Genomic DNA, 54,217 nt, shown 5'->3' on the forward strand with positions numbered 1-54,217 from the left:
CGCTCACACGAATCGAAGGAACAAGATCATGTCGCGCGTTTGCGAACTGACCGGCAAGGGCCCGATGAGCGGCAACAACGTCTCCCACGCCAACAACAAGACCCGCCGTCGGTTTCTGCCGAACCTGAACGAGGTCTCGCTGATCTCGGACAAACTCGGCCGCAGCTACCAGCTGCGCATCTCGGCTGCTGCCCTGCGCTCGGTCGATCACCGCGGTGGCCTGGACGCCTTCCTCGCCAAATCCCGCGACGAAGAGCTTTCGGACCGCGCGCTGAAAATCAAGCGCGAGCTGGCCAAAGCCTGATCTGCAAGGTTTCTTCCGGTAGTCGACCGATTCGCGACCGCCGGAGGTGACGACCCATGCCCCGCCCGAACAGGCGGGGCTTTGTCATATGAACGGGCCGGTGGTTTGGGTGTTCCGGTGGCGCCGTCAGCCGCCGACGGCCAGTTTGCTGGCCTCGACCTCGGCGATCAGCGCCTCGACGCGCGGTCCCAGTGCCTCGACGATCATCGCGACTCCCGCTTTCGAGGCGTGGATGTGATCCTCCTGAAGGACATGTGCGCGCTGGCTTTCCGGCAGCAGCAGAAGCGGGCCGTAAAGATTGTCATGCACCAGAACGCCGTGGCGCGCGCCAAGCCGGGGCCAGATTTCGGCCCAGGACCGGCGCAGCCTTTCGTTCCGTTCGGGGCGACCGATCCCGACCAGCAGCGCCGGCAGGCCGGCGGCGTCGATCTGGGTCAGGATCGAATCAAGATTGGCCTCGGGGATGCGCGGGGGCAGGTCCATCAGAAGGTCGTTCCCGCCCAGCTCGACGATGACCGCATCCGGGTGGTTGGCCCTGATTTCGGCCGTGACGCGCTTTGCCCCGCCCTCGGTCGTGTCGCCGGAAATCCCCGCATTCAGCACCAGCACGTCATGTCCGCGCTTTCTCAGCCAGCCCTGCAACTGGGGAACCAGCCCCTCTTTAGGGGCAAGGCCATATCCGGCGGTCAGGCTGTCGCCAATGGCAAGCAGCCGGACCTGGTCGGCGGCCGCCGCAAGCGGCAGGACGGCCAGGGCGATACTGAAACAAAGCGCGCGAGGTATCATCTGAATCCTTTCAGGCGCAGGGAATTGGTAACAACAAACAGCGACGACAGTGCCATGGCGCCTGCGGCCAGCATAGGTGAAAGTTGCGGCCCACCGAAGGGGACAAGGATGCCCATCGCGACCGGGATCAGGGCCGCGTTATAGGCGAAGGCCCAGAACAGGTTCTGCCTGATATTGCCCATCACCGCCCGCGACAGCCGCAGGGCGCGCGGCACGCCCTTTGGATCGCCTCCGGTCAGCACCACCTCGGCCGATTCGATGGCGATATCGGTGCCGGTGCCGATGGCGATGCCGGTATCCGCGGCGGCCAAAGCGGGGGCGTCGTTGATACCGTCGCCGACAAAGACCGTGCCCTTGCCCAGATCATGGACCGCCTTCAGCTTGCCGTCGGGCAGGACGCCCGCGATGACGTGGTCGATGCCCAGCTTGCCGCCCACCGCCTCGGCGGTCCGGCGCACGTCACCGGTGATCATCGCGGTCCGCAACCCAAGATCATGAAGTTCGCGCACGGCCTCGACCGCATCGGGCCGGATCGGGTCCGACAGCGCGAAAGAGGCCCTATGCCTGCCGTCGATGGACAGATGGACGGGAGTCGCGCCCGTCGCGGTCCAGACATCCGCCGCAGCGATCAGGGCCGGATCGGTCGCGATGCCGGCTTCGGTCAGGGCGGCGGCATTGCCGATCAGCAGTGCATGCCCCTCGACCTCGGCCGCGATTCCGCGCCCCACCGTCGCCTTGACGGCCGTGGCCTTGGGCAGATCGATGCCGTCCGCCGTCGCGGCCGCCACGATTGCGGCTGCCAGCGGATGTTCCGAGCGCGCCTCGACCGCCGCGGCCAGCCGCAGGGCCTGGTCCCGATCAATTCCGGCGGTCTCGATGGCGGTCATGGCGGGCTTGCCCAGCGTCAAGGTGCCGGTCTTGTCGAAGCCGATCACCTTCGCGCTTGCCAGCCGCTGCAAGGCGTCGCCACGGCGGAACAGGATGCCAAGCTCGGCCCCGCGCCCGGTGCCGACCATGATCGAGACGGGAACCGCAAGCCCCATCGCGCAGGGGCAGGCGATGATCAGGACCGAGATTGCAGCGACCAGCGCCTGACCGGCGGAGCCGGTGACGCCGATCCAGATCGCAAAGGACAGGATCGCCAGTCCGATGACGACCGGAACGAAAACATTGGTGACGCGGTCGACCACGGCCTGCACCGGCAGTTTCGCCGATTGCGCCTGTTCGACCAGCGCGATGATGCGGGCAAGGACGGTGTCCCCGCCCGTCGCTGTGACGCGGTAGCGCAGGGCCGAAGTGCCGTTCATCGTGCCGCCGGTCAGGGCATCGCCCGGTCGCTTGCTGACAGGCAGAGGCTCGCCCGTCAGCATGGATTCGTCGACCGCACCTTCGCCCTCGACCAGCACCCCGTCCAGTGCGACGCGTTCGCCGGGGCGCAGGCGCAACACGTCGCCGGGGACCAGATCCGCGACCGGCAAGGTCACGACCGCGCCATCACGCTCGACCTCGGCCGAGGCGGGGGCCAGTTCGACCAGACGGCGGATGGCGGCGCTTGCACGGCCGCGCGCGCGCGCCTCAAGCCAGCGACCCAGCAGGATCAGCGTGACGATGACCGCCGCCGCCTCGAAATAGACATGGCGCGCGGATTCGGGCAGCAGGCCCGGCAGGAAGGTCGCGACGGTCGAGTAAAGCCACGCGGCCCCGGCGCCAAGCGCGACCAGGCTGTTCATCTCGGGGCGGCGGTGGATGAGGGCGGGCAGGCCGATCCGGAAGAACTGGCGCCCCGGCCAGGCCAGCACCACCGAAGTCAGGGCGAACTCCACGAACCACAGCCCTTGCTGGCCCAGAAGCGCGTAAAGGCGATGATGCAGCGCGGGGATCAGGTGCCCGCCCATCTCGGCCAGGAAGACCGGCAGCGTCAGCACAAGCGCGATCAGGAAATCGCGCCCGATCCGGGCAGGATCGTCGCCATGGTCATGCGCGCCTGCGGCGTGGTGGTGCATGCCGGGCGCGCGGGGGATGGCCTTGTAGCCTGCCGTGCTGACGGCCGTGGCGAGATCCTGCGGCGAAATGCCGGGGGAATGGCGCACCAGTGCCTCGCGCGTGGCAAGGTTCGCGCTGGCCGAGGCCACACCGGGAATACCGGTCAACGCCTTTTCCACCCGCCCCACGCACGACGCGCAGTTCATGCCCTCGACTGACAGTCGGGTATCGACATCGGCGGCGGGATAGCCGGCCCCGGCCAGAGCCGCGACGGCATCGGCCATCGCCTCGGGACGGTCCAGCCGGAAATGGGCCTGCCCGGTGGCAAGGTTGACGCTGACGTCACTGACGCCCGGCGTGGCCTTCAGGGCGCGCTCTGCCCGCCCCACGCATGAGGCGCAGCGCAACCCGGCAAGGGCCAGCCGGCCCTCGGTCCCGGTGGAATTGTGGTGGTCTTTCATGATCCATGTCCTGTCTGAATTGCGGAAACGCGGTTCAGACAGGAAGCGGAGGCGCCTGTGGTCGTCGGGGTGCACGGCCCGGAATTGCAGGCAGGGCGACCCGCAGCCGGATCGGGGGAAGGCGGCGCGCAACGGCAAGGCGCGGGCGCGCGACGACATGACACCGGCAGGAACGGTCGCCCCGGCCGCGGCACAGATGCTCTGCCCGCGCGATGGCGCGGCGCGGGGCCTTGGCGGCGATGGCGGTCATGCAGCACATGCTGAAAGCTCCTTCACGATGCAAGCTAGGCACGATCCGGCAGCGAATCAAGCGCGTCACGACGCTTTGAGTTGATCCCGCCCCGGCAAGTCGTTACCGGCTGGGTCAACTCTAGCCGGAACTCAGGACAGGATAATGAACCGCCGTCAGATGCTGATGCTTTCCCTGCCGCTGATCGCGGCGCCCACGCTGGCGCTGGCTCAGAACGGCCTGCCCGCTGCTCCAGCCGCGAAACCCGTGGCCAAGCGCGACCCCTATGCTCCGACCGAAGTGGCGATCCGCCCCGATTTCGAGGTCGGAAGCATCATCGTCGTGTCGAAGGATTTCTTCCTTTACCACGTCATCGCTCCGGGTCGTGCCGTGCGCTATGGCGTCGCGGTGGGCAAGGACGAACTGGTCTGGCGCGGGCGCGCCACCGTCGGGCGCAAGACCGAATGGCCCAGCTGGCGTCCGACCCCGGCGATGATCAAGCGCAAGCCCGAGCAGTACGGCAAATGGGCCGACGGCATGCCGGGCGGCCCGACCAACCCGCTGGGCGCGCGCGCGCTTTATCTTTACGACGCGCGGGGCAACGACACCTCGATCCGCATCCACGGCACGACCGAGCCTGGCTCGATCGGCCGGGCCGTTTCGAACGGTTGCATCCGGATGCGCAACGAGGCGGTGATGGATCTGTACGAACAGATCCCGACCGGCACGCCGGTCTATGTCTATTAATTGGACATCCGTCTGAAATCCTTGTCGGATCCGGCGCTGGCCGGGTTCGACACCATCATCGATACGCGCTCGCCCTTGGAATATGCCGAGGATCACCTGCCCGGCGCGATCAACCTGCCCGCCCTTTCCGACGAGGAGCGCGCGCGGGTCGGTACAATCTACAAGCAGGTCTCTCCGTTCGATGCCCGCAAGATTGGCGGCGCGCTGGTCGCGGCCAATGCCGCGCGCCATATCGCTGGCCCGCTTGCCGCGCATGATGGTGCCTGGCGGCCGCTGGTCTATTGCTGGCGCGGCGGGCAGCGTTCGGGTTCCTTCGCGACGATCCTGGGCCAGATCGGCTGGCGTGTCGGCCGGATCGAGGGCGGCTACAAGGCCTGGCGCGCGATGGTGGTCGAACGGGTCACGGCTTCCCTGACCACGCCCGTTATCGTGCTGGACGGCAATACCGGCAGCGCCAAGACTGAAATCCTGCACCGATTGGCCGCGCGCGGACATCAGGTCATCGATCTGGAAGGGCTTGCGAACCATCGCGGCAGCCTGTTCGGCGGGATGCCGGGTGGCCAGCCAAGCCAAAAAGGCTTTGAAGGCCGCCTTGCCCTTGCGCTGGAGCGCCTGGATCCGACCCGGCCCGTGGTGGTCGAGGGGGAAAGCTCGCGCATCGGCGAACGCAACCTGCCGCGCGGGATCTGGCAGGCGATCACCACGGCTCCGCGCATCCGGCTGGCGGTCCCGGTGACCGAACGCGCCGCTTATACCGCCCGCAGCTATGCCGATGCCTGCGCCGATCCCGTCGGCGTGGCCCGGATCATCGACAGCCTGCGGCCGCTGCATCCCTCGGACCGGATCGAGGAATGGCTGCGTATGGTCGATGCTGCCGATTGGGCGGGCCTGTCCGAAGGGCTGATGCGGGACCATTACGATCCGCGCTATGACAAGCATCGCAGCCGCCACGACGACGGCAGGACCCGAGTCCTGCCGATTGCCGACCTGCGCGACCTTGATGCCGCAACCTCGGCGGTCGAGGCCGCGCTAGCCGCGCAGGAAGCGCCTTAGGACCTTTTCCAGCTTGGCCGCACCCAGCGGCGCCATCGCCTTGGTATGCTCATGGCTGATCGATTCATCCGACAGCCCCGCGCCCATATTGGTGATGACCGACACGGCGGTGCAGTTCAGCCCCAGGAAGCGACCAAGGATGATCTCGGGAACGGTGGACATGCCGACCGCATCCGCGCCCAGCACCCGCGCGGCACGGATCTCGGCCGGGGTTTCGAAGCTGGGGCCCGAAAACCAGCAATAGACCCCCTCGGGCAGGTCGACGCCCTCGGCGGTGGCAGCGGCCTTCAGCGCGGCGCGCAGCCCGGCGTGATGGGCATCCCCCAGTGGCACGAAGCGCGCATCCGTCGGCTCACCGATCAGCGGATTCGTTCCCGCAAAGGCGATATGGTCGCTGAGCAGCATCAGCGTGCCGGGTGGCATGTCGTCGCGCAGAGAACCGGCGGCATTGGTCAGGACAAGGTTTTCGCAGCCCAGATCCTTCAGCACCTCCAGCGGCAGGCGCATGACATCGGCGCGCCCTGATTCATAGTAATGCGCGCGTCCGCCCAGCACGGCGACGCGCCGCCCCTCAAGCGTTCCGACGACCAGCTGCGGCACATGGCCCGAAACCCCGGCATGGGGAAAGCCGGGCAGGTCGGAATAGGGGATCGCCACCCCTTCGACTGTTGCCGCCAAATGGCCCAGGCCAGAGCCCAGGATCAGCGCGTATTCCGGCGCCTGATTTCCGGCGCGGTCCCGCACCAGACGGGCAATGTCAGCGCTCTTTGACATAGGGTTCACCTCCGGCGCGGGGCGGGATGGCGCGGCCGACGAAGCCTGCCAGGATGATGACGGTCAGGATATAGGGCAGCGCGCTCATGAACATCGAGGGCACGGTGATGATCCCCAGGTCAAGGTCGGGAAAGCGGTTCGCCAGCGCTTCAAGCAGGCCGAACAGGAAGGTTGCCCCCAGCGCGCTCCACGGTCGCCACTTTGCGAAGATCAGCGCGGCCAGCGCGATGAATCCGCGCCCTGCCGTCATCTCCTTGACGAAACCGGCCGAGATCCCCGTCGCCAGATAGGCCCCGGCAATGCCGCACAGTACACCGCAGATCATGACAGCGGCATAGCGCAGCCGCGTGACCGAAACGCCGGCGGTATCGACCGAGGCGGGGTTTTCCCCGACCGCGCGCAGACGCAGCCCGAAGCGCGTGCGGTAAAGCACCCACCAGGTCAGCGGCACCAATGCGAAGGCGACATAGACGAGGATCGTGTGGCCCGAAATAAGCTCGGCATAGATCGGGCCGATCACCGGGACCGGGCGCAGCGCGTCTGCAAAGGGCAGGGTGATCTCGGTAAAGCGGGCCGCCCCTTCAAGCGAGGGGGTGCGCCCGCCAAGGCCGAAGATCTTCTGCCCCAGCAGCACCGTCATCCCCGAAGCCAGAAAGTTGATCGCGACGCCCGAAATCAGCTGGTTGCCCCGGAACGTGATCGAGGCAAGCCCGTGAATCAGCGACAGCGCCAGTGCCCCGGCGATTCCCGCCAGCAAGCCGATCCAGGCGTTCCCCGTGGCATAGGCGACCGAGGCGGCGGTAAAGGCCGCCATCAGCATCTTGCCCTCAAGCCCGATGTCGAAGACGCCCGCGCGTTCGGAATAAAGCCCGGCAAGGCAAGCCAGCAGCAGGGGCGTCATCAGCCGGACCGCGCTGTCGAGGATCTGGATGATAGTCGGAAAATCCATCAGCGACGCTCCATTGCCATGCGAAAGGCCATGACGCCCAGAAAGACCCCAAGCGTGCCTTCCACCCAGCGCCGGGCGCGATCATAGGCGTGGCGCACCGGGCGTGAGGACAGGATCATGGCCCACGTGGCATGGCCCGCCAGCGACAGGACCATCCCGCCAAGCGCAAAGATCAACAGCACCGGCAGCGGTGCGCCCTGCGCCGGACCGACGCTGACCGCGGCCATCCAGAAAACCAGCGCCTTGATATTGGTGATCTGCAACGTCAGCCCGGTCGCGAACAGCCGCGCAAGCGGTTGGCGCTGCACCTGTGCGACTTGCACCTGCGGCGGTACGATGGCCTTTTTCATCGCCTTCCAGGCCAGCCATGCCAGATAGGCTGCGCCCAACAGGCGCAGTACAGTCCCTGCCCAGGCAACTTCCTGCATCAGGATCCCAAGGCCAAGGCTGGTCGCCAGCGCGAGCAGGCCCGCCCCGCAAGCAATCCCGAAAGCGGTCATCAGCGCCGCTGCACGACCCTGCTGGGCCCCGATGCCAAGCAACAGGGCCACGGCCGGGCCGGGGGACATGACGCCGACCATCTGGACCGAATAGGCTGCAATGAATGCGGGCAGAAACGGGGTCAGCCAGTCCATCAGGCGTCCTTCTTGCGACGGCGGGCCGCGAACAGGCGTTCCAGCGGCATCCGCACCATGTTGTCCAATGCGCCGGTGAACAGGATGACCAATGCCTGGATGACGACGATCAGCTCGCGCGGGATGCTGGTCCATAGCGCAAGCTCGCCCCCGCCCTGATACAGGAACCCGAACAGAAACGCCGCCAGCAGCACGCCCAGCGGGTGGTTGCGTCCCATCAGCGCGACCGCGATGCCGATGAAACCGGCGCCCTCGACCGCGTTCAGGACCAGCCGCTCGGCCTCGCCCATGACGTTGTTGACCGCCATCAGTCCGGCCAGCGCACCCGAGATCAGCATCGCGATGACCGTGATCCTGACCGGCGAGATGCCGGCATAGATCGCGCCGCGCTCGGACTTGCCGAAGGCGCGGACCTCAAACCCCAGGCGCGAGCGCCAGATGAGCAGCCAGACCAGCAGGCAGGCCACGAGGGCCACGAAGAAGCTGACATTGGCGGGGGTGTTCTTGCCCCATTCGATGCCAAAGGCCAACGCCATGTCCGAGATCTTGGGCAGATGCGTCGGCGCCGCGAAACTGGCCGAGGCGGGATCCATGCTGCCGACGGGGCGCAACAGGTTCACCAGCACATAGTTCAGCAACGCGGCCGCGATGAAGTTGAACATGATCGTCGTGATGACGATGTGGCTGCCGCGTTTGGCCTGCAACCAGGCCGGGATCAGCGCCCACAACGCGCCGAAGGCCGCACCGCCGATCATCGCCGCGGGCAGGGCCAGCGCCCAATGCGGCCACGGCACCGCCAGCAGGACCAAGGCGACGCCAAGCCCGCCCATCGCGGCCTGTCCCTCGCCGCCGATATTGAACAGCCCGGCGTGATAGGCGACCATGACCGCAAGGCCGGTGAAGATGAAGTTCGTCGTGTAATACAGCGTGAAGCCCCAGCCATAGCTGGACCCCAACGCGCCTTCGACCATGACCTTCAGCGCCTCGACCGGGCTTTCCCCGATCGCCAGGATCACCAGGGCCGAGATCGCGAAGGCCAGCACCAGCGAGATCAGCGGCGTCAGGATCACATCCGCCCATTTCGGCATTCGCTCCATCAGCAGTTCCTCGTGCCCGGCTGGCTTGTCTGTTCTTCGATCGCCCGTGCAAGGGGCCAGCGGCGTATCATCCCGTGGCTCCCGGCTGGTCGGTTCCCGGCGCAGAGGCGGGCGGCATCGCCTCGGCGGGGGACGAGACGGTCGCCGGATCGATCCCGGCCATCAGGCAGCCCAGATCGGTTGTGGTCGCGGCGTCGGGCAGGCGCTCGCCCATGATGCGGCCGTCGAACATGACGGCGATGCGGTCGGACAGGGCCATGATCTCGTCCAGCTCGACCGAGACCAGCAGAACGGCCTTGCCGGCATCGCGCAGCGCGACGATGCGCTTGTGGATGAATTCGATCGCGCCGATATCCACGCCGCGCGTGGGCTGGCCGATCAGCAGAAGTTCGGGATTGCGCTCGACCTCGCGGGCGACGACGATCTTCTGCTGATTGCCGCCGGAGAAGTTCTTCGCCGCCAGTTCCGGATTTGGCGGGCGCACGTCATAGCGTTCGATCTTGCCTGCGGCATCCGCACGGATCGCGGCATGGTCCATCAGCATGCCCCGGTTGAATTCGGGCGCATCGTGATAGCCGAAGGCGACGTTTTCCCAGGCGGCGAAGTCCATGATGAGTCCTTCGACCTGACGGTCCTCGGGGACATGGCCGATGCCTGCCTCGCGTCGCGCACCGGCGTCCGAGCCGCTAAGCGGCAGCGGCTGGCCCTTCAGCCGGACCACTCCGTCCAGCGCGGCGCCGGGTTCGGGATAGCCGGCCAGAATCTCCAGCAACTGCGTCTGGCCGTTACCGGCGACGCCCGCGATGCCCAGAATCTCGCCCGCACGGATGTCCAGATCGACCCCGCGCAGCCGGACGACACCGCTGGCATCGGTCATCGAAAGGCCGCGAACCTCAAGCACCGGTGCGCCGGGGGATGCGGGTGTCTTTTCGACGCGCAGCAGAACCTTGCGCCCGACCATCAGCTCGGCCAGTTCGGTCGAGCTGGTCTCGGCCGTCCTGACCGATGCCACCATCTCACCCCGCCGCATGACCGAGACGGTGTCGGTGATCTCCATGATCTCGCGCAGCTTGTGGGTGATCAGGATGATCGTCTTGCCCTCGTCCCGAAGGCCGCGAAGGATGCGGAACAGGTGATCGGCCTCGGCCGGAGTCAGCACGCCGGTCGGTTCGTCCAGGATCAGGATGTCAGCCTGGCGGTAAAGCGCCTTCAGGATCTCGACCCGCTGCTGGTGGCCGACGGACAGATCCTCGACCGGGGCGTCGGGATCGACCTGCAATTCATATTCGCTGGCGAGCCGCTTCAATTCGCCCCGCGCGCGGGAAAGCGAGGGGCGCAGCAGGCCCCCGTCCTCGGCGCCAAGGATGACGTTCTCCAGCACGGTGAAATTCTGCACCAGCTTGAAATGTTGGAACACCATGCCGATGCCCGAGCGGATCGCGGTCTGGCTGTCGGTGATGACGACCGGCTTGCCGCCGATCAGGATTTCGCCGGAATCAGGGCGATAGAAGCCGTAAAGGATCGACATCAAGGTCGACTTTCCGGCCCCGTTCTCGCCGATGATCCCGTGGATCGTGCCGCGCGCGACGCTAAGGTCGATCGACTTGTTGGCCTGCACCGGACCGAACGCCTTCGAGATCCCCCGCAATTCGATTGCGGGGGACTCGTCCGCGACGCCGCGCGGCGCGGTCATTACTGCACCGGGCAAGTGTTGTCGGCCATGTAGTCATGGACCTTGATCTCACCCCCGGTGATGCCCTTGGCGGCGGCATCGATGGCGGTCTGCATTTCGGGCGTGACCAGCGCCTTGTTGTTGTCGTCGATCGCGACTGAGACCCCGCCCGACGCCAGGTCCATGACCTTGATGCCCGACTCGGCCGCGGGGCCGGCCTTGAAGATGTCGTAGACCGAGTTGTCGACGCCCTTGACCATCGATGTCAGGACCTGACCCGGATGCAGGTGGTTCTGGTTGCTGTCGACGCCGACGGACAGGATGCCCGCATCCGCCGCTGCCTGCAGGACGCCGATTCCGGTGCCACCTGCCGCTGCATAGATGACGTCCGCGCCTTGCGAGACTTGCGCCTTGACCAGCTCGCCACCTTTCACCGGGTCGTTCCACGCCGCCGGGGTTGTGCCGGTATAGTTGATGATCAGCTTGCCTTCGGGATTGGTCGCCTTGAAGCCCTGGGCATAGCCGCATTCGAACTTGTGGATCAGCGGGATGTCCATGCCGCCGATGAAGCCGACCGTGCCCGATTTCGACGCCTTGGCGGCCATCACGCCTGCAAGATACGACCCCTGCTCCTCGGCGAAGACGACGGATTCCACGTTCGGCTGTTCCACCACCATGTCGATGATCGCGAACTTGGTGTCGGGATAGTCCGGTGCCACCTTGTTCAGCACCTCGCCAAAGGCGAAGCCGGTCATGACGATCGGGTTGGCGCCGGTCTCGGCCAGACGGCGAAGCGCCTGTTCGCGCTGCGCCTCGGACTGCATCTCGAGTTCCTTGTAGGTGCCGCCGGTCTCGGCCTTCCAACGCTCGGCCCCTTGATAAGCCGCCTCGTTGAAGGACTTGTCGAACTTGCCGCCCAGGTCGAAGATCAGCGCGGGGTCGGCCATCGCGAGCACCGGCATCAGCGAAAGACTGGCGCCCGCCAGCAGGGATTTCATCAAGGACATTTGTCGAACCTCAACCTGTTATGCGGGCGACTCCGCCCGGCGGTGAAATGGATTAGGGGGCATGGGCGTATTTGCGTCAACCGCCTTCTATGCGGCTAAAGCACGCGACGCATCAGGATCGCATCAAGGCCAGAGGCATAGTAATTCCGGCGGGTTCCGACCTCGCGCCAGCCATCCGCAAGGTACAGAGCCTGCGCGGCGGTGTTGTCCGAGGCGACCTCAAGAAAGGCCTCGACTGCACCCCGCTGGCGCGAGGTTTCGCGAAATTCGGCCAGAAGCGCGCGCGCGATGCCCTGGCGTCGGGCGTCGGGCGAGACGGCGACGGTCAGCAGCTCGGCCTCGTCCACGACGGTGCGCCCGATCAGGAATCCCGCCGGGCGAGAGATCAGGAAATTCAGGCGGCTGTCCAGCAGGTCCTCGATCTCGGCCGCGGACCAGGGGCGGGGATGCGTGCCGAAGCAGCGCAGGTGCAGGTCGGCAAGGGCGTTCGCAGTCATGACAGGATGACGGGACCACGGTCGCGCGCAGGCGCAGCATCGGCCGGGCGCAGATAGATCGGGGCGGGACGGGGCTGGTCCGGCACGTCGCGACGTGTCAGCGCGATGCGGGCGATGGCAACCGCCAGCGGATAGCGCGGGGCAAGAAGCGGTGGCCCCGGCGGCAGCGCATGGATCGCGCCCTGTTCCGGTCCGGACAGCGCATCCGCGCCGAAGTCCTGCCAGATCACGTCGCCCCCGCGGGCGGGCACGGCAACGCGGCAAGGCCGGGGCAGGTCCAGCGCCGCGGCCTCGGTCAGGCTGACGCCGATGGCGGGGATGCGCAGCGACAGCGACAGCCCCCGCGCGGCGGCGACCGCGATGCGGATCCCGGTAAAATTGCCCGGACCGGTGCCGACGCCCAGAACCGACAGGTCGCGCCAGTCCGCGCCCGCCTCGGCCAGAATCTCGGTCAGCAGCGGGAACAGCCGCTCGGCCTGTCCGCGTGACATCTCTTCATGACGTTGGGTCAGTACGGTGTCGCCCGACAGCAAAGCGGCCGCGCAATGCGCGGCCGATGTGTCGAAGCCCAGGGACAGAGGCTCAGCCAACGGGCCTGACCTCGGTCACTTCCGGGATGTAATGGCGCAGCAGGTTCTCGATCCCCATCTTCAGCGTCAGCGTGGACGAGGGGCAACCCGCACAGGCGCCCTGCATGTGCAGATAGACGACGCCGCGATCGAAGCCGTGGAAGGTGATGTCGCCACCATCCTGTGCCACGGCGGGGCGCACGCGGGTATCCAGCAGTTCCTTGATCTGGGTCACGATCTCGGCGTCGGGGCCATCCTGATCGTTATGGCCGCCGGTGGCACCGGTTTCGACGACGGGGGCGCCGGACTGGAAATGCTCCATGATCGCGCCCAGGACCGAAGGCTTCAGGTGGTCCCAGACCACGCCGTCGACCTTGGTCACGGTCACGAAGTCCGATCCGAGAAAAACGCCGGCGACGCCCGGAACGGCGAAGATGCGGCGTGCCAGCGGACTGCCCGCCGCAGCCTCGGCCTCGGGGAAGTCGGCAGTGCCGGTGCCCAGAACGGTTTCGCCCGGCAGGAACTTCAGCGTGGCGGGGTTCGGGGTGGTTTCGGTCTGGATGAACATGGGCGTGCTCCTTTGCGCGCGATATGGGGATTGAGGGGGGCACAAGTCAAGGCAAAGCGGGTCGACCGTTGGTCGCGGCAAGGATGCCAAAGGTCGCTAGGTTGACCAGCACATGGCACAGCGCCGGAAAACCCGCGCTGCCTGATCCCAGCCGCGCGGCCATGGCCAGCGCGCCCAGAAGCGCCGCGCCCAGGATCATGCCTGCCGCGCCCCCCGGCATGTCGAGCTTCGCTAGCGCCGTCGCCGGCGCAAGATGCCACAGCGCGAACAGCAGGACCGGCACCACCGCCTTGCCGCGATCACCGGGCCCAAGGCGCCGGACCAGCGCGCCGCGCCAGAATGCTTCCTCCAGCGTGCCGTTCAGGGCCGCTGCCAGCGCGACCACCGCCAATACATGAGGCGAGAGGCGGGACAAGGCGGGTAGGGCCAAAGCTGCCAGCAACAGTGCCGGCAGCAGGCAGGCCAGCGCGACGGAGATGGGCGGCACCCGCAGGCGAAGCGACCAGCCGCCCCGGCCAAGGCCGATCACGAGCAGCAGCCAATAGGCGGAAAGCCCCAGAAGGCAGGCGTCCAGCGGCCTCAGCCCACTTCGGGCCAGCAGATGGAACAACGCCGCCAGCCCCGGAATCGCAACCAGGGCGGACAAGGCCATCCCGCGATCCATCAGGCGGTGATCTGTTCCAGCCGTTCCCGCGACATGCCGCCCGGCACGATTGTGACAGAGCAGGGAAGCGTCGCCATTTCGCGCATCAGGCGCGAAATCAGCGGCCCGGGTCCGGCGGATTCGGTCGAGGCGGCGAGTACTACGACCCCGATCTCGGGATCCGCGCCGATCTGGGCCAGAAGTTCGTTGCCGGATTCGCCCTCGCGCACGATCAGTTCGGGATCGATTCCCGGACGGTCGCGCATCCATTTCGCAAAGACTTCGAAATGCGCGTGGATGCGTTCATAGGCCTCGGCGCGCATGACCTCGGCCACGCCCATGCCGTGCTGGATGTCCGCAGCCTGGATCACCGCCAGGACCTGAACGGCGCCGCCCGTCCTGGCCGCGCGCATCGCGGCGAAACGGATCGCGTTCAGGCATTCGTGGGAGTCGTCCAGAACGACCAGAAATTTGCGCATGACCTCTTCCCGGCTGACACGGGCTTGGCAAAGACTGGCCGAAAGGACACGCCCGCGCAAGTCTGTCGCGCTTTCCCCCTTGCGTTCGTTTTCAATTGCCTTGCCCTATGTTAAGGCGAAAACATACAAAACAGACCCACCACTGTAGGATCGTACTGTGACAATTCATCATGATTGGGACAGCAGCGATCATCGTGACATGGCCCCGGTCCGGGGACTGAATGTGTCGTGGATTGCGCAAGAGGATCCGGCCGCCCGGATCGGCATGACTTTCGGCAAGCGGGTCTTCGACATCACCTTCGCTTTGCTGCTTTTGGTGCCGCTTTCCGTGGTCATGGCGATTGTCGCCGCCGTCCTTCTGGTGATGCAGGGCCGTCCGCTTTTCTATGTCGCGCCCCGGATGCGCGCCCCGGGCGAGCAGTTCGACTTGCTGAAGTTCCGCACCATGCTGTGCGAAGACGGTGACTTCGGGGCGACCGGTGCGCATAAGCACTGGCGCATTACCCGCGTGGGCCGCCTGCTTCGGCGGTCGCGGATCGACGAATTGCCCCAACTTTTCAATATCCTTCGCGGCGATATGAGCTTTGTCGGACCGCGCCCGCCCCTGCGCGAATATGTCGAGCGGTTCCCGGCGCTGTACAATCAGGTGCTGCGCAATCGCCCTGGCGTGACCGGTCTTGCGACCATGATCTATCACGCGCATGAGGATCGGATCATGGCGCGCTGCGCCACGGCCGAGGCGACCGAAGACGCCTATTACCGCCGCTGCCTGCCGACCAAACTGCGTCTGGACCTGATCTATCAGCGCCGCCGCAGCCTGCGCGTCGACCTGTGGATCATCTGGCATACCTTCATGACGGTGCTGGTTCCGAACTGGCAGGGCCGGGGACGCCGCCGGATTCCGTCGGGCGAAGGTACGCCTGCACAGATACTGCAGGAAACTCCGGCCAAAGGCAGCGTACCGGCCGAGTGATTCTCTCAGCCATTCCGGCCCGCGAACGGGTCCAGCGGATATCCCACTCCGGTCAGATACAGGCCCTGCGGCGGACAGACCGGACCGCAGGCGGCGCGGTCGCGTGCGGCCAGCGCCTCAGCCACGCGGTCGGGGGACCATGAGCCCGCGCCGACCCGCTCCAGCGTGCCCACGATCGAGCGGACCTGGTTGTGCAGGAAGGACCGCGCCCGCAGGTGAAAGCGGTATTCGCGCCCCTGCGGTATCTCGATTTCCTCGATCCGGATTTCGTCCAGCGTCTTCACCGGGCTTTTCGACTGGCACATGGTCGAACGGAAGGTGGTGAAATCGTGCAGGCCGATCAGATGCGCCGCGCCCGCCCGCATCGCGTCGATGTCCAGCGGGCTCAGCACCTGCCAGACCGCGCCGCGATCATGGGTGACGGGGGCACGGCGCGCAACCAGCCGGAACAGGTAGCGCCGCTCGACCGCCGAGAAACGGGCGTGGAAATCGTCCTTTACCCGAGCGGCGGACAGGATGGCGACAGGCGCGGGCTTCAGGTGCCAGTTCAGCGCCTCGGACAGTCGGAAAGGGTCCCAGTCCCGCGCCAGATCGGCATGGGCGACCTGACCGGTGGCATGGACGCCGGCATCGGTACGGCCCGCGGCGGCGATGCGCGCGCCAGCGGCAAAGCCCTTGTCCAGCCGGGCCAGAGCAGCTTCGATCGCACCCTGCGCGCTGGGCTGGTCGGCCTGGGCCTGCCATCCGGCAAACGGAGCGCCGTCATATTCGATCAACAGGGCGTAACGGGGCATCAGCGGGACTGCTTCTGGCCTTCGCGGGGAATCAGCAGATCGTCCAGCGTCATCGGCCGTTCCAACTCGGACGGGGATTTTGCGGCGGTTGGGGCGGGCTGGCCCACGCCTTCGCGCGACAGCCGGTCACGCAGCACGCTGATCTCGACATCCAGGTCTTCCTTGCCGCCCTCGATCAACCTGCGGATCCGCGCCGAGAAGCCGGTCTCCAGATCCGCGAGCAGGGTTTCGTAATCCTGCCGCGCGCGCTGGTCATGGGTCTGGACGTAAAGGTCCGCGAACTTCACCGTCGCGTCGCGCGCACCCTGAAGATAGACGCCAAGATAGCGGCGCGCCCCTGCGATCTCGGCCGGGTTCTGCTCGATCCGGGCGAAAAGATCGCGGGCGGTGGCGCTGAACATCGCGACCCGCGCCTCAAGCCGGCGATCGCCGGTGCGCAGGATGGCGTCCTGCATGGCCTGAAGATGGGCCTCGCCCTCGGCAATGATGCGATGCGCGCGGTCCTGCTGGAAGCTGTCGATGCCCTCCATCCCCTTGTCGCGCATCGGGTCGGGGCCAAAGCAAAGCCAGTGCAGCACCGCTCCCGCGACGCCGATCACGCCCGCGCCCAGTTCGGCGCCCGGCGCATAGGACCCCAGCGCAAGCCCCAGCCCCGTCAGGATGCCACCGAACAGCTTGCGCGGGATGGCGGGCCGGCGCGCGACGCGCCGCGCGGCATAGGCGGCCTCGGCTTGCAGCCCCTCGCGGGTCAGGAACATGCCGGCGGCAATGCCGCCAAAGGCGCAAAGATGCATGACCAGCCCGAAGGGGTCCTGCCAGAACGCGCTGATGAGAAAGGGGAAGGCCATGATCGTGACCCAACGCGTCCGCGATTCCAGCGGATGCCGGATCTGGCCGGGCTGGGAACGCAGCGGCGGCATGGTCCCATCGCCGGATTGCCGGGCGGAGGGCGAGAACGGACCCTGAAAGCGTCTGGCCATGGTCCCGCCTCAGCCCGCGCCCACGAACGAGGCGTACAGGGTCAGCCCCATCAGCAGGAAAAAGGACAGGCGCTGGGTCGCTTTCCGGGACATCTGCTTCCTTTCGCCCTTGAGGATTGCCCGCAGCATATAGTGACCGCTGCCGCCGAAAGAAAGGGCGGGGCCGGACAGCGTGGCGGCAGGGGGGATGATGGAGCGGGTGATGGGAATCGAACCCACGTATTCAGCTTGGAAGGCTGCTGCTCTACCATTGAGCTACACCCGCATCGGGGCTTTCTATACTCAGGCTCGCGCGGGCTTGCAAGCGCCGCGAACCCGGTACGAGGCATCCGCTTGACGGGGACGGGCAGTCACGGCAAGCAGTTAGCCATGATCGACGTCCGTCCCGTGGCCAATACCGTCGGCAAACTGGTCATCACGCTGGGCGCGGCGATGGTCTTTCCGATGCTTGCCGACTGGTGGGCGGGTGATCCGCATTGGCAATCCTTCCTTGAGGCGGCGATCCTGACCACGCTGGCGGGCGGGCTGGTTACGCTGGCGACGCAGGGCGCAAGCCGGGCGATGACGCTGGAGCAGGCCTTTCTGCTGACGGCCGCAATCTGGGCGGTGCTGCCGGCGGCGGGGGCCGTTCCCTTCATGGTCGGCGCGCCCCATGCCAGCTTTACCGATGCCTATTTCGAGGCGATGTCGGGCCTGACCACCACCGGCACCACCGCATTTCCCGATATCGACAGCCTGCCCAAGGGCACGAACCTGTGGCGCGGCTTCCTGAACTGGTCGGGGGGGCTTGGGATCATCGTCGTCGCGATGATCTTTCTGCCGGTAATGAAGGTCGGCGGGATGCAGTTCTTCAAGTCCGAAGGCTTCGACACGCTGGGCAAGATCCTGCCGCGCGCCTTCGACATCGCGCGCGAGATGACATGGGTCTATATCGCGCTGACCGCGATCTGCGCCATCGTCTATATCCTGATGGGAATGAACGGTTTCGACGCGCTGGTGCTGGCGATGTCGACCTGCTCGACGGGCGGATTCTCGAACTACGATTCCAGCTTCGGCCCCTATATCGGGCCGCTGGAATATGCCGCGTCGTTCTTCATGATCCTGGCCTCGATCCCGTTCATCCGCATGGTGCAGCTGGTGCGGGGCGCGCCGGGGCCGATCTGGACCGATGTGCAGGTCCGGGCCTATCTGCGCTGGATCTTCTACGCGGTCGCGGCAATCGTCATCTATCGCCTGCTGGTGCTGGACGCCAAGGATCCGCCCGCGATCATTCGCGAGACGGTGTTCAACGTCGTTTCGACCTTCTCGGGGACAGGCCTTGTTTCGACCGACGTGACGCAATGGGGGCATTTCCCCTTTGTCGTGCTGGTTGTGGCGGGGTTGATCGGCGGATGCACCGGCTCGACCTCGTGCTCGGTCAAGGTGTTTCGCTATCTGGTTCTGATTCAGGCGGTAAAAGCGCAGTTGCGGCGGATGCAGTCGCCCCACCGGATCTTTCCCCTGCGCTATGACAACCGGCCGCTGGATCAGGAGGTCGTCGATTCCGTCATGACCTTCTTCACCCTGTTCATGATGACCTTCGGGCTGCTGATCCTTGGGCTTGCGATGACCGGGCTGCATCCTCGCACCGCGCTGACCGGGGCCTGGACCGCCATCGCCAATGTCGGCGTCCTGTGGGGGCCAGAGCTTAGCCCGAATGGCGCGGTCGACCAGCTGCCGACCGCCGCCAAGTGGATGATGTCGGTCGGCATGTATGTCGGTCGTCTGGAACTGATGACGGTTCTGGTCCTGCTGCTGCCGCGCTTCTGGCGCAGCTGAAGGGCGTCACGGCGTCGCGGGAGAGGCCACTCCGGTCTGGGTTGTCACCTCGGTCGCGGGGGCGATGGCGGGTATCTCGGGTACCGCTTCACCAGCGCCCGGGGCGAAACGGGCGATATTGTCGGAAAGCTCGGCCGCCAGACGGCGCTGCTCTTCGGGGTTCTGCACCGGCCAGATCAAGACGAAGCCCTGCGCGTGCCCGTCGACCACGCGCCCCTCGGCATGGCCGATATGGGTCTGGTTGCGACCGTCCAGGATGATGCTGCCCTTCTGAATGCGACGTGTCGGCGCAGGCACCCAGCCAAGCGCGGTGACAAGGCCGGACAGGTCCTGCAATTCCTGCTGTCCGCCGGGTTGCGAGAACAGGATCAACGCCGCCCCCGACCCGTCCTTGGGGCCATAGATCGAAAGCGCTCGTTCCGCCCGGTCGAATTGCAGCCGGTCCATCGGCGCGGGCAGGGCCAGGCCGGTGTGGCTGTCCTGCAACTCGGTCAGGCCCATCTCGGTCCGCCATGCCTCGCGACGGCGGGTCAGTTCGGCCATTGCGGTCGCGGTATCGGGCGAGGCACGAAGGCGCACGATCTCGGCCGCGATGGCTGCGCGTGTCATCGGACCGTCCTTGCCATCGATCGCGCCGTCGTAATGCCCGGCCCAACGCAGGGCGCGCTGGATGTCTTCAAGCGACGGCATGGCGGGGCGCGCCGCGTCGGTGGCGGGGGGCGGGGCCAGTTCGGGTGCGCTGCCCGCGATCGCGACTTCGCCGACCTCTTCGGGCGAGGTCAGGAAGGCGTCCTTCGGGATCGCGCCCGCAGCCTTGAAGGCCGTCAGCCAGGCCTCGCCGGTCGGTTCCTCGACGGGACCGAAGGCGATGGCCAGACGGCCGTTCGGAAGCGTCCACAGCCCGGCTTCGGGCAGGGTCTCGCGCCACTTCGCCAGCATTTCTTCGGCCTTGGCGCGGTCGGTGGTCGATTCCAGGCGCAGGAATACCTTGGCCGGGGCAGGCGGCTCGACCGGCGTCACCACCTCGGGCGCGGCAGGCTGGGGGAAGGTCGAGGGGGTGCCGGGTGTCCCGGCTGCGACCGGGCCTGTGTCCGCGGCGGGGGCTTCGGGGGGCACGGCTGCCACGGGTTCGGGTGCGGCGGCTGACGCATCCGGAGTCGTGGGGGAATCGACCTGCGTCAGCCGTCGCCCGTCAGCCGGGGCGATGAAGCTGTCGCCGGGCACCTGACCATCCGACCTGAGTTGCCGCAGCCGTGCGGTCGCCTGTTCGCGTGGCATCGGGCCAAGACCGATGCCGATCCAGCCATCGCTGAGCGGAAAGGTCACGACATCGTCGAAACGCTCGCTCCAGCCCTGGGCGGCGCTGCGTGCGACCTCGGTCCCACGCTTCGCTTCGACCCGGATCAGGACATCCTCGGCCAGCGCGCCGGACGCGCCAAGAAGCGGCAGGGCCGCACCGAAGACGATTGCAAAGCGCCGCATGCGCAATTCCCTCTCATTGACCCTGCGCCGCCCTCTGCCTAGAAGGCGGCTGACCCTACTTGCCAGTTATGCAAAAGGATGCAGCGATGACCAGCCCCCAGGACAATCAGACGGCGAAACCCGTCTGCTTTCAGGACGTGATCCTGCGCCTGCAGTCCTATTGGGCCGCGCAAGGATGCGCCGTGCTGCAACCCTATGACATGGAGGTCGGGGCCGGCACCTTCCACCCGGCCACCACCCTGCGCAGCCTGGGTGCGCGCCCTTGGGCCGCGGCCTATGTCCAGCCCTCGCGCCGCCCGACCGATGGTCGCTATGGCGAAAACCCGAACCGGCTGCAGCACTATTACCAGTACCAGGTCATCATCAAACCGTCGCCCGCGAACCTGCAGGATCTGTATCTGGGTTCGCTGAAGGCAATCGGTCTGGACCCGATGATCCATGACGTGCGCTTTGTCGAGGATGACTGGGAAAGCCCGACGCTGGGCGCATGGGGCCTTGGCTGGGAGGTCTGGTGCGACGGCATGGAAGTCAGCCAGTTCACCTATTTCCAGCAGGTCGGCGGCCATGACTGCCGCCCGGTCTCGGGCGAGCTGACCTATGGGCTTGAGCGTCTGGCGATGTATGTGCTGGGCTGCGAGCATGTCATGGACATGCCCTTCAACGATCCGGCAAGCCCGATCCCGCTGAGCTATGGCGACATCTTCCGTCAGGCCGAGCGCGAGTATTCCCGCTGGAACTTCGAGCAGGCCGATACTGCGACCCTGCTGAAGCATTTCGAGGATGCCGAGGCCGAATGCGCCCGCACGCTGGACGCTGCTGATGCCGACAGCGCCGGTCGCGCGATCCCGATGGCGCATCCGGCCTATGATCAGGCGATCAAGGCCAGCCACCTGTTCAACCTGCTTGACGCGCGTGGCGTGATCTCGGTCACCGAGCGTCAGGCCTATATCGGTCGGGTCCGGGCGCTGGCGAAGCGCTGCGCGGATCTGTTCGTGACCACCTCGGCCGCGACGGGCGAGCCGCTTCCCGACTTCCCGGCAGGGGCCTGACGTGAACGGCCGCATTCCCGCATTGCTGATCCTTGGCGCCGCGCTCGTCGCGGGCGTCGGGGTCTGGTATGCGCAGGAATACGGATTCTACGAACGCGTGGACCCGGCGGGTGTCGCGATTACCGTGATGGCGGGCGGGCAGGCGGTGCCACTGCAGGCCGGCGATCTTGAGGCGATCGACGCCTCAAGCTCGCCCATCCGCTGGCGCGGCTGCTTCCGACTGGACCAACCGTTGCCGGCCGATGCCGAACCCTTTGCCGGGGCGACGCCGCTGATCGGCCCCGGCTGGTTTTCCTGCTTTGACGCGGGCCGGATCGCGGCGGATCTCGCCTCCGGCGCGGCCAAGGCCTATCTGTCCCAGCCCGAGATCCGCCCTGATGTGGATCGGGTGATCGCCGTCTATCCCGACGGCCGCGCCTTTGGCTGGCACCAATTCAACGACAAGACCCCCGAACGCGGAGTGATGGACTGATGCCCGACCTTCTGATCGAGCTTTTCTCGGAAGAAATCCCGGCGCGGATGCAGGCCCGCGCGCGCGAGGACCTGAAGAAACTGGTGACCGACGGGCTGGTCGCGGCTGGCCTGACCTATGCCAGTGCCGGTGCTTTTTCGACGCCGCGCCGCCTGGTTCTGACCGTCGAGGGTCTGACTGCCCACAGCCCGACGACGCGCGAGGAACGCAAGGGACCGCGCACCGACGCCCCGGACGCCGCGCTGGAGGGCTTTCTGCGCTCGACAGGATTGACGAAGGACCAGCTTCAGGCGCGTGACGACAAGAAGGGCCAGGTCTGGTTCGCCGTCATCGCCAAGGCTGGCCGCCCCGCTGCGGAAATCGTGGCCGAGGTACTGGACTCCGCGATCCGCAATTTCCCCTGGCCCAAGTCGATGCGCTGGGGTACGGGTTCGCTGCGCTGGGTCCGCCCGCTGCATTCGATCATCTGCCTTCTGTCCGACGAGGGCGGCGCGAATGTCGTCCCGCTGGAGGTCGAGGGGATCACCGCCGGGAATACCACGCGCGGCCACCGCTTCATGGCCCCGGACGAGATCACTGTCACCGGCTTCGACGATTACGCGGCCAAGCTGCGCCGCGCCCGCGTCATGCTGGACAGCGCCGAACGCGAGGCCGCGATCCGGCAGGAAGCCGCGAACCTCGCCTTTGCCCGCGGCTGGGATATCATGCCCGACGACGGCCTGCTCTCTGAAGTTGCGGGGCTGGTCGAATGGCCGGTGCCGCTGATGGGCGTGATCGAGGACCGGTTCCTGACCCTTCCGCCCGAGGTGCTGCAGACCTCGATGAAGGAGCATCAGAAGTTCTTCTCGGCCCGGAACCCCAAAACGGGTCGGATCGAAGGCTTCGTGACCGTCGCCAATATCGAGACGCCGGACAATGGCGAGACGATCCTGAAGGGCAATCAGCGCGTGCTGGCCGCCCGGCTGTCGGACGCCGTGTTCTTCTGGGAAAACGACCGCCGCGAGGCGAAATCGGGCATGGCCGACTGGGCCGAGGGCCTGAAATCCGTGACCTTCCAAAGCAAGCTTGGTTCGCAGGCCGATCGCATTGACCGCATTGCCCAACTGGCGCGCGAAATCGCGCCGCTGGTCGGGGCGGATGCGGATGAGGTCGAGCAGGCAGCCCGCGTGGCCAAGCTGGACCTGCGTTCCGCGATGGTCGGCGAATTCCCCGAACTGCAAGGTACGATGGGGCGCTATTATGCGCTCGAAGCGGGCAAGGCCCCGGTCGTCGCGGATGCGGCGCGCGATCACTATTCGCCACTTGGCCCCTCTGACGCGGTGCCCGTCGCGCCCGTTTCCATCGCGGTGGCGCTGGCCGACAAGCTGGACACGCTGACCGGCTTCTGGGCGATCGACGAAAAGCCCACGGGGTCGAAAGATCCCTTCGCCCTGCGCCGTGCGGCGCTGGGCGTGATCCGGCTGGTGCTGGGGAACGGGGTGCGCGGCAAGTTGTCCGAGATTGCCGCCAAGGGCTATCCCGGTGCGGATGCCGCCGATCTCCTCAACTTCTTCCACGACCGGCTCAAGGTCTTCCTGAAAGATCAGGGCATCCGCCACGACATCATCGATGCGGTGCTGTCGATGCCCGGCAACGACGATCTTGTCCTGCTGGTGAATCGCGCCGTTGCGCTGAATGACGTGCTGAAGACCGAAGACGGGACGAACCTGTTGCAGGGTCTGAAGCGCGCCAGCAATATCCTGACCCAGGCCGAGGCCAAGGACGGGGTCGAATACAGTTTCGGCGCCGATCCGAAATTCGCCGAGACCGAACAGGAACGCGCGCTTTTCGACGCGCTCGACAAGGCCGAGCCCGCGATCCGCGAAGCCGTGCGTGGCGAGGATTTCCCCGCCGCCATGCAGGGGATCGCTACATTGCGCGCCCCGATCGACGCCTTCTTCGAGGCCGTGCAGATCAATACGGACAACCAGATCGTCCGCCGCAACCGCCTGAACCTGCTGTCCCGCATCCGCGAGGCCGGGCGGCTGGTCGCGGATTTCGGCCGGATCGAGGGCTGACGGCTTCATCGTTCCGAAAATACCCATGGGGGTGCGGGGGCAGTCGGCCCCCGCTCTTCGCGCTTGCAGCATTCGCTGGCCCGTGCCTAATGTGACGGCATCATGACCGCACTGAACGATCCCGATGCCATTGTCGAAATCACCCCTTCGGCGGGGATCCAGGTCCCACGCTACGGCTGGCGGGCGAAATGCCTGCAACGTCTGGTGCGCATGGGATTGCCGGTCCCGCTCAGCTTCGCGATCTCGGCCGATGCGGTGCGCGCGATCGCGGCCGGGCAGACCCCCGATCCACGCCAGCTTGCCGCGGTCATCGAGCGAGCAGATGGGCTGGTCAGCATCCGGCCCTCGGCGGCAAATCCGGCATGGGGCGGGCCGGGGACGGTCCTGAACGTCGGGATCAACGACGCCTGCCATGCCCGGCTGGTCGAGACGCGCGGACAGGCCGCGGCCGACGCTCTGTATCTGGGTTTCGTGCAATCCTTTGCGATTCATGTCGCGCGACTGGATGCCGAAGCGTTCTCGGACAACGAGGTCGGGTTGGCTGGCGCGCTTCGCGCCTATGAGGACGAGACGGACGAGGAGTTTCCGCAGGACCCGGCCCGGCAACTGGCCGAGGTGCTGCGCAGCATGGCGCGTGCCTGGGACGGTCCGACCGCGCGGCTTCTGCGCCAGGCCAAGGGCGCGCCGCCGCATGCTCCGCTGGGGCTGATCGTGCAGACCATGGCGCTCGCGATCGGGCCGGGGGTGACGGGGTCGGGTTCGATCCAGCTTGCCGACAGTTCGACTGGAATGCCACGCATCACCGGGCGTTTTCGCGGCCAAAGTCAGGGCAGGGCCAAAGCCGAGGGGGCTGAGACCCTTTACCTGACCCGCGACCCGCGTGGCCCCTCGCTTGAGGAAGCCGCGCCCGAGGTCTTTGCCGACCTGATCCGCTATGGTGTCGCCGCCCGCGAACGCCTGCGCGAGGAAATGCTGGTCGAATTCGTTGTCTCGGACAGCAAGCTGTCGATCATCGACGCGGTGCGCGTCCCGCGCTCTTCCCGCGCGGCCGTGCGGATCGCCGTGGCGCTGGCCCGCGATGGCATCATTCCGACCGAAGAGGCGGTGATGCGGATCGAGCCGCGCGCCCTGTCGGACCTGCTGCATTACCAGGTTGATCCCGACGCGCCGCGCGACCTGATCGCCAAGGGCATCAATGCCAGTCCCGGCGCGGCGACCGGGCAGATCGTCTTCAGCGCAGCCGCCGCGCAGGCGGCCGAGGCGCGAGGCGAGCGCTGCGTTCTGGTGCGACGAGAGACCGTGCCCGAGGATATTCGCGGCATGCACGCCGCCACCGCCGTCCTGACCGAGCGCGGTGGCATGACCAGCCACGCGGCGGTGATCGCGCGCGGCATCGGGCTGCCCTGCATCGTTGGCGCCTCGGGGATCTCGATCGACACGCGCGCCCGGACCATGCTGGCGGGGGGGCGCATGTTCCACGAGGGTGAGCAGATCACCATCGACGGGACCACCGGCGAGATTCTGGCGGGCGAGGCGGCGATGCTTGAACCCGCGCTGGACGAAAGCTTTACCCAGCTTCTCGACTGGGCGGACGCACATTGCCGCATCCGCATCCGCGCGAATGCCGACACGCCCGAAGATGCGCGCACTGCCCGCATGTTCAACGCGCAGGGGATCGGCCTTTGCCGGACCGAGCACATGTTCTTCGACGACCAGCGCCTGCCGGCGATGCGCGAGATGATCTTTGCCGACAAGCCCGGGGACCGTCGCCTGTCGCTGGAACGGTTGCTGCCGATGCAGCGCAGTGATTTTGCCGCGCTGTTCGAGATCATGGCCGGACTTCCCGTCACCATCCGGCTTTTCGACCCGCCCCTGCACGAATTCCTGCCCCATGACCGCGAGGGAATGCGCGAACTGGCGGAATCGCTGGATCTGCCGCTGTCGGATGTGACGCGCCGGGTCGAGGCGCTCAGCGAATTCAACCCCATGCTGGGCATGCGCGGGGTCCGGCTGGGGATCACCGTCCCCGAGATCTATGACATGCAGGCCCGCGCCATCTTCGAGGCGACGATTCAGGCCAGCAAGAATGGCGAAGCCGTGGTCCCCGAGATCATGATCCCGCTGGTCAGCGCCCGGCGCGAGGTCGAACTGGTCAAGAACCGGATCGATGCCGTTGCCGCCGCCGTCCGCAACGAGACCCGCAAGGACGTCACCTATCGCCTTGGCGTAATGGTCGAGACCCCGCGCGCGGCGCTGCGCGCGGGCGATATTGCCGAACATGCCGCCTTCCTGTCCTTCGGCACGAACGACCTAACCCAGATGACCTATGGCCTGTCCCGAGACGATGCCGGCCGCTTCATGTCGGCCTATGTCGGGCAGGGGGTCTATGGCGAGGATCCGTTCCACATCCTCGACCGGGAAGGCGTCGGAGAGTTGGTCGCCATCGGCACCGAACGCGCCCGCAGCCGCGCGCCGGGGATCACCATCTCGGTCTGTGGCGAGCATGGCGGCAACCCGGAATCGATCGCTTTCTGCCTGCGGGCGGGCGTCAATTACGTCTCTTGTTCGCCCTTCCGAGTGCCCGTCGCGCGCCTTGCCGCGGCGCAGGAATCGATTCTGATGAGTCGCGAAGACGCAGAATCGGCCGCCAACCGCGAGTCCTAAGACCTGCCGATTTTGGCCAGATCCCGCTGTTTCCGGAAAAGCACGTCGGCGGGTTTCCGCTGGAATCCCTTATTTTGCAGCTAATTCCGGGCCTCGCGCCGATGTGCGCTGGAAGCCCGGGCACCTTCCTTGGTCTCTAACGGACATAAACAGGGCCCTGCCAGGCCCAGAACGTAACCGTCCGGACAGTGAATACCGGATCCCTTGTAACAGGATCGACATGTCGACACCGATGTCTTGGCTGGCGCGCGTTTCCCTGTGTGTTGCCCTCGCGCTGCCCACCATTTCAGCTGCTCCCGCATTCGCGGACACCCGCGCATCCGAAAAAACCCCGACCCGCACTGCCGCCGCTGCCACTCCGCAGGTCAGCAAAACCGACCTGCAATGCCTGTCCGAGGCGCTTTATTTCGAAGCGCGCGGTGAAGGCGCCCAGGGCCAACGCGCCGTGGCCGAAGTCATTCTCAACCGCGTGGATCACCCCCGGTTCCCGAAAACCGTCTGTGGCGTTGTGAACCAGCGCGGACAGTTCACCTATAAAAAGGCGCGTATCCGCGAACGCGGCGCCTTTGCCCGCGCGCAGAAGATCGCCCAAGCGGCGCTGCAGGGCGCACCGCGCAACCTGACCGGTGGCGCGACCTATTTCCACACCGGCGGCGTCCGTCCGTCCTGGTCGCGCAAGTTCGAACGCACGACCCGGATCGGCAGCCACTATTTCTATCGCTCGGATCGCCGCATGGCGGCGAACTGACGCCCAGGAAGCATGATCGAAACGGCCCCGTCCCTTGCGGCGGGGCCGTTTTCCTGTGAAATGCGTCACATGGACCAGCCCGATCGCATTCATCTGCGCGATTACGTCGTTTCGGCGGAAATCGGCGCCTTCCAGACCGAGCGGGGGCAACCCCAGCGTCTGCGCTTCAATCTCGAGGTCGAACTCGCCGCCCATGTCTCGGGCGCGGATGACGAGGTGGACCGGATTCTCAGCTATGACGTGCTGACCGGCGCGGTCTCGGCGGGCTTGGGCGATCGTCGCCTCGACCTGCTGGAAACGCTGGCCGAGATCATCGCCGCCCATGTCCTTACCCATCCCCGCGCCGCGCAGGTCAGCGTGACCGTCGAGAAGCTGGACCGGATTCCCGGCGCGCTTGGCGTCACGCTGCTGCGCCGCACCCCCCGGATCGAGGTCGCGCCGGTCGAGGCCCCGATCCGCGTCATCTTCCACGGGACAACCATGGCCCTGCCGCAGGGCTCGGTGGTGCTGGTGCCGGATGCGCCGGGCCTGCCCGTGCCGCAGGGCGGGAACGGGCGCGAAATCGCGCTTCTCGCGCTGGATCAGGCGGCTTGGGCGCTGGCCGCGCAACTGGGCGTGACCGTCGCGGACAGCCGGACCGAGCTTGACTGGGCCGCGACCGAGGGGCGTGCCGTCGTCTGGGCGCCTGCGCGGATGGCGCGCGACGTCGCCGGGTTGCCTGCCAACCCCCATGCGCTGGCGATCTGGCTGGCGGATCGCCTGTCTGCCGAGCGGCTGGACTGGGCACTGCCCGAGGGCGCGGCAGAACCTGAGCTTCCCCCCGGTTTCGCCATCCCGTCCGGACGGATCGGCGCGCGATGACGCGGACCTATTTCCGCCCCATCCCCGCCGAGCATGGCCGCTGGCAGCTTGCCGGGGGATGGATCCGTTTTTCGCAGTTCGAGATCCTGCGCCGGGGAGAGCCTCCGCGCCTGTCCGAGCTTGCACCGGACGAGGTCATGGCCGCCCTGACCGCGCCGCGCGCGGATGTGCTGGGTCTGCCAATGGACCGCCCGCGCATCATGGGCATCGTCAATGCGACGCCCGACAGTTTCTCGGACGGGGGACGCTATGATCCTGTCGCCCATGCCCGCACGCTGAAAGTACAGGGGGCCGAGATCCTGGACATCGGCGGCGAGTCGACCCGCCCCGGCGCGCTGGAAGTTCCCGAACGCGACGAGATCGCCCGCATCGTGCCGGTCATTGGGGCCGCGCGCGAACTGGCAGGCATCTCGGTCGACACGCGCAAGGCCGGGGTTGCCCATGCCGCCGTGGCGGCGGGCGCGGGGCTGATCAACGACGTCTCGGGGTTTGACTTCGACCCCGGCATGGCGGCTGCCGTCGCCGGGACCGGCGCCGCCGTGTGTCTGATGCACGCGCAGGGTATCCCGCTGACGATGCAGGACAACCCGATCTATGACGACGTGCTGCTGGATGTCTATGACGCGATCGAGGCCCGTATAGACCGTGCGCGTTCGGCGGGAATCCCCCTTGGTCGGATCGTGATCGATCCGGGCATTGGTTTTGGCAAAACCCAAGCGCATAATCTGGCGATCCTGCGGCGGATCTCGTTGTTTCATGGGCTTGGCTGCGCAATTCTGCTGGGGGTTTCGCGCAAGCGCTTCATTGGCGCGATCGGCGGGGCTGACGAACCGGCGAACCGCGCGGCGGGCACCCTGGCGGTGACATTGGCCGGGGTCGCGCAGGGCGTACAAATCCACCGCGTCCATGACGTGGAAGACACGAGGCAGGGCCTTGCCCTTTGGCGGGCCGTGACCGGAGGAAGCGAATGAGCAGGAAACTTTTCGGAACCGACGGTGTCAGGGGCAGGGCCAACAGCTATCCCATGACCGCCGAGATGGCGTTGCGGCTGGGTGCCGCCGCCGGGCGCTATTTCCGGCGCAGCGGCGAGGAACATCACCGCGTCGTCATCGGCAAGGACACGCGGCTGTCCGGCTATATGCTGGAAAACGCGCTGACCGCCGGTCTGACCAGCACCGGCATGAACGTCCTGCTGCTTGGCCCGGTGCCGACGCCTGCCGTCGGATACCTGACGCGCTCGATGCGGGCGGATGTGGGAATCATGATCTCGGCCAGCCATAACCCGGCGGCCGATAACGGCATCAAGTTCTTTGGCCCCGACGGCTTCAAGTTGTCAGACGAGGCCGAGGCCGAGATCGAGGCGATCGTCGCAGGCGAGATCGTGCCCGCCCAACCTGCGAATATCGGTCGCGCGAAGCGGATCGACGATGGCCGCGGCCGCTATGTCGAATATGCCAAGACCACCTTCCCGGTCGGGCACCGGCTGGACGGGCTGAAGGTGGTGATCGATTGCGCGAATGGCGCGGCCTATCGCGCCGCGCCCGACGTGCTGTGGGAATTGGGAGCCGAGGTGATCCCGCTGGGCGTCACCCCGAATGGCCACAACATCAATGACGGTGTCGGCTCGACCCACACCGATGCCTGTGCCCGCGCGGTGATCGAACATGGCGCGGATCTGGGCATCAGCCTGGACGGCGATGCCGACCGGGTCATGATCATCGACGAAAAGGGCCGGGTGGCCGATGGCGACCAGATCATGGCGCTGCTGGCGGGCCGCTGGGCCGACCAGGGCCGCCTGCGCGGCGGCGCGCTGGTCGCGACGGTGATGTCGAATCTGGGGCTGGAGCGTTTCCTTGCGGGACGCGGCCTGCGCCTGGAGCGCACGGCCGTCGGGGACCGCTATGTCGTCGAGCGGATGCGCGGTGCGGGCTTTAATCTGGGGGGCGAGCAGTCGGGTCATATCGTGATGACCGACTATGCCACCACCGGCGACGGCCTGATTGCGGGGCTTCAGTTCCTGGCGGCTTTGTCCGATAGCGGGCACAAGGCCTCGGAACTGGTGGCGCAGTTCGACCCGGTGCCCCAGCTTCTGAAGAACGTGCGGTATCAAGCCGGGGCAGACCCGCTGTCGACCGAGGCCGTCCGGGCCGAGATCGCGCGCGCCGAGGCGCGGCTTAGCGGTTCCGGTCGCGTCCTGATCCGCAAGTCGGGGACCGAGCCCCTGATCCGCGTGATGGCCGAAGCCGAGGACGAAACTGTCCTGCGCGAAGTGGTCGAGGGGATCGTGGCCGCGGTCGAGCGCGCGGCCTAGATCGCAGTCGTCGGATCGTAATCGTAAAGCCAGGCGAACCGGCCAATCATCTGGCCGGGCGCCAGTCGCGACACCGTGCGCAGACCGGCATGGGCCACGGCCCTGGCCGGTCCCTTCAGGTGATAGTTCCGGGCATTGGCATTCGCGGCGTCGACGATCCGCACGCAGCGCGGATGGCGCAAGCTTTGGAAGTGCTGAAGCGCAGCGCCAAGCTCTCGCCCGGAATCAAGGCAGGCGGCCAGGATCCAGGCATCCTCGATCGCCATGACCGCACCCTGCGCCATGAAGGGCAGGGTCGGATGGGCGGCATCGCCGATCAGCGCCAGCGCCGGGCCGTCACCTTCCGCGCGATACCAGTGCGGCGCGACCGGGTGACGGAAAAGGCCCCAAAGGCCGACCTGCTGAACCCGTTCCAGCCAGCCCGGCACCGGACCGCCAAAGCGGGCAAAGGCTGCGCGCAGATCGTTGGGGTCGCCGGGTTGGGACCAGCCCTCGTCCTGCCAGTCGGGGCGTTCCAGCACGGCAACGATATTGCGCAGCCCGCCCGCCAGCGGATAGCTGACAAGGTGGCGCCCCGGTCCCATGAAGATCTGTGCTGCGGGGGCCGGCTCCTCCTCGGCGGGAATCAGGGTCCGCCATGCGCTTTGGCCGGTGAAGAAAGGCGCCTGAGTCCCATTCAGCAGGCTGCGAGTCCGGCTTTTGACGCCATCGGCCCCGATCACCAGCCGGCAATCCCGTGGGATGCTGTGGACATCGTGGCCAAGTTCGATCTCGGCCCCTGCAGCGCGTGCCGCATCGGCCAGCATCTCGACCAGCCTTGCGCGATGGACCAGCCGGAACTCATCCTGAGGGCGGAAACGCGCAAGATCGAGCCGCGCCACCATCGCACCCGACGTGTCGCGAAGCTCGACCCGTTCCGATTGCAACGAGATCTCGCGGAAGCACGGGCCAAGCCCCAGCGCGTCCAGCACCCGAAACGCGTTGGGCGAGATTTGCAGCCCCGCGCCGATATCATCCAGCGAGGCCGCGCGTTCCAGCACCTGCACGGGAAAGCCCCGTCGCGCCAGCGCGCAGGCGGCCGTCAGTCCGGCAACCCCTCCGCCAATGATTGCAATGGGAAGTGAATGAGGACCGGACATGGCCTTGTCCCTGAATACAAAAATACCGCCCTTCCGGCGGCGCATGAACACCGCCGGAAGGGGTGCGGAACGTCAGTCGTCGCGATAGACGCGCTCTTTTCGCTCGTGCTTTTCCTGCGCTTCCAGCGTCATCGTCGCGGTAGGTCGTGCGTCCAGCCGTTTCAGGCTGATCGGCTCGCCGGTCATTTCGCAATACCCGTATTCGCCGGTCTCGATCCGGCGCAGGGCCGAGTCGATCTTGCTGACAAGCTTGCGCTGGCGGTCACGGGTGCGCAGTTCCAGCGCACGGTCCGTTTCCTCCGATGCCCGATCGGCAAGGTCGGGCACGTTGCGCGCACTTTCCTGCAATCCTTCAAGCGTTTCGGCAGATTGATCCAGAAGCTCCTGCTTCCACGCAACCAGCTTGCGGCGGAAATACTCAAGCTGCCGCTCGTTCATGAAAGGTTCGTCTTCGGCGGGGCGATAATCTTCGGGCAGAAAGGTCTGGGCTTTCATCGTTCCTCCGGGAGCGGGGCCTGCATGCCCGCACCTTGCGGCCCCCATAAAGTATGGTGCCGGGTTTGTCACTAGGACATTCCGGCAAGTCGGGATGCTGCGCTTGCACGGCAACGGCCCCCCGCGTAGCCTTGACCGGAATGCGCAAAGGACGGGCGGATGCAGTTTTCCTCGACAAAAAACTATGTGGCGCCGCCCGACCTGACGGTCGCGGTAAATGCCGCGATCACCCTTGAGCGTCCGCTTCTGGTCAAGGGAGAGCCGGGGACAGGCAAGACGGAACTGGCGCGTCAGGTGGCGGAAAGCCTTGGACTGCCGATCATCGAATGGAACGTGAAGTCGACCACGCGGGCGCAGCAGGGGCTTTACGAATACGACGCCGTTTCGCGGCTGCGGGACAGCCAGCTGGGCGATGCCCGCGTGCAGGATGTCGCGAACTATATCCGCAAGGGCAAGATGTGGCAGGCTTTTGAGGCAGAGGCCAAGGTGGTGCTGCTGATTGACGAGATCGACAAGGCGGATATCGAGTTTCCGAACGACCTGCTGCAAGAGCTCGACCGCATGGAGTTCCATGTCTACGAAACGGGAGAGACGGTCCGAGCGCTGCATCGCCCCATCGTCATCATCACCTCGAACAACGAAAAAGAGCTGCCGGACGCTTTCTTGCGGCGCTGCTTCTTCCATTTCATCCGCTTCCCCGATGCCGAAACGCTGAAGCGCATCGTCGATGTCCATTACCCCGGCCTGAAGCCGCGTCTGCTGGACGAGGCGTTGAACCAGTTCCTTGAACTGCGCGAGGTAAAGGGGCTGAAGAAAAAGCCCTCGACCAGCGAATTGCTGGATTGGCTGAAACTGATCCTGGTCGAGGATCTGTCGCCCGAAGACCTGAAGCGCCCGGCGGGTGAGATGCTGCCCCGCCTGCATGGCGCGTTGCTGAAGAACGAGCAGGACGTGGCCCTGTTCGAGCGGCTGGCCTTCATGGCAAGGAGGCAAAGATGATCCGCCCCCTGCACCACGAGGATCGTGCGGGATGGGAGGCGCTTTATCGTGGCTATCAGGCGTTTTATGGCTTTCACGACCGCAAGCCGGAATTCTATGACCGCGCCTTTGAACGGCTGATGTCGGGCAGGGCCGGGGATTTTCACGGACTGGTTGCCGAGGATGAAGGCCAGCTTCTGGGTCTGGTCCATTACGTCTTCCATCCGAACCTGTGGCGGGATGAAGGGGTCTGTTATCTGCAGGATTTGTTCGCCGCACCCGAAGCCCGCGGCAAGGGCGTGGGCCGGGCGCTGATCGGCGCAGTCTATGACGCGGCGGATGCGGCTGGCGTTCCCAATGTCTATTGGCTGACGGCCGAGGACAATTATCCGGGGCGGATGCTTTACGATCGCGTCGCGGTAAAATCGCCCTTCATCCGATACAATCGCAAGCTTTGAACGAAAAAGGCGGCCCTTGGGCCGCCTGTCGGTCGAGGGTCTGGTTCCGTGCCTTAGCGCAGGCCGGTTTCGTTCAGCAGGCCCTTGCGCTTGGCTTCGTAGTAATAGCCGCGCGAATACCATTTCACGGCAGCGTCCTGATTTCCGCCGGCCACCAGATACGCGCCACGCAGGTATTTGACGCCGTATTTCAGGTTCGTATCGGCATCCAGAAGGCCGTTCGCCGAGCCCTGATAGCCCATGCCGCGCGCGGTCGCGGGCAGGATCTGCATCAGCCCGTAATACGGGCCGTTGCGGGCGCCGGGACGATGGCGGGATTCGCGGATGATGACGCGGTGCACCAGCTCCACCGGAACCTGGTATTGCTGCGCGTATTTATTGATCAGGTGACGCAGTTCAGGCGTCTCGTTCGCATGAAGACCAACGGTGTCGGCGGCAGTGGCGCGGGGTTCGACAAGATAGCGGCGATCAGGATCGACCCGATTGTCGCCGCATGCCCCAAGTGCGAAGACGCCACCCAGCACAAGCAGACGGATCATGGTTTTCATGGCTGCCCTCGAATTTATCGTTGGCAGGGACTTTAGCCACGGGTTCCCCGGTCGAGAAATCATAAGATAAGGCCGCCCCGGTCCGGGACGGCCTTTCGGCGGATTATCGCCAGTGCCTTTCGGCGATACCGGTAAGTTTTCGCCGATCAGACGTGGATCGCGCCGTCACCGCAGGCCAGCGCGGCTTCGCGCACGGCTTCCGAACAGGTCGGGTGGGCGTGGCAGGTCAGCGCAATATCCTGCGCCGAAGCGCCGAATTCCATTGCGACGCAGACTTCGTGGATCATCTCGCCCGCGTTCGGACCGATGATGTGGCAGCCCAGCACGCGGTCGGTCGCGGCATCTGCGATCAGCTTGACGAAGCCTTCGGCCTGGAACAGCGCCTTGGCACGGGCATTGCCCATGAAGGGGAACTTGCCAACCTTGACCTTGCGGCCGGATTCCTTCGCGGCTTCCTCGGTCAGGCCGACCGACGCGACTTCCGGGGTCGTGTAGATCACGCCCGGAATGACCGAGTAGTTCACATGGCCATGCTTGCCGGCGATGACTTCGGCAACGGCCATGCCTTCGTCCTCGGCCTTGTGGGCCAGCATCGGGCCGGGCACCGCGTCGCCAATGGCATAGATGCCCTTGACCGAGGTCTGCCAGTGGTCGTCGACGGCGACGAAGCCGCGCTCGTTCAGCGCGACGCCGACCTTGTCGAGACCCAGGCCCGAGATATAGGGACGGCGGCCGGTCGCGACCAGGACAGCTTCCGCCTCGATCTGGTGCTCGCTGTCATCCTTGCGCAGCTTGTAGGTGACCTTGGCCGAACCGTTCGCGACCGAGGTGCCCGAAACGGCAGCGCCCAGCACGAATTTCATGCCCTGCTTGGACAGGATCTTCTGGAACTGCTTCTGGACCTCGCCGTCCATGCCGGGGGTGATCGCGTCAAGGAATTCGACGACGGTCACGTCCGCGCCAAGGCGCGCATAGACAGAACCCAGTTCCAGCCCGATGACGCCCGCGCCGATCACGACCATCGATTTCGGGATCTTCGGCAGGGCCAGCGCACCGGTCGAATCGACGACGATGCCGCCTGCATTGTCGACCTCGACGCCCTTCAGGCTGGAGGGTTCCGAACCCGAAGCGATGACGATGTTCTTCGTCTCGTGGACGGTGTCGCCCACCTTGACCTTGCCCGCGCCCTCGATCTCGGCCCAGCCCTTGATCCAGTCGATCTTGTTCTTCTTGAACAGGAACTCGATGCCCTTGGTGTTGCCGCCGACCGTCTCGGTCTTGTAGGCCTGCATCTTGTCCCAGTCGACATCGACATGGGCGTTCATCAGGCCCATCTTGGCAAAGTTCTCATGCGTCTCGTGCAGCATGTGGCTGGCGTGAAGCAGCGCCTTGGACGGGATGCAGCCCACGTTCAGGCAGGTGCCGCCCAGGGTCTCGCGGCCCTCGACGCAGGCGACCTTCAGACCAAGCTGCGCGGCGCGGATGGCGCAGACATAGCCGCCGGGGCCGGCCCCGATCACGATCAGGTCATAGGTGGACATTCAGGTCTCCTTGCATCTCCGGCGCCTTGGACAACGCGTGCGCCGGTCCGTTTCATGTGAATAGGCTGGTGACGATCATCACCAAGGTTGCGACAAAGCCTATGGCCCAGATCAGCGATCGCCAGGGCGACCAGCCAAGGGCATAGGCGGGAACGTAAAGGATCCGCGCCAGCAGATAGAGCCAGGCGCAGACCGCGGTCAGAAGGCTGTCGGTATCCGTGACCATCACCAGAAGCACGGCGATGGTGAACAGGATCAGGCCTTCGAAATGATTGTTCACCGCGCGGCGTAGGCGTCCGGTGCGGGGCGAGAATTCCGGCTGACGGTCGCGCGGTCCGGCATTCCATGCCGCCCCGACATCGCGGTTCATCGACGCCCCCGCCAATCCGATCTGGATGGCCTGAAGCAGGGCGGCAAGCGCAAGCGCGGTGGTTTCAGCGGCCATCAGGCGGTCTCGACGAAATGGAACTCAGAGGACTGCACGCCCGCCTTCGGTCCGAAGATCGCCTTCATCACCGAAATATAGGTATTGGCGCGGGCTGCATCCGTGACCTCGAACAACGCCCAGGCATCGGTATCGCTTTCACGCCAAAGCTGCAGCAGATTCAGGCTGTTGTGGCTGCGGCGAGGATTGTCCGCATCGAATTCGGTCCGGAATTTCGCGAAATCAGCGACTTTGAAACGGGCGATCATCTGGGTCATGGCGTCACTCCTGGCGTCGGTCCATAGCCGCCTTCGGCGAGATAAGGCGACCTTCTGCGGTTTCAACAGATTAGGCCGGAAAGAGTTGCGCAGCCCCGAAGGGACTGCGCGCCTTTGTCTTGGCAGGGCCTGCCGGCCCCGCAGGGATCACAGATCCATCAGCAGGCGGCGGGGATCTTCCAGCGCTTCCTTGACGCGGACCAGGAAGGTCACGGCGCCCTTGCCGTCGACGATGCGGTGGTCATAGCTCAGCGCAAGATACATCATCGGGCGGATGACGATCTGGCCGTCGACCACGACCGGGCGATCCTGGATCTTGTGCATGCCAAGGATGCCCGATTGCGGCGGGTTCAGGATCGGCGAGGACATGAGCGAGCCATAGACGCCGCCGTTCGAGATGGTGAAGGTGCCGCCCTGCATCTCGGCCATGGTCAGCTTGCCGTCGCGGCCCTTGGCCCCGAGTTCGCCGATTTCCTTCTCGATCTGGGCAAAGCCCTTGCGGTCGGCGTCGCGGACGACCGGAACCACCAGGCCGTTCGGGGTGCCGACAGCCACGCCCATGTGGACGAAATGCTTGTAAAGGACATCGCCGCCGTCGATCTCGGCGTTGACTTCCGGCACTTCCTTCAGCGCGTGGACGCAGGCTTTGACGAAGAAGGACATGAAGCCCAGCTTCACCTTGTGCTTCTTCTCGAACTGATCCTTGTAGGTGTTGCGCAGGTTCATGACCGCCGACATGTCCACCTCGTTATAGGTGGTCAGCATTGCAGCGGTGTTCTGCGCATCCTTGAGGCGGCGGGCGATGGTCGCGCGCAGGCGGGTCATCTTGACGCGCTCTTCGCGGGCGGCATCCTCAGCCGAGCTGGGCGCGCGGGGGGCAGCGGCCGGAGCAGGCGCGGCCGAGGCCACGGGGGCCGAACCGGCGCGGGCCACGTCTTCCTTCATCACGCGGCCGTCGCGGCCGGTGCCGGTGACGGCGTCGCGCGAAAGACCGGCTTCCGCCAGCGCCTTCTTGGCCGAGGGTGCGTCCTCGACGTCCTTGCGCAAGGCGGGGGTTTCGGGGCCAGCACCGGGCGATTGCACGGCCGCGGCCTTCTTGGCCTCGGGTTCGGCCTTGGCCGAGGGGGCGGCGCCGACAGCACCTTCGGTGATGATGGCCAGGCGGGCACTTGCGTCGACCGTGGCGCCTTCCTCGGCCAGGATCTCGGCCAGCACACCCGCGGCGGGTGCCGGAACCTCGACCGAGACCTTGTCGGTCTCAAGCTCGCACAGCATCTCGTCCTGCGCGACCGTGTCGCCGACCTTCTTAAACCAGGTCGCCACGGTGGCTTCGGTGACGCTTTCGCCCAGGGTGGGCACCATCACGTCGACGGATTTTCCGCTCATCTTCTTCTGTCCTTCCTGGGGCTTGGTGCCCGTTTCTGCCTTGGGCAACATTTCTTCGGGGCCAGCGTTCCCGACCTCTGCAATCTGGGCGAGCAAGGCGTTGGGCGTGACCGTCTCGCCTTCGGCGGCAATGATCTCGGCCAGCTTGCCGGCGACGGGCGAGGGGACCTCGACCGTCACCTTGTCGGTTTCCAGTTCGCAAAGCATTTCATCAACCGCGACCGTGTCACCCGGTTTCTTGAACCAGGTGGCGACGGTCGCTTCGGATACCGATTCCCCTAGGGTGGGGACGCGTAGTTCGACTGCCATGTCACTTCCCGACGGTGATGGCTTCGTTCACGAGCGCTTCCTGCTCGGCCTTGTGGCGCGAGGCGAGGCCGGTTGCCGGCGAGGCCGAGGCGGTGCGACCGACATAACGGGCGCGACCGTGCTTGGCGCCGATCCGGGCCAGAACCCATTCGATGTTCGGCTCGACGAAGGTCCAGCCGCCCATGTTCTTGGGCTCTTCCTGGCACCAGACGATTTCCGCATCCTTGAAGCGCTCAAGCTCCTTGGACATGGCCTGGGCCGGGAACGGATAGAACTGTTCAAGACGCAGCAGGTAGACGTCGTCCGCGCCAGCGGCGTCGCGGGCGGCAAGCAGGTCGTAATAGACCTTGCCCGACGAGATCACGACGCGCTTGATCTGGGCATCCGGCTTCAGCTTCAGGTCCGAACGACCGCGTTCTGCATCGTCCCACAGGACGCGGTGGAAGGTCGAGCCGGTCTGGAACTCATCGGCCTTCGAGATCGCCAGCGGGTGACGCAGCAGCGATTTCGGGGTCATCAGGACCAGCGGCTTGCGGAACGGGCGCTTCAGCTGACGACGCAGGATGTGGAAATAGTTCGCCGGGGTCGTGCAGTTGGCGACGATCCAGTTATCCTCGGCCGACATCTGCAGCCAGCGCTCAAGCCGGGCCGAGCTGTGCTCGGGGCCCTGGCCTTCGTAGCCATGCGGCATCAGCATCACCAGGCCCGACATCCGCAGCCATTTCTTTTCGCCCGAGTTGATGAACTGGTCGAACATGATCTGCGCGCCGTTGGCGAAGTCGCCGAACTGGGCTTCCCACATGGTCAGCGCGTTCGGTTCGGCCAGCGAATAGCCGTATTCGAAACCGAGAACCGCGTATTCCGACAGCATCGAGTCGATGACCTCGTAGCGGGCCTGACCGCCACGGACGTGGTTCATCGGATAGTGACGCTCTTCGGTGACCTGGTCGATAAAGGCCGAGTGACGCTGCGAGAAGGTGCCGCGGGTCGAATCCTGTCCGGCCAGGCGGACGGGATGACCCTCGACCAGCAGCGAGCTGATCGCCAGCGCCTCGCCCGTCGCCCAGTCGAAGCCGTCGCCGGTCTCGAACATCTGCTTCTTCGACTCAAGAAGACGGCCGACGGTCTTGTGCAGCTCGAACCCTTCGGGAACGCGGGTCAGCGCGGTGCCGATCTGGGCCATCGTGTCGGGTGCGATGCCGGTCTGGCCGGCATTGTATTCCGCGCCTTCGATCTCAAGCCCGGACCACTTGCCGTCCAGCCAGTCGGCCTTGTTCGGCTTGAAGTTGCGGCCCACCTCGAACTCGGCGTTCAGATGCGACTGGAACGCGGCCTTCATCTCCTCGATCTCGCCTTCCGGCACGAGGCCATCGGCGACAAGGCGGTCGGCATAAAGCTGCAGGGTGGTCTTGTGACCCTTGATGTTCTTGTACATCGCCGGGTTCGTGAACATCGGCTCGTCGCCTTCGTTGTGACCGAAGCGGCGATAGCAGATGATGTCCAGCACCACGTCCTTGTGGAACTTCTGGCGGAATTCCGTCGCGACGCGCGCGGCATGGACCACGGCCTCGGGATCGTCGCCGTTCACGTGGAAGATCGGCGCTTCGACCATCAGCGCGATGTCCGTGCAATAGGGCGAGGTGCGCGAGAAATGCGGCGCGGTCGTGAAGCCGATCTGGTTGTTCACGACGATGTGGATGGTGCCGCCGGTGCGGTGGCCGCGGATGCCCGAAAGCTGGAAGCACTCGGCCACGATGCCCTGGCCGGCGAAGGCCGCGTCACCATGCAGCAGGATCGGCAGCACGGCCGAGCGATAGGTCTGGTCCGAAAGCTGGTCCTGCTTGGCGCGGACCTTGCCCAGCACGACCGGGTTAACCGCCTCGAGGTGCGAGGGGTTCGCGGTCAGCGACAGGTGCACGGTATTGTCGTCGAAGGTGCGGTCCGACGAGGCGCCGAGGTGATATTTCACGTCGCCCGAACCGTCCACGTCCTCGGGCTTGTAGCTGCCGCCCTGGAATTCGTGGAAGATCGCGCGATAGGGCTTGTTCATCACGTTGCCCAGCACGGACAGGCGGCCGCGGTGGGGCATGCCGATCACGACTTCCTTCACGCCAAGCGCGCCGCCGCGCTTGATGATCTGCTCCATCGCAGGGATCAGCGCTTCGCCACCATCAAGGCCGAACCGCTTGGTGCCCATGTATTTCACATGCAGGAACTTCTCGAAGCCCTCGGCCTCGACCAGCTTGTTCAGGATGGCGCGGCGGCCTTCGCGGGTGAACGCGATTTCCTTGCCATAGCCCTCGATCCGCTCTTTCAGCCAGGCGGCTTCCTCGGGGTTCGAGATATGCATGAATTGCAGCGCGAATGTGCCGCAATAGGTGCGCTTCATCAGGTCGACGATCTGGCGGATCGTGGCGATCTGCAGGCCCAGCACGTTGTCGATGAAGATCGGGCGGTCCATGTCGGCCGCGGTGAAGCCATAGGTCTCGGGCTTCAGCTCGCCATGCTCGGGGACCTCGCGCATTCCAAGCGGGTCAAGATCGGCGTGCAGGTGCCCGCGGATCCGATAGGCGCGGATCAGCATGATTGCGCGGATGCTGTCCAGCACGGCACGCTTCAGCTGGTCGTCGGAAAGCTGGACGCCCTTGTCGCCGGCCTTGGCCGCGATCTTGTCCAGCGCCGCCTTGGCCTCGGCCTTGGGCAGCATCGGCCATTCGCCGGTCAGCGCCGAGGTCACCTCGTCTGCGGGCGTCGGCGGCCAGTCCGCGCGGCGCCAGCTTGCGCCCTTGGCCTCGCGGGTGACGGTGGTTTCGTCATCGCCGAGGCTGCGGAAGAAGGCGTCCCATGCCGCGTCCACCGCCGAGGGATCTTTCGCCCACTGGCCGTAAAGCTGCTCGACATAGACCGCGTTCTGGCCCTGCAGGAAGCTGGAATCGTGGAAGGTTGCGTTGGGGGATTGATCGTTCATTTCTGATCGTCCAGTTGCTTGCCGTCGCGCTCAGGCGGCTGGTGAAGGTGCAGGGCGGCGGAATGCGTCGCCAACTGCTGGTCTGCGGGCTGTGGCTGGGGCGGGCATCGCTGGGTCCGGCTCAGGCACAGATAATGTCGATCTTGGCGGCTCCCGGATCGTCCAGGGGCGCATCCAGCGGCAGCCGCACGATTTGTGCGACGGCACGGCTTTCCAGCCCGCACAGGGCGCGGGCGGCCTGCTGTTCCGCATTGGCCGGGGCGTTGCCGGGATGATAGATCAGCCGCCAGCCAGCATCGTTGCGATTGACGGTCCTGACCGCCTGGGGCGGCAGGCCGGTCGCCTGATGCAGGTTGGTGCGGGCGGGCACGCCGCCGGGCAGCATGTCCTCGGTCGGACCGCGTCCGCAGCCGGCGCTCAGCGTCAGCAGCAGCGCGCCCGCCAGCGGCAGCGCATGGCGGGTCGAGGGCAGAAGCCCCTGACGCACAAGTCCGCCTGGCCCCGGAAGAGGCAGGGCGGGCATGTCGCTGATGATCGCGTTGCGGTCCAATCCAGTCACCTGCGGCGGTTTCGGCGTAGCCCCCTATAGGTAGGCGGGGGCTACGCCTAAGTCAAAAGTCTTAGTCCGGCCTTAGCGGCCGATGGCCTTCAGCACGGCCTCGCCCAGACCGGCAGGGCTGTCGGCGACGATGATCCCGGCCGATTTCATGGCCTCGATCTTCGATTCCGCGTCGCCCTTGCCACCGGCGACGATCGCGCCTGCATGGCCCATGCGGCGGCCTTTCGGCGCGGTGCGGCCAGCGATGAAGCCTGCGGTCGGCTTCCAGTTGCCCTTGCGCTTCTGCTCGGCCAGGAACTCGGCCGCTTCTTCCTCGGCCGAGCCGCCGATCTCGCCGATCATGATGATCGACTCGGTCTCGGGGTCGTCCAGGAACATGCGCAGCACGTCGATATGCTCCATGCCCTTGATGGGGTCGCCGCCGATGCCGACAGCCGAGGACTGGCCAAGGCCGACATCCGAGGTCTGTTTCACGGCTTCATAGGTCAGCGTGCCCGAACGCGACACGACGCCCACCGAGCCGCGCTTGAAGATGCTGCCCGGCATGATGCCGATCTTGCATTCGTCCGGGGTCATGATGCCGGGGCAGTTCGGGCCGATCAGGCGCGATTGCGAACCCTGCAGCGCGCGCTTGACGCGCATCATGTCCAGAACCGGGATGCCTTCGGTGATCGCGACGATCAGCGGGATCTGCGCGTCGATGGCTTCCAGGATCGAGTCCGCGGCGAAGGGCGGCGGAACATAGATCACCGAGGCATTGGCGCCGGTGACAGCCACGGCCTCGTGGACCGAGTTGTAGACGGGCAGGCCCAGATGCTCGGAACCGCCTTTGCCGGGGGTCACGCCGCCGACCATCTTGGTGCCATAGGCGATCGCCTGCTCGGTGTGGAACGTGCCCTGGCTGCCGGTGATGCCCTGGCAGATTACTTTGGTATCTTTGTTAACGAGAACGGCCATGGAAAATTACCCCTTCACCGCTTTGACAATTTTCTGGGCGGCGTCCGACAGGTCGTCGGCGGCGATCACGTTCAGGCCGGATTTCGAGATGATCTCTTTGCCCAGCTCGACGTTGGTGCCTTCCAGACGGACAACCAGCGGAACCTGCAGGCCGACTTCCTTCACGGCGGCGATGATGCCTTCCGCGATGATGTCGCAGCGCATGATGCCGCCGAAGATGTTGACCAGGATGCCTTTGACGTTCGGGTCCGAGGTGATGATCTTGAACGCCTCGGTGACTTTCTCTTTCGTGGCGCCACCGCCAACGTCGAGGAAGTTCGCGGGTTCGGCACCGAACAGCTTGATGATGTCCATCGTGGCCATCGCCAGACCGGCGCCGTTGACCATGCAGCCGATTTCGCCGTCAAGCGCGATGTAGTTCAGGTCGAACTTGGACGCGGCGAGTTCCTTGGGATCTTCCTCGGTCTCGTCACGCAGCGCCAGGACATCGGCCTGACGGTAAAGCGCGTTGTTGTCGAAGCCCATCTTGGCGTCGAGGCACTTGAGGTCGCCCTTGTCGGTCACGATCAGCGGGTTGATCTCCAGCATCTCCATGTCTTTTTCGATGAACATGCGATACAGGTTGCGGATCAGCGCCACGCATTGCTTGACCTGACCACCGGTCAGACCCAGCGCGAAGGCAACGCGGCGGCCGTGGAAATCCGAAAGCCCCGAAGCCGGATCGACGCTGAAGCTGACGATCTTTTCCGGGGTGTGGGCAGCGACTTCCTCGATGTCCATGCCGCCTTCGGTCGAGGCGACGAACGACACGCGCGAGGTCTGGCGGTCGACCAGCAGCGCAAGATACAGCTCGCGCTCGATGTCCGAACCGTCTTCGATATAGATGCGGTTGACCTGCTTGCCAGCTTCGCCGGTCTGGTGCGTGACCAGCGTGCGGCCCAGCATCTGGCGGGTCAGTTCTTCGGCTTCTTCAACCGACTTGGCCAGGCGGACGCCGCCTTTTTCGCCAGCTTCGGCTTCCTTGAAATGGCCCTTGCCGCGACCGCCGGCATGGATCTGGGCCTTGACGACCCAAAGCGGCCCGTCGAGTTCGCCGGCTGCCGTCTTGGCCTCGTCGGCCTTCATGACCACACGGCCGTCGGAAACAGGCGCGCCGTACTGACGCAGCAGCGCCTTGGCCTGGTATTCATGGATGTTCATGCTACTTCCCCGCAATTGTCGGTTGGCCGGGCTTTTTGCACATCCGGCCACCGCCCTAAAGCGATTAGGATCGCGGGGACGGTAAAAATCGCTTGTTTTGGCGTTTTGTGATCACACCTGTTCTGGCTGTGATCACGAAATCATTCTGCTGTTAACGCAAGCATCTTCTCAGTGGGCGACTCTGCCCCGTGAATGGAAAAACCCCGCGGCGGGTGCCGCGGGGTTCGTTTCAGTCCGGTTCTTGCCTGTGGCGATCAGGCCAGCGAGGCGTCGATGCCCTTGCAGGCCGCGACGAGTCCCTTCACGGCGTCGACCGACTTGTCGAACATCGCCTGCTCTTCGTTGTTCAACTTGATGTCGATGACTTTCTCGATGCCGTTCGCGCCGATGACGGTCGGGACGCCGACATAAAGACCGTTCAGACCGTAGGCACCGTTGACATAGGCCGCGCAGGGCAGGACGCGCTTCTGGTCCTTCAGATACGCTTCCGCCATCTCGATCGCCGAGGTGGCCGGGGCGTAGAAGGCCGAACCGGTTTTCAGCAGGCCGACGATCTCGGCACCGCCATCACGGGTGCGCTGGATGATCGCGTCCAGTTTCTCTTGCGAGGTCCAGCCCATCGAGACCAGATCCGGCAGCGGGATGCCACCAACGGTCGAATAGCGGGCCAGCGGAACCATGGTGTCGCCGTGGCCGCCCAGCACGAAGGCGGTGACGTCGCGCATCGAGACGCCGAATTCCAGCGACAGGAAGTGACGGAAGCGGGCCGAGTCGAGCACGCCTGCCATGCCGACGACTTTCTCGTGCGGCAGGCCCGAGAATTCGCGCAGCGCCCAGACCATCGCGTCAAGCGGGTTGGTGATGCAGATCACGAAGGCGTTCGGGGCGTGCTGCTTGATGCCTTCGCCGACCGATTTCATGACCTTGAGGTTGATGCCCAGAAGATCGTCGCGCGACATGCCCGGCTTGCGCGGCACGCCGGCGGTCACGATGCAGACATCAGCGCCCGCGATGTCGGCATAGTCATTGGCGCCCTTCATCACGGCGTCGAAGCCTTCGGACGGGCCCGACTGGGCGATGTCCAGCGCCTTGCCCTGGGGGGTGCCCTCGGCGATGTCGAACAGGACGACGTCGCCCAGTTCCTTCATCGCGGCCAGGTGCGCCAGCGTGCCACCGATCTGTCCTGCGCCGATGAGAGCGATCTTGGGACGAGCCATGGTAAACCTCCGATTTCCATGATTGGTTCGCGCGGTGGCCTAGTGCTTCGGGATGAGAATCGCAAGCCTCGGCGGTCGATTCACCCTGATTTCGCTGCGACGCGGCAGAAGAAGCGCCCGCTTTCCGCGCAGTTAGCGTTAGCAGATCCCTCGCGTTCGCATTGCAACCGCCTGCGCCATGGCCTAGTCCCGACGGGTCATTGGCGGAGGTGGACATGGGCCTGGATATCTGGGGCTGGACTCTGGGAATCGTGGCGGCCTTCGCGGTCGGACTTGCCAAGGGGGGGCTTGCGCTGGTCGGCGTGATCTCGGTCCCGCTGATGTCCCTGGTGATGTCGCCGGTGCAGGCGGCGGGGATCCTGCTGCCGGTCTATGTCGTCTCGGATATCGGCGGGCTGATTGCCTTTCGCCGCAGTTTCGATCGCCGCGTGCTGGCGACCGTGCTGCCCGGCGCGCTGGCCGGGATCGGGCTTGGCTGGGCCACCGCGCATCTGATCGAAGAGCGCTATGTCACTCTGATCGTGGGATCCGTCGGATTGGCCTTTGCATTGAATGCGCTGGTTCGCCCCGTCCGGAACCGCCAGGCGCGCGCGCCGCAGATGGGCGCAGGGTCCTTCTGGGGCGCGCTGGCCGGTTATACCAGTTTCGTGTCGCATTCGGGCGGCCCGCCCTATCAGGTCTATGCCCAGCCCCTGCAGATGGAGCCGATGATCTTTGCCGGCACGACCACGATCTTCTTCGCGATCTGCAATGCGGTCAAACTGGTGCCCTATGCCTTTCTTGGCCAATTGTCGGCGCATAACCTGGCGGTTGCGGCCGCGCTGATGGTCCCGGCCCTGATCGGCGTGGCCTGCGGGCTGTGGATCCTGAAGCGGATGCCCTCCACGGTTTTCTACAAATTCATCACCTGGGCCCTCGGCATCGTTTCGCTGCGGCTGATCTGGACCGCCCTTTGATGCCGCAGTGCGGCGAATGAAGGCTTGCGATTCGTCTCGTTTCCATGCAGCTTCGCGCAAGAATATTTCGCGAGGCCTCATGACCCGACCTTACCGCTCAGTCCTGTACATCCCCGCCGCCAATGCCCGCGCGATGGAAAAGGCCCGGTCCTTGTCCGCCGACGCCATCATCTTCGATCTTGAAGACGCGGTTTCGCCCGCGGAAAAGGAGACGGCGCGTGAGTTGCTGTCCCAGGCTTTGCTGGCCGATTACGGTGGGCGGGCGCGCATCGTGCGGATCAACGGGCTGGACACGCAATGGGGCGAAAGCGATGCCCGCGCCTTTGCACATGGGGCCGATGCGGTGCTGGTGCCCAAGGTCAGCCGGTCTGCGGATGTGGACCGCGTGGCGGATCTGGTTCCCGAGACGCCTCTTTGGGCGATGATGGAAACGGCCGAGGGGATGCTGAACGCCTCGGAAATCGCCGCCCATCCCCGGATCCACGGCATGGTCATGGGCACGAACGATCTTGCCAAGGAACTGAACGCGCGCTTTCGCGCGGATCGGTTGCCGATGATGGCGGGGCTGGGCCTGTGCATGCTGGCGGCGCGCGCCCACGGGCTGGTCATCCTCGACGGCGTCTTCAACGCCTTCAAGGATGACGCGGGCCTGCGGGCGGAATGCGAACAGGGGCGCGACATGGGTTTTGACGGCAAGACCCTGATCCATCCCGCGCAGCTTGAGATCACCAACAGGGTCTTCGCCCCGTCCGAGGATGAGCTGGACCTCGCGCGCCGTCAGATCGCAGCCTTTGACGAGGCAAAGGGGCAGGGGCGCGGCGTCGCCGTAGTCGATGGCCGGATCGTCGAGAACCTTCATGTCGCAACCGCGCGCGACACGATCGCGCGGGCGGAAGCGATTGCCCGGCTGGGCGCTTAGGTCCAATCTGCCCGCAATCGCATCCAGCAAGGAAAGTCAGCCAGATGTTCATCCTGATCCTCGGAGTCGCGCTGTGGTGGGGCGCACATTTCTTCAAACGGCTTGCCCCTGCCGCGCGTGCTGGCATGGGCGACAAGGGCAGGGGGATGGTCGCCGCGGCGCTGGCTGTCTCGGTCCTGCTGATGATCCTTGGCTATCGCTCAAGCGACGGCCCCTATTGGTGGGGGGCCTCGGCGCCGCTGAAGGGGATCAACAACCTGCTGGTGCTGGCGGCCTTCTACCTGTTCGCGGCCGACGGCATGAAGACGCGGATCACCGCACGCCTGCGTCACCCGCAACTGACCGGGTTCTCGCTTTGGGCCGTGGCCCATCTGCTGGTGAATGGCGACCTGCCCAGCTTCATCCTGTTCGGCGGCCTGCTGATCTGGGCGCTGGCCGAGATGGTGACGATCAATCGCGCCCAGCCTGGCTGGGTTCCGCCCGCGGGGCCGTTCCCGCCGCGCAAGGAAATCATGGCGGCCGTGGGCGCCGTCCTTGTCCTGCTGGTGGTGGGGATGATCCACCGCTGGCTGGGCTACAACCCTTTCGGAGCCTGACATGTCCAAGATCTACCGACTGCTGACCGAGGACGACACCTCGGATTTCTGCCACAAGGTCAGCCTTGCCTTGTCGAAGGGATGGGAGCTGCATGGCGCGCCCTCGATCGCCTTCGATCCGGTGCGCGGGGTCATGCGCTGCGCGCAGGCAGTCACCAAGGACATCGAGACGGCGTATCACCCCGAAATGAAGCTGGGCCAGCAATGAGCAAGACCAGCCCCGGACGCTTCTTCGAGGATTACCAGGTCGGCCAGGTCATCCGTCACGCCATCCCCCGCACCATCGCCGAGGGCGAGCGCGCGCTGTATCACGCGCTTTACCCGGCACGGCACGCGCTTTACTCGTCGGATGAATTCGCTGTCGATTGCGGGCTGGACGGCAGCCCGATGGATGACCTGCTGGCCTTTCATGTCGTCTTCGGCAAGACGGTTCCCGATATCAGCCTGAATGCGATCGCCAATCTCGGCTATGCCGAGGGGCGCTGGCTTCGCCCGGTCTGGCCCGGTGACACGCTGCGCGCGGAATCCGAGGTGATCGGCCTGCGCGAGAATTCCAACGGCAAGTCCGGCATCGTCTGGGTGCGCACGCGCGGCCTGAACCAGATGGGCGATGCGGTGCTGGAATATGTCCGCTGGGCAATGGTGCGAAAGCGCGATCCGGCCGCACCCGCGCCCGAAACCGTGGTCCCGGATCTGGCCAAGGTCGTTGCCGCGCAGGATCTGGTCGTCCCCGAAGGGCTGGATTTCAGCCGCTATGACTTCGACCTGGCTGGCGAACCCCATAGGTGGGGCGACTACGAGATCGGAGAGACGATCGACCATGTCGACGGCGTGACTGTTGAAGAGGCCGAACACATGCTTGCCACGCGTCTGTGGCAGAACACTGCCAAGGTCCATTTTGACGCGACGATCCGCGAAGATGGCAAGCGCCTGATCTATGGCGGCCATGTCATCAGCATGGCGCGCGCGTTGTCCTTCAACGGGCTGGCCAATGCGCAGGTCATGGTGGCGCTGAACGCTGGCGCGCATGCCAATCCCTGTCATGCGGGCGATACGATCCGGGCCTGGTCCGAGGTGCTGGACAAGGCCCCGACCGATGCGCCGGGCATTGGTGCGATCCGTTTGCGGCTGGTCGCGCACAAGGGTGCGGCGGGCGAGCTTCCCCTGCGGGGCCAGGCCGGTGCCTATGCGCCCGAGGTCTTGCTGGACCTGGACTATTGGGCCCTGATCCCGCTTTAGGGCGGGGTTCACCCAAACCCGAAACGTGACGGAATCGCTTGGGAATCGCGGTTCCGTCTGACCCGCCGGAATGATACCGCAATCACCGGCATCGATGCGCGGAAGCGTGATCACAGGCCACATTTGCGTGATCACAAAGGGTGGATTTTTCCCTTATTCCCCCTTTCGTCTGGCCGCGAACCGTGACAGATGCGACAAAACGAATAGAAGCAAACCCAATTTCTCGGCCAGCCCTTGCCGCCAGCCGCCGTGCTGTGAGGGCCCCTGAACGCAGGAGAGCACATCATGGCTGACGTCAACCGGGGCAACCGGCCGCTGTCACCGCATCTGCAGGTTTACCGCCTGCCACTCGCCGCCGTCACTTCGATCATGACCCGGATTACCGGTCATGCGCTGGTTGCCGGTATTGTGCTGATCGTCTGGTGGCTTGCCGCCGCCGTCGCCTCGCCGGGCGCATTCGCCTGCGCCGACTGGGTGGTGCGGTCCTGGCTTGGCTTCATCATCCTGACCGGGTCGATGTGGGCATTGTGGTATCACCTGCTCGCCGGGATCCGGCACCTGTTCTATGACGCGGGCTACGGGCTTGAGATCGGTCAGGCCGAAAAGTCCAGCCAGGCCGTGATCGGCGGCTCGGTCGCGCTTGCGGTCCTTACCCTGATCATCTTCTTCCTGTTCTGAGGAAAGGCGGAGACATGCGTTACATCACCCCCCGCAAATCCGCCGAAGGACTGGGTTCCGCACATTCGGGCACCCTCCATCACTGGCAGATGACCGTCAGCGCCGTTGCGCTGGCAATCCTGACGCCGCTGTTCATGGTCACCATCGCCCGGGCCATCGGCCTGCCGCGCGAACTGGTCCTGGCCTATTTCGCGCGCCCGCTTCCGGCGCTGATCACGGCGATGTTCGTCATCGTGGGCATGGTGCACTTCATCAAGGGCACGCGCATCATGATCGACGACTACTTCCAGGGCTGCACCCGCAAGGCCGCGATCATCATCTCCGTCATCTTCGGCTGGGCGGTCATCGCCACTGCCGTTTACGCGCTGGTCCGCATGGGCCTGGGCGCGATCGTCGTCCTTTGAGGTTCCCCATGGCAGATTACAAATACGAAACGCACGATTATGACGTGGTTGTCGTGGGCGCCGGCGGCGCCGGTCTGCGCGCGACGCTGGGCATGGCCGAACAGGGCCTGCGCACGGCCTGCGTGACCAAGGTCTTCCCGACCCGTTCGCATACCGTTGCGGCGCAGGGCGGTATCGCCGCCTCGCTGGCGAACATGGGCCCGGACAACTGGCAATGGCACATGTACGACACCGTCAAGGGGTCGGACTGGCTGGGCGACACCGACGCGATGGAATACCTTGCGCGCGAAGCCCCCAAGGCCGTTTACGAACTTGAGCATTACGGCGTGCCCTTCTCGCGCACCGAAGAAGGCAAGATCTATCAGCGCCCCTTCGGCGGCCACACCACCGAATTTGGTGAAGGCCCGCCGGTGCAGCGCACCTGCGCCGCCGCCGACCGCACCGGCCACGCCATCCTGCACACGCTTTATGGCCGGTCGCTGAAGGAAAAGGCGGAATTCTTCATCGAGTATTTCGCGCTCGACCTGATCGTCACCGACGGCAAATGCACCGGCGTCGTCTGCTGGAAGCTGGATGACGGCACGATTCACGTCTTCAACGCCAAGATGGTCGTGCTGGCCACCGGCGGCTATGGCCGCGCCTATTTCAGCGCCACCTCGGCCCATACCTGCACCGGCGACGGCGGCGGCATGGTCGCCCGCGCGGGCCTGCCGCTTCAGGACATGGAGTTCGTTCAGTTCCACCCGACCGGCATTTATGGCTCGGGCTGCCTGATCACCGAAGGCGCCCGCGGCGAAGGCGGCTACCTGACGAACTCGGAAGGCGAGCGGTTCATGGAACGCTATGCCCCGACCTACAAGGATCTGGCCAGCCGTGACGTCGTCTCGCGCTGCATCACGCTGGAGATCCGCGAAGGCCGTGGCGTGGGCGAGCACAAGGACCACATGTTCCTGAACCTGCAGCACCTTCCGCCGGAAAGCCTGGCCGAGCGTCTGCCGGGCATCTCGGAATCCGCGCGCATCTTCGCCGGTGTCGACGTGACGCGCGAGCCGATCCCGATCCTGCCGACCGTTCACTACAACATGGGCGGCATCCCCACCAACTATTGGGGCGAAGTGCTGAACCCGACCGAGGAAAACCCGGAAGCGGTCTTCCCCGGCCTGATGGCGGTGGGCGAGGCCGGCTGCGCCTCGGTCCATGGGGCGAACCGTCTTGGCTCGAACTCGCTGATCGATCTCGTGGTCTTTGGCCGCGCCGCCGCGATCCGCGCGGGCGAGGTGATCGACCGCGATACGCCGATCCCCGTCACCAACACGGAATCTGTGAACAAGGCGCTGGACCGCTTCGACCGCATCCGCAATGCGAACGGCACTGTCCCGACCGCCGAGCTGCGCCTTGAGATGCAGCGCACCATGCAGGCCGACGCCGCCGTCTTCCGCACGGACAAGACGCTGGCCGAGGGCGCCGACAAGATGAAGGTCATCGCCAGCAAGCTGAACGACCTCAAGGTCACCGATCGCAGCCTGATCTGGAACAGCGACCTGATGGAAACGCTGGAACTGACCAACCTGATGCCGAACGCGCTGGCGACGATCGTCGCCGCCGAAGCGCGCAAGGAAAGCCGCGGTGCCCATGCCCATGAGGATTGGCCCGAGCGGGATGATGCCAACTGGCGCAAGCACTCGCTTGCCTGGATCGAAGGCAACGATGTTAAACTCGGCTATCGGCCCGTTCACCTCGAACCTCTGACCACCCACGAGGAAGGCGGGATCGATCTGAAGAAAATCGCACCGAAAGCGAGGGTTTATTGATGCGTTTCCTGCTGATCATGACTGCTTCCGCGTTGGCCCTGTCGGGCTGCGTGGTCCAGAATCCCGCGGGCGTTCCCGCACCGGCCCCGACGGTCGCACCGCCGGTGGTCGTGCCCGATGCGGCCCGCTCGAACGCGCGGGTTGTCGTCAACCGCGAGATGGCGCGCCGCCTGCCGGGCGCCAACGTCGCCCCCTATACCGACTGCGTGATGCAGAACGCGACCTCGGCCGAACTGGCCACGATCGCGGATTCGGCATCCAGCGCCAGCAGCACGGTTGCCGGGATCGTCAGCCGTCCGACGACGACGCAATGCATCGCCGGTGCCGCTGCCGCGGCCAAGGGCGCTGCCTGATGCGACCTCGCGGCGCGCTTTGCCTTCTGACCCCGGCGATGCTGGGGTTGACGGCTTGCGCGCCGGTCCCTGTCGACCAGGCCGAGCGCTCTTGCCTGACGGCGGCGCGCGACGCCAGCGGACCGCGGACCGAGGCCGGCTTCGGCGTCGGCTCCGACGGTTTCCGGGGCGGTTATTTCTCGGTCGGCGTGTCCTCGGACTACATGGCGGGGCGCGATCCGTCCGAAGTGTTCGAGGATTGCGTGCTGCGCCGTTCGGGCCAGCCGCCTTCGCGACCGCTTTACGAACAACCGGGTTGGAGGGCGTCGTGACGTCCGCTGCCCGCCCTGACAAGCCTACCGCATGACGGCGGTCTGACCACCAGGAGTTACCCAATGGTCCAACTTACCCTTCCCAAGAACAGCCGCATGCGGGTCGGCAAGACCTGGCCGAAGCCCGAGGGCAAGAATGTCCGCCGCTTCAACATCTATCGCTGGGATCCGGATACCGGAGAAAACCCGCGGATCGACACCTATTTCATCGACCTCGACAAATGCGGCCCGATGGTTCTGGACGCGCTGATCAAGATCAAGAACGAGATCGACCCGACCCTGACCTTCCGCCGCTCTTGCCGCGAGGGGATCTGCGGTTCCTGCGCGATGAACATCGACGGCGGCAACCGGCTGGCCTGCATCTTCGGCATCGACGAGGTCACCGGCAAGGACGTCAACATCTATCCGCTGCCGCATATGCCGGTGGTCAAGGACCTGATCCCGGACCTGACGCATTTCTATGCGCAGCACGCCTCGGTGAACCCCTATCTGATCACCGAGACCCCGACACCGGACAAGGAATGGCGCCAGTCGATCGAGGACCGCAAGAAGCTGGACGGTCTTTATGAATGCGTCATGTGCGCGTCCTGCTCGACCGCGTGCCCCAGCTACTGGTGGAACGGCGATCGTTACCTTGGCCCGGCAGCACTGCTGCACGCGTACCGCTGGATCATCGACTCGCGCGACGAGGCGACGGGCGAACGTCTGGATGCGCTGGAAGATCCGTTCAAGCTGTATCGTTGCCACACGATCATGAACTGCACGAACACCTGCCCCAAGGGCTTGAACCCGGCCAAGGCCATCGCTTCGATCAAGCACATGATGGTCGATCGGGTCGTCTGATCTGCCCTCAGGGCATGGCCGCTATGACGGCCCAAGTCTCTTTACGCCGCGTCGCCGCACTGGAAATTGCTGCGCCGCGGCGTTATTTGTTCCGGCGGGGAGAGATTGATGTCCTTCCGATCCGGAGTTGCCCGATGAAGACCGCCGAGACCCTGCAGAACCCCGCCACCGTCGCCGTCCTGAACCGCCGCGCGGAAAAGACTGCCGCCGAAGCAATGGCCGTGCTGGAACAGATGTTTGGTTATTTCAGCTTCGAACCCCTGCCGCTGGAAAGCGCCGAGGATCGCCTCGCCGCCTGATCCGGCAGGATCCCTGGAAATGCTGGCGCGGCCGATCGGTCGCGCCTTTTGCTTTCGTCCCAGATTCTCACCAGTTTCGCGTGTCGCACGGTTGAGTGGTTCTGCGGTCAGGCGCGGCGACTACAGGTCGATCGCGACCATCACCTGGGGTTCGATGACCTTGACGCCGGGCAAGCCGGCCTTCAGCGCCTCGGCATCCTGTTCGAGCAGCGGGAAGGTCTTGTAATGGCACGGGATCACGGTCTTGAAGTTGAAGTACTTCTTCGCCGCCCAGGCCGCACGCTTCATGTCCATGGTGAAATGCCCGCCCGCTGACAGGATCCCGATATCGGGCTGGTGGTATTCGCCCATCCACGACATGTCGGCCATGATGTCGGTATCGCCCGAGACATAGATGACATGGCCTTCGCCGGCGATCATGTAGCCGGATTCGTGGCCGGCATAGACCGGTCCCTCATTCCCTTCGAGGGAGGAGGAATGGGCGGCGTTGACCATCGTGACTTTTGCCCCGCCCAGGTCGACGGTGCCACCCTTGTTGAAGCCCAGGCCCTGGATACCTTGGTGGGTCTGCCAGGTGCTGATCAGATCATAGATCCCGACCACCGGCACGTTCAACTCGCGCGCGATGGACAGCGTGTCGCCGGTATGGTCGCCATGCCCGTGGGTCAGCAGGATATGCGTCGCGCCTG

57 protein-coding genes and 1 tRNA gene (1 of these 58 only partly in view) are annotated in these 54,217 nt (G+C 65.5%); 27 read left to right on the forward strand and 31 right to left on the reverse strand.

Annotation, left to right across the window (positions count from 1 at the left end):
• The first annotated feature begins 28 nt into the window (after nucleotides 1-28).
• Nucleotides 29-304 (forward strand): 50S ribosomal protein L28, encoded by a 276-nt coding sequence (gene rpmB / locus ACO2Q4_RS02165; RefSeq protein ID WP_311760695.1) that lies wholly within the window; start codon nucleotides 29-31, stop codon nucleotides 302-304.
• A 126-nt stretch (nucleotides 305-430) separates the two neighbouring features.
• Here rpmB and ACO2Q4_RS02170 read toward each other — a convergent pair whose 3' ends face one another.
• Nucleotides 431-1,090 carry a GDSL-type esterase/lipase family protein gene (locus ACO2Q4_RS02170; RefSeq protein ID WP_423317020.1) on the reverse strand — a complete coding sequence of 220 codons (660 nt, stop codon included), beginning with the start codon at nucleotides 1,088-1,090 and terminating at the stop codon, nucleotides 431-433.
• Nucleotides 1,087-3,534, reverse strand: coding sequence for a heavy metal translocating P-type ATPase (locus ACO2Q4_RS02175; protein WP_423317021.1), 2,448 nt, complete (start codon nucleotides 3,532-3,534; stop codon nucleotides 1,087-1,089). The genes ACO2Q4_RS02170 and ACO2Q4_RS02175 overlap by 4 nt, the downstream gene beginning before the upstream one ends.
• 394 nt (nucleotides 3,535-3,928) lie before the next feature.
• Here ACO2Q4_RS02175 and ACO2Q4_RS02180 point away from each other — a divergent pair, with 394 nt between their 5' ends.
• A complete protein-coding gene (locus tag ACO2Q4_RS02180) occupies nucleotides 3,929-4,510 on the forward strand; it encodes a L,D-transpeptidase (RefSeq protein WP_311760625.1) in 582 nt (193 codons plus the stop codon).
• Nucleotides 4,511-5,563 (forward strand): tRNA 2-selenouridine(34) synthase MnmH, encoded by a 1,053-nt coding sequence (gene mnmH / locus ACO2Q4_RS02185; protein ID WP_423317023.1) that lies wholly within the window; start codon nucleotides 4,511-4,513, stop codon nucleotides 5,561-5,563.
• Here the strand turns inward: mnmH and ACO2Q4_RS02190 are convergent.
• The 11 genes from ACO2Q4_RS02190 to ACO2Q4_RS02240 form a co-directional block, all read right to left on the reverse strand.
• Entirely contained in the window at nucleotides 5,540-6,337 is a 798-nt protein-coding gene (locus ACO2Q4_RS02190) for a purine-nucleoside phosphorylase (protein ID WP_423317025.1), read from the reverse strand. The two genes, mnmH and ACO2Q4_RS02190, sit on opposite strands and share 24 nt — an antisense overlap.
• Nucleotides 6,321-7,286: an ABC transporter permease gene (locus ACO2Q4_RS02195; RefSeq protein WP_311760622.1), complete on the reverse strand. Its 966-nt coding sequence runs from the start codon at nucleotides 7,284-7,286 to the stop codon at nucleotides 6,321-6,323. Before ACO2Q4_RS02195 ends, ACO2Q4_RS02190 begins: the two co-directional genes overlap by 17 nt.
• Complete coding sequence (locus ACO2Q4_RS02200) at nucleotides 7,286-7,921, reverse strand: LysE family translocator (RefSeq protein WP_311760621.1); 636 nt, start codon at nucleotides 7,919-7,921, stop codon at nucleotides 7,286-7,288. The genes ACO2Q4_RS02195 and ACO2Q4_RS02200 overlap by 1 nt, the downstream gene beginning before the upstream one ends.
• Nucleotides 7,921-9,018, reverse strand: a complete 1,098-nt coding sequence (locus ACO2Q4_RS02205) for an ABC transporter permease (protein WP_423317028.1) — start codon at nucleotides 9,016-9,018, stop codon at nucleotides 7,921-7,923. Before ACO2Q4_RS02205 ends, ACO2Q4_RS02200 begins: the two co-directional genes overlap by 1 nt.
• 67 nt (nucleotides 9,019-9,085) lie before the next feature.
• On the reverse strand, nucleotides 9,086-10,711 hold the full coding sequence (locus ACO2Q4_RS02210) for an ABC transporter ATP-binding protein (protein ID WP_423317030.1): 1,626 nt from the start codon (nucleotides 10,709-10,711) through the stop codon (nucleotides 9,086-9,088).
• Nucleotides 10,711-11,697, reverse strand: coding sequence for a BMP family lipoprotein (locus ACO2Q4_RS02215; RefSeq protein WP_311760618.1), 987 nt, complete (start codon nucleotides 11,695-11,697; stop codon nucleotides 10,711-10,713). The genes ACO2Q4_RS02210 and ACO2Q4_RS02215 overlap by 1 nt, the downstream gene beginning before the upstream one ends.
• A 95-nt stretch (nucleotides 11,698-11,792) precedes the next feature.
• On the reverse strand, nucleotides 11,793-12,194 hold the full coding sequence (gene rimI / locus ACO2Q4_RS02220; protein ID WP_423317033.1) for a ribosomal protein S18-alanine N-acetyltransferase: 402 nt from the start codon (nucleotides 12,192-12,194) through the stop codon (nucleotides 11,793-11,795).
• Nucleotides 12,191-12,784 (reverse strand): tRNA (adenosine(37)-N6)-threonylcarbamoyltransferase complex dimerization subunit type 1 TsaB, encoded by a 594-nt coding sequence (gene tsaB / locus ACO2Q4_RS02225; RefSeq protein ID WP_311760616.1) that lies wholly within the window; start codon nucleotides 12,782-12,784, stop codon nucleotides 12,191-12,193. The genes rimI and tsaB overlap by 4 nt, the downstream gene beginning before the upstream one ends.
• Nucleotides 12,777-13,331, reverse strand: a complete 555-nt coding sequence (locus ACO2Q4_RS02230; protein ID WP_311760615.1) for a NifU family protein — start codon at nucleotides 13,329-13,331, stop codon at nucleotides 12,777-12,779. Before ACO2Q4_RS02230 ends, tsaB begins: the two co-directional genes overlap by 8 nt.
• A gap of 46 nt (nucleotides 13,332-13,377) precedes the next feature.
• Entirely contained in the window at nucleotides 13,378-13,983 is a 606-nt protein-coding gene (locus ACO2Q4_RS02235) for a type II CAAX prenyl endopeptidase Rce1 family protein (RefSeq protein ID WP_423317035.1), read from the reverse strand.
• A gap of 11 nt (nucleotides 13,984-13,994) precedes the next feature.
• Entirely contained in the window at nucleotides 13,995-14,453 is a 459-nt protein-coding gene (locus tag ACO2Q4_RS02240; RefSeq protein ID WP_311760613.1) for a universal stress protein, read from the reverse strand.
• Between the two features lie 157 nt (nucleotides 14,454-14,610).
• Between ACO2Q4_RS02240 and ACO2Q4_RS02245 the strand changes: the two genes are divergently transcribed.
• Nucleotides 14,611-15,426, forward strand: a complete 816-nt coding sequence (locus tag ACO2Q4_RS02245; protein ID WP_311760612.1) for a sugar transferase — start codon at nucleotides 14,611-14,613, stop codon at nucleotides 15,424-15,426.
• 5 nt (nucleotides 15,427-15,431) lie between these two features.
• On the opposite strand, the gene truA is transcribed toward ACO2Q4_RS02245, so the two are convergent.
• From truA to ACO2Q4_RS02265, 4 genes are all read right to left on the reverse strand, one after another.
• On the reverse strand, nucleotides 15,432-16,220 hold the full coding sequence (truA, locus tag ACO2Q4_RS02250) for a tRNA pseudouridine(38-40) synthase TruA (protein WP_423317038.1): 789 nt from the start codon (nucleotides 16,218-16,220) through the stop codon (nucleotides 15,432-15,434).
• Nucleotides 16,220-17,200, reverse strand: a complete 981-nt coding sequence (locus tag ACO2Q4_RS02255; protein ID WP_423317039.1) for a 5-bromo-4-chloroindolyl phosphate hydrolysis family protein — start codon at nucleotides 17,198-17,200, stop codon at nucleotides 16,220-16,222. The genes truA and ACO2Q4_RS02255 overlap by 1 nt, the downstream gene beginning before the upstream one ends.
• 9 nt (nucleotides 17,201-17,209) lie before the next feature.
• Nucleotides 17,210-17,419, reverse strand: a complete 210-nt coding sequence (locus ACO2Q4_RS02260) for a hypothetical protein (RefSeq protein WP_311760609.1) — start codon at nucleotides 17,417-17,419, stop codon at nucleotides 17,210-17,212.
• Nucleotides 17,392-17,465: transfer RNA gene (locus ACO2Q4_RS02265), tRNA-Gly, on the reverse strand. The genes ACO2Q4_RS02260 and ACO2Q4_RS02265 overlap by 28 nt, the downstream gene beginning before the upstream one ends.
• Before the next feature lie 104 nt (nucleotides 17,466-17,569).
• Between ACO2Q4_RS02265 and ACO2Q4_RS02270 the strand changes: the two genes are divergently transcribed.
• Complete coding sequence (locus tag ACO2Q4_RS02270) at nucleotides 17,570-19,018, forward strand: TrkH family potassium uptake protein (RefSeq protein WP_311760608.1); 1,449 nt, start codon at nucleotides 17,570-17,572, stop codon at nucleotides 19,016-19,018.
• A gap of 6 nt (nucleotides 19,019-19,024) precedes the next feature.
• On the opposite strand, the gene ACO2Q4_RS02275 is transcribed toward ACO2Q4_RS02270, so the two are convergent.
• Entirely contained in the window at nucleotides 19,025-20,500 is a 1,476-nt protein-coding gene (locus ACO2Q4_RS02275; protein WP_395134929.1) for a peptidoglycan-binding domain-containing protein, read from the reverse strand.
• A gap of 86 nt (nucleotides 20,501-20,586) precedes the next feature.
• Between ACO2Q4_RS02275 and ACO2Q4_RS02280 the strand changes: the two genes are divergently transcribed.
• The 8 genes from ACO2Q4_RS02280 to glmM all read left to right on the forward strand — a co-directional run bounded on the left by ACO2Q4_RS02280 (nucleotide 20,587) and on the right by glmM (nucleotide 30,662).
• Nucleotides 20,587-21,549, forward strand: a complete 963-nt coding sequence (locus tag ACO2Q4_RS02280; RefSeq protein WP_423317042.1) for a glycine--tRNA ligase subunit alpha — start codon at nucleotides 20,587-20,589, stop codon at nucleotides 21,547-21,549.
• 1 nt (nucleotide 21,550) lies between these two features.
• Complete coding sequence (locus ACO2Q4_RS02285) at nucleotides 21,551-22,021, forward strand: DUF6446 family protein (RefSeq protein ID WP_311760605.1); 471 nt, start codon at nucleotides 21,551-21,553, stop codon at nucleotides 22,019-22,021.
• Entirely contained in the window at nucleotides 22,021-24,078 is a 2,058-nt protein-coding gene (glyS, locus tag ACO2Q4_RS02290; RefSeq protein ID WP_423317044.1) for a glycine--tRNA ligase subunit beta, read from the forward strand. The genes ACO2Q4_RS02285 and glyS overlap by 1 nt, the downstream gene beginning before the upstream one ends.
• A gap of 102 nt (nucleotides 24,079-24,180) precedes the next feature.
• On the forward strand, nucleotides 24,181-26,742 hold the full coding sequence (locus tag ACO2Q4_RS02295) for a putative PEP-binding protein (protein WP_395134926.1): 2,562 nt from the start codon (nucleotides 24,181-24,183) through the stop codon (nucleotides 26,740-26,742).
• 220 nt (nucleotides 26,743-26,962) lie between these two features.
• Complete coding sequence (locus ACO2Q4_RS02300) at nucleotides 26,963-27,490, forward strand: cell wall hydrolase (protein ID WP_311760602.1); 528 nt, start codon at nucleotides 26,963-26,965, stop codon at nucleotides 27,488-27,490.
• Nucleotides 27,491-27,559: 69 nt separating this feature from the next.
• Nucleotides 27,560-28,351, forward strand: coding sequence for a dihydroneopterin aldolase (locus tag ACO2Q4_RS02305; protein WP_423317047.1), 792 nt, complete (start codon nucleotides 27,560-27,562; stop codon nucleotides 28,349-28,351).
• A complete protein-coding gene (gene folP, locus ACO2Q4_RS02310; protein WP_423317049.1) occupies nucleotides 28,348-29,322 on the forward strand; it encodes a dihydropteroate synthase in 975 nt (324 codons plus the stop codon). Before ACO2Q4_RS02305 ends, folP begins: the two co-directional genes overlap by 4 nt.
• Nucleotides 29,319-30,662, forward strand: coding sequence for a phosphoglucosamine mutase (glmM, locus tag ACO2Q4_RS02315; RefSeq protein ID WP_395134923.1), 1,344 nt, complete (start codon nucleotides 29,319-29,321; stop codon nucleotides 30,660-30,662). The genes folP and glmM overlap by 4 nt, the downstream gene beginning before the upstream one ends.
• On the opposite strand, the gene ACO2Q4_RS02320 is transcribed toward glmM, so the two are convergent.
• The gene (locus ACO2Q4_RS02320; RefSeq protein WP_423317052.1) at nucleotides 30,659-31,801 is read right to left on the reverse strand and encodes an FAD-dependent monooxygenase; all 1,143 of its coding nucleotides are present in this window, start codon (nucleotides 31,799-31,801) and stop codon (nucleotides 30,659-30,661) included. The genes glmM and ACO2Q4_RS02320 overlap by 4 nt on opposite strands.
• Nucleotides 31,802-31,873: 72 nt before the next feature.
• Nucleotides 31,874-32,296 (reverse strand): RNA polymerase-binding protein DksA, encoded by a 423-nt coding sequence (gene dksA, locus ACO2Q4_RS02325; protein ID WP_311760597.1) that lies wholly within the window; start codon nucleotides 32,294-32,296, stop codon nucleotides 31,874-31,876.
• A gap of 159 nt (nucleotides 32,297-32,455) precedes the next feature.
• Here dksA and ACO2Q4_RS02330 point away from each other — a divergent pair, with 159 nt between their 5' ends.
• Both ACO2Q4_RS02330 and ACO2Q4_RS02335 read left to right on the forward strand, forming a co-directional pair.
• Nucleotides 32,456-33,295, forward strand: coding sequence for an AAA family ATPase (locus ACO2Q4_RS02330; RefSeq protein WP_395134921.1), 840 nt, complete (start codon nucleotides 32,456-32,458; stop codon nucleotides 33,293-33,295).
• Nucleotides 33,292-33,732, forward strand: coding sequence for a GNAT family N-acetyltransferase (locus tag ACO2Q4_RS02335; RefSeq protein WP_423317055.1), 441 nt, complete (start codon nucleotides 33,292-33,294; stop codon nucleotides 33,730-33,732). Before ACO2Q4_RS02330 ends, ACO2Q4_RS02335 begins: the two co-directional genes overlap by 4 nt.
• 53 nt (nucleotides 33,733-33,785) lie before the next feature.
• On the opposite strand, the gene ACO2Q4_RS02340 is transcribed toward ACO2Q4_RS02335, so the two are convergent.
• From ACO2Q4_RS02340 to mdh, 10 genes are all read right to left on the reverse strand, one after another.
• Nucleotides 33,786-34,280, reverse strand: a complete 495-nt coding sequence (locus ACO2Q4_RS02340; protein ID WP_311760594.1) for a lytic transglycosylase domain-containing protein — start codon at nucleotides 34,278-34,280, stop codon at nucleotides 33,786-33,788.
• 146 nt (nucleotides 34,281-34,426) lie between these two features.
• Complete coding sequence (lpdA, locus tag ACO2Q4_RS02345) at nucleotides 34,427-35,821, reverse strand: dihydrolipoyl dehydrogenase (RefSeq protein WP_311760593.1); 1,395 nt, start codon at nucleotides 35,819-35,821, stop codon at nucleotides 34,427-34,429.
• A gap of 52 nt (nucleotides 35,822-35,873) precedes the next feature.
• Nucleotides 35,874-36,266, reverse strand: coding sequence for an MAPEG family protein (locus ACO2Q4_RS02350; RefSeq protein ID WP_311760592.1), 393 nt, complete (start codon nucleotides 36,264-36,266; stop codon nucleotides 35,874-35,876).
• Nucleotides 36,266-36,523: a hypothetical protein gene (locus ACO2Q4_RS02355; RefSeq protein WP_311760591.1), complete on the reverse strand. Its 258-nt coding sequence runs from the start codon at nucleotides 36,521-36,523 to the stop codon at nucleotides 36,266-36,268. The genes ACO2Q4_RS02350 and ACO2Q4_RS02355 overlap by 1 nt, the downstream gene beginning before the upstream one ends.
• 147 nt (nucleotides 36,524-36,670) lie before the next feature.
• Nucleotides 36,671-38,218 carry a 2-oxoglutarate dehydrogenase complex dihydrolipoyllysine-residue succinyltransferase gene (odhB, locus tag ACO2Q4_RS02360; protein ID WP_311760590.1) on the reverse strand — a complete coding sequence of 516 codons (1,548 nt, stop codon included), beginning with the start codon at nucleotides 38,216-38,218 and terminating at the stop codon, nucleotides 36,671-36,673.
• A 1-nt stretch (nucleotide 38,219) separates the two neighbouring features.
• Entirely contained in the window at nucleotides 38,220-41,186 is a 2,967-nt protein-coding gene (locus tag ACO2Q4_RS02365; RefSeq protein WP_423317059.1) for a 2-oxoglutarate dehydrogenase E1 component, read from the reverse strand.
• Nucleotides 41,187-41,307: 121 nt separating this feature from the next.
• A complete protein-coding gene (locus tag ACO2Q4_RS02370) occupies nucleotides 41,308-41,736 on the reverse strand; it encodes a hypothetical protein (RefSeq protein WP_311760588.1) in 429 nt (142 codons plus the stop codon).
• Between the two features lie 81 nt (nucleotides 41,737-41,817).
• Entirely contained in the window at nucleotides 41,818-42,702 is an 885-nt protein-coding gene (gene sucD / locus ACO2Q4_RS02375) for a succinate--CoA ligase subunit alpha (RefSeq protein ID WP_311760587.1), read from the reverse strand.
• 6 nt (nucleotides 42,703-42,708) lie between these two features.
• A complete protein-coding gene (gene sucC, locus ACO2Q4_RS02380) occupies nucleotides 42,709-43,902 on the reverse strand; it encodes an ADP-forming succinate--CoA ligase subunit beta (protein WP_311760586.1) in 1,194 nt (397 codons plus the stop codon).
• 254 nt (nucleotides 43,903-44,156) lie between these two features.
• Nucleotides 44,157-45,119 carry a malate dehydrogenase gene (mdh, locus tag ACO2Q4_RS02385; RefSeq protein ID WP_423317062.1) on the reverse strand — a complete coding sequence of 321 codons (963 nt, stop codon included), beginning with the start codon at nucleotides 45,117-45,119 and terminating at the stop codon, nucleotides 44,157-44,159.
• A 215-nt stretch (nucleotides 45,120-45,334) separates the two neighbouring features.
• On the opposite strand from mdh, the gene ACO2Q4_RS02390 reads away from it, so the two are divergent.
• From ACO2Q4_RS02390 to ACO2Q4_RS02445, 12 genes are all read left to right on the forward strand, one after another.
• Entirely contained in the window at nucleotides 45,335-46,075 is a 741-nt protein-coding gene (locus tag ACO2Q4_RS02390; RefSeq protein WP_423317064.1) for a sulfite exporter TauE/SafE family protein, read from the forward strand.
• A 79-nt stretch (nucleotides 46,076-46,154) separates the two neighbouring features.
• Entirely contained in the window at nucleotides 46,155-46,994 is an 840-nt protein-coding gene (locus tag ACO2Q4_RS02395; RefSeq protein WP_423317066.1) for an HpcH/HpaI aldolase/citrate lyase family protein, read from the forward strand.
• 44 nt (nucleotides 46,995-47,038) lie between these two features.
• Entirely contained in the window at nucleotides 47,039-47,590 is a 552-nt protein-coding gene (locus ACO2Q4_RS02400; protein WP_311760582.1) for an NnrU family protein, read from the forward strand.
• 1 nt (nucleotide 47,591) lies between these two features.
• On the forward strand, nucleotides 47,592-47,798 hold the full coding sequence (locus ACO2Q4_RS02405) for a DUF1737 domain-containing protein (protein WP_311760581.1): 207 nt from the start codon (nucleotides 47,592-47,594) through the stop codon (nucleotides 47,796-47,798).
• A complete protein-coding gene (locus tag ACO2Q4_RS02410) occupies nucleotides 47,795-48,829 on the forward strand; it encodes a MaoC family dehydratase (RefSeq protein ID WP_423317068.1) in 1,035 nt (344 codons plus the stop codon). Before ACO2Q4_RS02405 ends, ACO2Q4_RS02410 begins: the two co-directional genes overlap by 4 nt.
• A gap of 285 nt (nucleotides 48,830-49,114) precedes the next feature.
• Complete coding sequence (sdhC, locus tag ACO2Q4_RS02415; RefSeq protein ID WP_395134907.1) at nucleotides 49,115-49,507, forward strand: succinate dehydrogenase, cytochrome b556 subunit; 393 nt, start codon at nucleotides 49,115-49,117, stop codon at nucleotides 49,505-49,507.
• Between the two features lie 14 nt (nucleotides 49,508-49,521).
• Nucleotides 49,522-49,911, forward strand: a complete 390-nt coding sequence (locus ACO2Q4_RS02420; protein ID WP_423317070.1) for a succinate dehydrogenase, hydrophobic membrane anchor protein — start codon at nucleotides 49,522-49,524, stop codon at nucleotides 49,909-49,911.
• Between the two features lie 8 nt (nucleotides 49,912-49,919).
• The gene (gene sdhA / locus ACO2Q4_RS02425) at nucleotides 49,920-51,722 is read left to right on the forward strand and encodes a succinate dehydrogenase flavoprotein subunit (RefSeq protein WP_311760577.1); all 1,803 of its coding nucleotides are present in this window, start codon (nucleotides 49,920-49,922) and stop codon (nucleotides 51,720-51,722) included.
• Nucleotides 51,722-52,075 (forward strand): hypothetical protein, encoded by a 354-nt coding sequence (locus tag ACO2Q4_RS02430; protein ID WP_395134905.1) that lies wholly within the window; start codon nucleotides 51,722-51,724, stop codon nucleotides 52,073-52,075. Before sdhA ends, ACO2Q4_RS02430 begins: the two co-directional genes overlap by 1 nt.
• Nucleotides 52,075-52,386 carry a hypothetical protein gene (locus tag ACO2Q4_RS02435; protein WP_395134904.1) on the forward strand — a complete coding sequence of 104 codons (312 nt, stop codon included), beginning with the start codon at nucleotides 52,075-52,077 and terminating at the stop codon, nucleotides 52,384-52,386. The genes ACO2Q4_RS02430 and ACO2Q4_RS02435 overlap by 1 nt, the downstream gene beginning before the upstream one ends.
• A 63-nt stretch (nucleotides 52,387-52,449) precedes the next feature.
• On the forward strand, nucleotides 52,450-53,229 hold the full coding sequence (locus ACO2Q4_RS02440) for a succinate dehydrogenase iron-sulfur subunit (protein WP_311760574.1): 780 nt from the start codon (nucleotides 52,450-52,452) through the stop codon (nucleotides 53,227-53,229).
• A 134-nt stretch (nucleotides 53,230-53,363) separates the two neighbouring features.
• The gene (locus tag ACO2Q4_RS02445; protein ID WP_311760573.1) at nucleotides 53,364-53,528 is read left to right on the forward strand and encodes a hypothetical protein; all 165 of its coding nucleotides are present in this window, start codon (nucleotides 53,364-53,366) and stop codon (nucleotides 53,526-53,528) included.
• 120 nt (nucleotides 53,529-53,648) lie between these two features.
• On the opposite strand, the gene ACO2Q4_RS02450 is transcribed toward ACO2Q4_RS02445, so the two are convergent.
• A protein-coding gene (locus ACO2Q4_RS02450; RefSeq protein ID WP_311760572.1) for a metal-dependent hydrolase crosses the window boundary here: on the reverse strand, nucleotides 53,649-54,217 show its 3' portion. The gene runs 124 nt beyond the window's last position; only the last 569 of its 693 coding nucleotides appear in the window; the start codon falls outside the window, past its right edge — the gene reads right to left on this strand; its stop codon occupies nucleotides 53,649-53,651.

This window comes from Paracoccus sp. KR1-242 (genome assembly GCF_049446195.1).
In the GTDB taxonomy this organism is placed as follows: domain Bacteria; phylum Pseudomonadota; class Alphaproteobacteria; order Rhodobacterales; family Rhodobacteraceae; genus Paracoccus; species Paracoccus broussonetiae.

Bases quoted from the DNA above. Each gene is read 5' to 3' on its own strand.
- ACO2Q4_RS02335 (WP_423317055.1), top strand. From the start codon at position 33,292: ATGATCCGCCCCCTGCACCACGAGGATCGTGCGGGATGGGAGGCGCTT.
- ACO2Q4_RS02215 (WP_311760618.1), bottom strand. From the start codon at position 11,697: ATGTCCTTGATGAAATCCCTGCTGGCGGGCGCCAGTCTTTCGCTGATG.
- ACO2Q4_RS02390 (WP_423317064.1), top strand. From the start codon at position 45,335: ATGGGCCTGGATATCTGGGGCTGGACTCTGGGAATCGTGGCGGCCTTC.
- ACO2Q4_RS02440 (WP_311760574.1), top strand. From the start codon at position 52,450: ATGGTCCAACTTACCCTTCCCAAGAACAGCCGCATGCGGGTCGGCAAG.
- ACO2Q4_RS02235 (WP_423317035.1), bottom strand. From the start codon at position 13,983: ATGGCCTTGTCCGCCCTGGTTGCGATTCCGGGGCTGGCGGCGTTGTTC.
- ACO2Q4_RS02300 (WP_311760602.1), top strand. From the start codon at position 26,963: ATGTCGACACCGATGTCTTGGCTGGCGCGCGTTTCCCTGTGTGTTGCC.
- sdhA (WP_311760577.1), top strand. From the start codon at position 49,920: ATGGCAGATTACAAATACGAAACGCACGATTATGACGTGGTTGTCGTG.
- ACO2Q4_RS02230 (WP_311760615.1), bottom strand. From the start codon at position 13,331: ATGTTCATCCAGACCGAAACCACCCCGAACCCCGCCACGCTGAAGTTC.
- mdh (WP_423317062.1), bottom strand. From the start codon at position 45,119: ATGGCTCGTCCCAAGATCGCTCTCATCGGCGCAGGACAGATCGGTGGC.
- ACO2Q4_RS02195 (WP_311760622.1), bottom strand. From the start codon at position 7,286: ATGGATTTTCCGACTATCATCCAGATCCTCGACAGCGCGGTCCGGCTG.
- ACO2Q4_RS02200 (WP_311760621.1), bottom strand. From the start codon at position 7,921: ATGGACTGGCTGACCCCGTTTCTGCCCGCATTCATTGCAGCCTATTCG.
- ACO2Q4_RS02275 (WP_395134929.1), bottom strand. From the start codon at position 20,500: ATGCGGCGCTTTGCAATCGTCTTCGGTGCGGCCCTGCCGCTTCTTGGC.
- rpmB (WP_311760695.1), top strand. From the start codon at position 29: ATGTCGCGCGTTTGCGAACTGACCGGCAAGGGCCCGATGAGCGGCAAC.
- ACO2Q4_RS02365 (WP_423317059.1), bottom strand. From the start codon at position 41,186: ATGAACGATCAATCCCCCAACGCAACCTTCCACGATTCCAGCTTCCTG.
- ACO2Q4_RS02400 (WP_311760582.1), top strand. From the start codon at position 47,039: ATGTTCATCCTGATCCTCGGAGTCGCGCTGTGGTGGGGCGCACATTTC.
- ACO2Q4_RS02445 (WP_311760573.1), top strand. From the start codon at position 53,364: ATGAAGACCGCCGAGACCCTGCAGAACCCCGCCACCGTCGCCGTCCTG.
- ACO2Q4_RS02435 (WP_395134904.1), top strand. From the start codon at position 52,075: ATGCGACCTCGCGGCGCGCTTTGCCTTCTGACCCCGGCGATGCTGGGG.
- sucD (WP_311760587.1), bottom strand. From the start codon at position 42,702: ATGGCCGTTCTCGTTAACAAAGATACCAAAGTAATCTGCCAGGGCATC.
- ACO2Q4_RS02430 (WP_395134905.1), top strand. From the start codon at position 51,722: ATGCGTTTCCTGCTGATCATGACTGCTTCCGCGTTGGCCCTGTCGGGC.
- ACO2Q4_RS02305 (WP_423317047.1), top strand. From the start codon at position 27,560: ATGGACCAGCCCGATCGCATTCATCTGCGCGATTACGTCGTTTCGGCG.
- ACO2Q4_RS02295 (WP_395134926.1), top strand. From the start codon at position 24,181: ATGACCGCACTGAACGATCCCGATGCCATTGTCGAAATCACCCCTTCG.
- sdhC (WP_395134907.1), top strand. From the start codon at position 49,115: ATGGCTGACGTCAACCGGGGCAACCGGCCGCTGTCACCGCATCTGCAG.
- glyS (WP_423317044.1), top strand. From the start codon at position 22,021: ATGCCCGACCTTCTGATCGAGCTTTTCTCGGAAGAAATCCCGGCGCGG.
- glmM (WP_395134923.1), top strand. From the start codon at position 29,319: ATGAGCAGGAAACTTTTCGGAACCGACGGTGTCAGGGGCAGGGCCAAC.
- ACO2Q4_RS02280 (WP_423317042.1), top strand. From the start codon at position 20,587: ATGACCAGCCCCCAGGACAATCAGACGGCGAAACCCGTCTGCTTTCAG.
- dksA (WP_311760597.1), bottom strand. From the start codon at position 32,296: ATGAAAGCCCAGACCTTTCTGCCCGAAGATTATCGCCCCGCCGAAGAC.
- ACO2Q4_RS02270 (WP_311760608.1), top strand. From the start codon at position 17,570: ATGATCGACGTCCGTCCCGTGGCCAATACCGTCGGCAAACTGGTCATC.
- ACO2Q4_RS02170 (WP_423317020.1), bottom strand. From the start codon at position 1,090: ATGATACCTCGCGCGCTTTGTTTCAGTATCGCCCTGGCCGTCCTGCCG.
- ACO2Q4_RS02205 (WP_423317028.1), bottom strand. From the start codon at position 9,018: ATGGAGCGAATGCCGAAATGGGCGGATGTGATCCTGACGCCGCTGATC.
- ACO2Q4_RS02175 (WP_423317021.1), bottom strand. From the start codon at position 3,534: ATGAAAGACCACCACAATTCCACCGGGACCGAGGGCCGGCTGGCCCTT.
- ACO2Q4_RS02240 (WP_311760613.1), bottom strand. From the start codon at position 14,453: ATGCGCAAATTTCTGGTCGTTCTGGACGACTCCCACGAATGCCTGAAC.
- ACO2Q4_RS02355 (WP_311760591.1), bottom strand. From the start codon at position 36,523: ATGACCCAGATGATCGCCCGTTTCAAAGTCGCTGATTTCGCGAAATTC.
- sucC (WP_311760586.1), bottom strand. From the start codon at position 43,902: ATGAACATCCATGAATACCAGGCCAAGGCGCTGCTGCGTCAGTACGGC.
- ACO2Q4_RS02410 (WP_423317068.1), top strand. From the start codon at position 47,795: ATGAGCAAGACCAGCCCCGGACGCTTCTTCGAGGATTACCAGGTCGGC.
- ACO2Q4_RS02405 (WP_311760581.1), top strand. From the start codon at position 47,592: ATGTCCAAGATCTACCGACTGCTGACCGAGGACGACACCTCGGATTTC.
- ACO2Q4_RS02190 (WP_423317025.1), bottom strand. From the start codon at position 6,337: ATGTCAAAGAGCGCTGACATTGCCCGTCTGGTGCGGGACCGCGCCGGA.
- folP (WP_423317049.1), top strand. From the start codon at position 28,348: ATGACGCGGACCTATTTCCGCCCCATCCCCGCCGAGCATGGCCGCTGG.
- odhB (WP_311760590.1), bottom strand. From the start codon at position 38,218: ATGGCAGTCGAACTACGCGTCCCCACCCTAGGGGAATCGGTATCCGAA.
- ACO2Q4_RS02420 (WP_423317070.1), top strand. From the start codon at position 49,522: ATGCGTTACATCACCCCCCGCAAATCCGCCGAAGGACTGGGTTCCGCA.
- ACO2Q4_RS02340 (WP_311760594.1), bottom strand. From the start codon at position 34,280: ATGAAAACCATGATCCGTCTGCTTGTGCTGGGTGGCGTCTTCGCACTT.
- rimI (WP_423317033.1), bottom strand. From the start codon at position 12,194: ATGACTGCGAACGCCCTTGCCGACCTGCACCTGCGCTGCTTCGGCACG.
- truA (WP_423317038.1), bottom strand. From the start codon at position 16,220: ATGCCCCGTTACGCCCTGTTGATCGAATATGACGGCGCTCCGTTTGCC.
- ACO2Q4_RS02395 (WP_423317066.1), top strand. From the start codon at position 46,155: ATGACCCGACCTTACCGCTCAGTCCTGTACATCCCCGCCGCCAATGCC.
- lpdA (WP_311760593.1), bottom strand. From the start codon at position 35,821: ATGTCCACCTATGACCTGATCGTGATCGGGGCCGGCCCCGGCGGCTAT.
- ACO2Q4_RS02210 (WP_423317030.1), bottom strand. From the start codon at position 10,711: ATGACCGCGCCGCGCGGCGTCGCGGACGAGTCCCCCGCAATCGAATTG.
- ACO2Q4_RS02320 (WP_423317052.1), bottom strand. From the start codon at position 31,801: ATGTCCGGTCCTCATTCACTTCCCATTGCAATCATTGGCGGAGGGGTT.
- ACO2Q4_RS02350 (WP_311760592.1), bottom strand. From the start codon at position 36,266: ATGGCCGCTGAAACCACCGCGCTTGCGCTTGCCGCCCTGCTTCAGGCC.
- ACO2Q4_RS02180 (WP_311760625.1), top strand. From the start codon at position 3,929: ATGAACCGCCGTCAGATGCTGATGCTTTCCCTGCCGCTGATCGCGGCG.
- ACO2Q4_RS02330 (WP_395134921.1), top strand. From the start codon at position 32,456: ATGCAGTTTTCCTCGACAAAAAACTATGTGGCGCCGCCCGACCTGACG.
- ACO2Q4_RS02255 (WP_423317039.1), bottom strand. From the start codon at position 17,200: ATGGCCAGACGCTTTCAGGGTCCGTTCTCGCCCTCCGCCCGGCAATCC.